Raw genomic sequence first — 57,228 nt, forward strand, 5'->3', positions numbered from 1 at the left:
CCGGCCCCCATACGGCAGCATGAAGCTCCCGCCCACTCGCCCACTATTCTGGAAATGGATGCTTCTGCAGACGCGCGGCGACCGCGCGTGCCTTCGCGCGTCTGGCTCAGCGCCGCGTCACGTGATGGCGACGAACACCAGGTTCAGCATCAGGATGCCGGAAAACAGGCTCCACATACCGGCGATGGTGGAACTCGCCACCAGCCAGCCGACCGGCCTGCGTTCGATGCGCCGCCCGCAAATGGCGCGCCGCATGATGATGAACGGACCTGTCGCGATGCACATCGCCATCCCCCCAGACGAAGGACAGCGTTGAGCGCGCCGCGAAATCGAAATTGGGCGGGCGATCCGTCACAAGCTGAAAAAGCTCCCGATCAGACCGGAGAGGACAAAACCGATACAGATCGCGTAGGTCCTGATGAGCGCTTGCGCAAGCACGGCGTTTACCTCTTGTTAACGCTAAATTGCCAAAGTGGGCTCGGACAAACTCGACGTTTACAAAACGTTAAGCAAGAGCCATGCCCGTCCAAAAGCCAAAAAACTGGCGAAAACTAGTGACATCGGCGCCATGAACGGCCTGTTCGCACGTCCCGCAACGGGACAGGCGCACAGGATCGGGACCAATCCGCTACTTCCAGTCGCAGGGAATCGTTCTCCTTTGGTCATCCCTGACGCCGTTCCCGTACCCCGCTGGCCTCTGGCCATGCTGACCGCTGCGCGGGCTCTGGCGAGCCTCGCGATCGCGACCGACAAGCTCATTGCCACGACCGAAACGCCCGCCCCCGCTCCGCGCTGGACCACCGAGACAAAGCCCGTCAGCCTTTCCATCGCCGGGCATGCGTTCAACTTCCCGGCGAATTTCATCACCGCGGCAAACCAGCGGGCAGGCGGCGCGCAATCGCGGCTGGACATGACCCTGCGTTGGCCCGCGCTGACCGGATATGGCGACGACCACGCCCGCCTTTTCGAAGATGGCGACCGCGATCTCGTCCGGATCTGGGGGGGGGGGAAACCGACACCAGGCCTCTGGCCGGGGCGCAATCGAGCGGCGACGACGATCTCCTGCGTCCTGAGATCTATCCGGTCGCAGGCGGCCTGTTCGCCCGCGCCTTCAAGACCTCCAGCCCCTATGCCAACGAGGAGATCGTCTACGAGGCGACCTCGTTGCGGTCCGGTTCGCAAATGCCGTTTGCGGCGCGCTGTCAAAAATGGAATGCGCCGGAAGCCACCTGCCTGCGCCACATGCCGCTCGGCTCCGGTCTGACGATGACCTACTGCTTCCCGCGCACCCGGCTCGCCGACTGGGGACGGCTCGACCGCTCCCTGACATTGCTGATCTCGGGCTTCATCGCGAGCGCACGCTGAGCGGACACTGATCCCTCGACCCGCCATCCATCAAGACGCCTGCTGACACGCGATCCTTGGAACCGGCCTTGGAGCTGGGTCCGAATAGGCACGCTCTCCCGGACTGTCATCTCCGCGCAGGCGGGGATCCAGTAACCCCACGATTTCGCTCACGGAACAGAAACGCCGGCCGCACGGAGTGCTGGTTCCCGCCTTCGCGGGGATGACAATCATGCTTGTGCTGTTTCCAATCGAACAACACGACAACGTCATCCTGAGGAGCGCTCGCAAGAGCGCGTCTCGAAGGATGGGCCGCGCATTCGAAACGAACGGCCAGCACTCAGAAAATACGGAAGCAACGCATAAAAAACCCGGCCGGTCGGTCGTGCATGACGACTGCCGGGAATGCTTTTCTCGAATTCGGCTCGGATCAAGCTTTGATACCCGACCACCTTTCCGGTCGGACTGCCTGTCGCGAACGGGGCGCGGCGGGTTTGCCGCCGCGCCTTGTCCAGTCAGTCCAGATCGATCTCCAGGATCGCCATCTGGAAATCGTAGCTCAGATCCTCGTCCTCATCGTCGCGATACAGGACGCCGATGAATTCCTCACCGAGATAAACCTCGGCGGAATCGTCCTTGCGCGGGCGCGCACGCACTTGCAGCGTGGACACGTTGAAAGTCTTCTTCAGATAGGCTTCCAGCTTGCGGATCTCGTCGGGTTTCAAGGTGCCTCTCCTTCACGGGTCATCCGCGCCCGTTCTTAGCCGGGCGCGCTCTCCCCGCGTCTACATCACGTCAGCGGCTCCTTGCCAACCCTCAAGACTCGTCTTTTTCGCTCTTATCACCTAAGCGCTGGTCCATCGAGCTGCAAGCTCCGCACAACCCGACGTTCCGATGATGCGTGCGGGCACGCCCGCCACGGTCGTGTTTGGCGGCACCGGAGCCAGCACCACCGACCCGGCCGCGATCCGCGAGCAATGGCCGAGTTCGAAGTTGCCGAAGATCTCCGCCCCCGCCCCGATCAGCACGCCGCGGCGCACCTTCGGATGGCGATCGCCGTCCGTCTTGCCCGTTCCGCCGAGCATCACGCCCTGCAAAATGAAGACGTCATCCTCAATGACAGCCGTCGATCCGACGACGCCCGTCGCATGGTCGATGAAGATCCCTCGGCCCATCGGCACCTGCGGATGAATGTCGACCTGGAAAACCTCGGATGTGCGCGACTGCAGGTAGAGCGCGAAATCGTGCCGCCCCTGCCGCCACAGCCAGACGGTGCGCCTGCAGCGCGTGGAACCCCTTGAAGTAGAGAACCGGCTCGAGACCCGTTCGCAGGCCGGATCGCGATCCACCACCGCCATGATGTCGACGCGGAAGATCTCGCCCAGAACCGGTTCGTCGAGAAGCGCCTGGCGATAGGTCTGCCGGATCAGCGCGCCCGACAATGCGGGATGGTCCAGCCGGTCGGCCAGACGGTGCACCACCGCGTCTTCGAGCGTTTCCTGATTGATGATGTTTTCCATCAGGAACCCGGCGAGCCTAGGTTCGTTCTCGATGGTCGCCTGCGCCTCCGCACGCAACTGCTCCCAGACGGGATCGTGGCTTACAAGCTCAGGTGTCGCTGCAAAACGGGTGGATTGGCTCATGCCCTGCTCCTCATCCCAGTCTGGTCGTTCGGCGCCCGGTCGGTTGCTTCCAGTCGGTCGCTTCCGGTCGTTGGCTTTCGCATGCGCCGCATGCGTTCCGTCTGGCGGCGCATCCGTCAATTCCCGAAATCCGTCACTGCGAGCTGCCGCTCGTTCGCCTCAGGTCCAAACGACGCTTTTACCGGCGCTACTGCCCGCCGCCCTTCCTCGTATCGTCACAAGGGCGGCCGCGTGCGGGTTCAAATGTGTCCCTGACATAGGGTCGATGACACGAAAACCAGCCCCGCGATACAAGTTTTCGCAAACCGCCTTCCGCAATCGACCCGAAAGAGCCCGATAGTGCCAAGCACCGAAGTCCCGGTAAATCGATCAAACGTACCGTTCCACGCGCCTTTTGGCCTTTCACCCAACGTCATCGACGACTTATGTAGAAAATTGACGATATGTGGAGGATACGACGCCGATATGAAGAATTCCGAAACCACCGCCGCCCAAAACGACTCTCCCGCCGGACGAATCGTGACCCTTGTCGAGCCGCCGATCGGCTGGCTCGTGATCGACAACGAGCCCCGGCGCAATGCGATCAATCTCACCATGTGGCAAGCCCTGCCCGACGCCGTGGCAACCCTCGAAGCCGATGACCGGGTGCGAGTCGTGACGGTCCGCGGCGCGGGTGAGGCCACTTTCGTGGCCGGCGCCGACATCTCGGAATTCGCCGAAGTGCGCAAGGACGTGAAAACCGCCCGCGCCTACGAAAACGAGAACGCCGCCGCCTTCGACGCCCTGCGCGCCTGCCTGAAGCCGACCGCCGCGATGATCCGCGGCTTCTGCATGGGCGGAGGCGTCGGCATAGCGGTCTCGTGCGATCTGCGCTTTGCCAGTAACGATGCCCGCTTCTCTATCCCCACCGCCCGGCTCGGCGTCGGCTACCCCGCCATCGCGATCCACGACGTGGTCAAGCTGATCGGCCCATCGCGCGCCAAGGATCTGTTTTTCTCCGCCCGCCGCGTGGAGGCGGAAGAGGCCCTCACCCTCGGCCTGGCCGATCGCCTGATGCCTGCGCAGGCGCTCGAAGACGAGACCCGCGCCTATGCGGCGACGCTCGCCGACAACGCCCCGCTGACCCAGCGCGCCGCCAAGACCGCCATCGACACCGTCTCCGGAGACCTGCAAGCCGCCGACTGGTCCGCCCTTGAGGCCCTGACGAATGCCTGCTTCGACAGCGCCGATTTCGCAGAGGGTCGCACCGCCTTTCTGGAGCACCGCGCACCCGTCTTCACCGAGCGATAACCAATCCGCGCTAGGATTATCACGATGATTATCCGGCCGCGGAGAAGTTGATTCTCAACCTCAGGCACTTGAATCAATATCTGAAGTTTACCGGCTGAAGAGATCGCATCAGCAAATCCGCATAAGGGACCCCAGAGACTCACGCTTTCGCGCTGCGAGCCCAGGCAACTAGCGCAGAAAACCCGGTTTTCAGCCGAAAATCATGGTAAATCCGAGGTTAACATCGCTTGTTAAGCGATTCTGACGACTCGTCTTTTGCCATCCGCACTCCTGCGCGAGCAACCTTCTTGAATCAGTTTGGCAAGTTCCTGCGACAGACCTGAGCGAAGCGGCATAAGCGACTCTCCCAGCGCGCTTTTTCGCAATTACACAGCTTTCAGCAACTGAATGAAATCGACCGCGGCATCGGCGAAAATATCGTTCCGATCGCCCGCCACCATGTGCCCGGCTCCCGTTACGTCGCAGAACTCGGCGTGCGGAACTAGTTCCATAAAATGCCGCGCACTCTCCTCCAGAACGAGCTCCGAACTCCCGCCGCGAACCAGCATGACGGGGATCGTCAGACCACGCGCCACATCTTCCATTCGCGCCATGTCTTCCGCTGCGGTCGGCGCTCACGCTGAACGCCCCCATCAGGAAGCGCGGATCCCAGTGCCAGCGATAACGCCCATCCGAATGCAGACGCAGTTTCTTGCGAAGCCCCTCGGTGGAACGCAGCCGCTTGGCCGCGACCGCATCGGCCGCCTCCTCCACCGATCCGAACCCCTCGTGCATGCGCTCAGCCATGAAGCCGGTGATGCGATCGACACCGCCCGGATCCATCCGCGGCACCACATCGACCAGCACCAGTGCGGACAGGACACCCTCCGGGCGCACGCCCTGCGCCAGCGTGGAGGCGATGCCGCCGAGCGATGCCCCGATGGCGACCGGTGCCGCCCCGCACTCGTGCCAGATCGTGTCGACTACCGCGACGATGTCGTCGGCATAGTCGCGAAAGCGGTAGCGGCCGTCCTCCACCCAGTAGCTCTCGCCGTGGCCGCGCTGATCGATGGTCACGGCGGTCATGCCGCCGCGCGCCAGCCGCTCCGCCGTCCCGGCCCAGGAGTAGTCTGTCCTCCGCCATGGACAAGCAGCACCGGCGTGCCGCTCGTCCCTGCCTCGAAAACCTCTCCCGCCAGCCGACTGCCTTGTGCCTTCTTCAGATGCAACGACCGCCCCTTCATGTTCATCCCCCCGTTTGTTCCAGAAAGTCGAGCACGCCCTGCTTGTAGACCTTGTCGCCCACCGCGAGCACATGATCGCGCCGCGGAATATCCAGAATGCGCGCATCCTGCATCAGATCGGCGAGTTCCTGGGCAGAACCCGAAATCTCGTCGCGCGTGCCGATGGCAATGAGAACGGGCACGGTGATCCGCCCCACATCCTCCGGGCTGATCTTCTGGCGCGAGGAGCGCATGCACGCGGCAAGCACAAGCCGGTTCGACTTGATCTGATCGGCGAACTTGCGGAACGAGCGCCCGACCGGGTCGCTCACCTCCTCGATCGAGGGCACCTCCAACGCCTGCGCGATCGGCTCGGGCGCTCCCACGCCCTTGACCATGCCGTAGCCCAGCCCGCCGAAAATAGCACGGCGCACCCGGTCGGGATGGTTGAGGGCCAGGAACGCGGTGATGCGCGCGCCCATCGAGTAGCCCATCACGTCCGCCCGTTCGATTCCCAGATGATCGAGCAGCCGCCGCGCATCCTCCGCCATCGCGGGTGCGCCATAGGTGGCCGGATCATGGATCTTGGCGCTCTCGCCGTGGCCGCGATTGTCGAGCGCGATGACCCGCCGCCCCGCCTTGACGAGCAGGTCGACCCAGCCCGTGTGAACCCAGTTGACGTATTTGTTGAACGCGAAACCGTGGATGAGCAGGATCGGCTCACCCTCCTCCTCATCGAGGTAGGCGATATTGATTCCATTGGAATTGAATGCGGACATGTCGGCCTGACGTTTACGTATAGGATAGAATGTGAGACGGCTGACACTAAGGCTTTCTACCACGTCAGGAAAGAGCCCGCGTTTGCAGCGGGCGGATGTGGCTGAAGGATACGGGCAGACACGCAGGGATGTGAAATACCCCTGCCCATTCGGCAATTCGCTCGTTATTGTCTCGGCCGAAACCTTGCAGACGAGATTGGAACGATGCCATGGCGGATCAAGTCATTCCCCACTTCCAGAATGACGACGGTGTGGAAACCATCAGGATCGGCGCATGCGAGTTCATGTGCATTGGCGCAAAGCCGCCTTTCGATCATCCTCACGTCTTCCTGGATATGGGCGACGAGGATTCCATTGTTTGTCCCTATTGCTCTACCCATTACGTCTACGATGCATCGCTGAAGGCAGAGGAATCCGATCCCGCCGATTGCCTCTGGATTCCTGCGGAGACGGCGGAGTAAGACCGACGCATCATGACCAGCCCGGAAACACAGGATCCCGCTTCTCAAGATGCCGCGGAAAGCGGTGACGGCCGACCTGACGGCGGAAGTCCGCGCAGACACGTCGTCGTCGCCGGTGGCGGCATCGGAGGCCTCACGGCAGCTCTCGCACTGGAGCGCGCCGGTTTCTCCGTCCTCGTTCTCGAACGTTCCGAAAAGCTCGGCGAAGTGGGCGCAGGCCTTCAGATTTCGCCGAATGCCTGGCGCGTTCTGAAAAGCTTGGATGCCACCGAACCTCTGGAAAAGGTTCTGGTGAAGCCGGATTCCATCCGCATCCATTCCGCACGCGCCGGCGGCCAGATCGGCCGCATCCCTCTGGGCGAGACGGCGGAGCACCGGTACGGCGCCCCCTATTGCGTCATCCATCGCGGCGATCTGCACAAGGGCCTGGCGGAAACCGCCATGGCGCGGCCCAATATCGACATCCAGCTCGGCATAGCCATCGCCGATGCCGAGGAGGACGAGACCGGGATCACGGTCGAGATCCAGGGCAGCGAAGGCATCTCCAGCCACCACGCCGAAGCCCTGATCGCAGCCGACGGCGTCTGGTCGACCGTGCGCCGCCGTCTGTTGCGGCTGCCGTCGGCCGATTATTCCGGTCGAATCGCCTATCGCGCCACCTTCTCCACCGATCAGGCGCCGGATCTTGCCGGCTTCACCGGCCTCTGGATGGGCGAGAATGCCCATCTGGTGCATTACCCGATCCGGAGCGGAAGCCTGATCAACCTCGTCGCCATCGCCGAGGGCGACTGGCACGGAGAGACCTGGTCCACCCCGGTGGACCGGGACGAGGTCCTGCAGCACTTCAAGAACTGGCCGGTGACGGCCCGCCACCTTCTGGAAAGGCCCGCCTCCTCGCTGAAATGGGCCTTGTGCGATATCAGGCCGGGCACGATCTGGGCGGAGGGGCGCATTGCGCTTCTGGGCGACGCGGCCCATGCCATGCTGCCTTTCATGGCGCAGGGCGCGGCCATGGCGATCGAGGATGCCCACGTGGTTGCGCGGTGTCTTGCCGAAGAGCCCGACGTGGACGAAGCCCTGCTCACCTATGAGCGCACCCGCAAAGACCGCGTGGAACGCGTCATGCGCACCGCGCGCGAAAATGCCCGCATCTATCACATGAAGGGCCTGATGGCGTTCCTGCGCGATACCGGGATCCGCTACCTGAGCGGTCAGCGTCTCCTGTCGCGCTATGACTGGATCTACGACTGGCAGCCGAAATAACCCGCAGCCTCTCCCGCACACGCCTCCCTGACGCGGCGACTTTCACGACGCGTGCAACTTTTTGTCCGTGGGTGTTTCCCACGGCGGGCAACTTGTTCTAGGACGTCCGATCTAACTACTCAGAAGATGGACGATGGACAAGGGTGCGCATTCGACTGAAAGCGAGATCGTGACGGCGGGTTTCGTCGTCATTGGCGATGAGATCCTTTCGGGGCGGACAAAGGATCGGAATATCCGCTATCTGGCCGACTTCCTGACCGCGCACAGCATCGATCTGGCTGAGGTACGCATCGTGCTCGACGAGACCGACCGAATCGTGGAAGTGGTGCACGACGTGAGTGCGCGCTATACGCATGTCTTCACCTCCGGCGACGTCGGCCCGACCCACGACGACATCACCGCGGATTCGATCGCGGCCGCCTTCAACGTCGGCATCGATTTCAATCCCGAAGCGGTCGCACTCCTGTCGGAGCGCTACGGCAATGTCGATCTGACCCAGGCCTGCATGCGCATGGCACGCATTCCCGGCGGAGCCGAGCTGATCCCCAATTCCGTCTCCAAGGCTTCCGGTTTCAAAATCGGCAATGTCCACGTGCTCGCAGGAGTGCCGTCGGTCTTCGAAGCGATGCTCGAGGCGCTGGGGCCCTCCCTCGTGCACGGCACGGTGGTTCAGCCGCGCACGATCGAGGCCCGCATGACCGACAACCTGTCGTCGCACCCAGAATGCGCATAAGGGAGTCGCAATCGGCTCCTATCCGCAATATGACGGCGAGAATTTCACCACCCAGCTCGTGGTACACTCGCGCGATACCGCGCTGCCGGAACAGGTCGTGGCGGAACAGGTTACAGGAAGGTTCGAACCAATGGAGAAGGGGCAGAAGCCGAAGGCTTTTCCGGTTCACTGGGAACAGCTTTACCGCGATGCCCGTGCGCTCGCATGGCGGCTTGCCGGACAGGGCGAGTAGAAGGCGATCGTGTGCATCACCCGCGGCGGCCTCGTGCCTACCGCGATCATCGCGCGAACTAGGCATCCGGAACATCGAGACGGTGTGCATCGCCTCCTACCATGACTACGAGAATCAGGGCTCGCTTGAGGTGATCAAGCCGATCGATCCGGAAGTCATCGGTCTGGGCAGTGGCGAAAGCGCGGGCGTGCTCGTCGTCGACGATCTGGTCGATACTGGCCACACGACGGCGGCGGTTCGCAAGATGCTGCCCAAGGCGCATTTCGCCACCGTCTACGCCAAGCCCAAGGGCCGGCCGCAAGTCGACACATTCATCACCGAGGTTGCGCAGGATACCTGAATCTATTTTCCCTGGGACATGGACTTCACCTTCCAACCCCCGCTCGCCAAGGAACACCACGACGAAGCGGCCGGCTAAGGCCGCGCCTTCCCTTCTCAAAGCTTCATCTCCGCCGGGGTGTGCAGAACCGCTGCACGCCCCGATGACGTTCCAGAAGGAGCACGGATTGAGAGCGGAAAGCATGCCGCATCGCGCCTCTCGGGGCGTGCCCGCTTCGATTGACGCAAACGTGATTGAGGCTTATTTCCCTCTGCCATCTCCGGTTGATATCAACATCCCATGAAGCCTCGTTCCGCCCGTCTTGTCCTGAATGTCTTCGCCACCCTGTTGCTGGGTGGAGGCTGTGCTGACGGGCACATGGCAGGAGTACCGGGTCGTATTCGCCCATGCGGACGAGATACCGGCAGCGCCTGCTGGGCATGACGTGGCGCTCACCGAAAGCACCGTTCGCACGAACCTGAGCGGACAGATCGGCACCGAGCGCCCCTGCCCCCGCCTGCTTCATCTAGATGCAACCCTCATCGGCACACAGATCGCCGCGCGACGCGTTAGCCGGTCGGCGACGATAGAGATGGTGAAGTTTCTGGTTCCCGAGGAATATGCGCGCGACCTTGCAACGCCGCCCCCGAGCACCTGATCCGACCTCGCTCGCCCATGCCCGTGCTCCCGCAAGGCTCTTTGCGGGCGGTCATGATGCGTGCGCTGAGCGAAATAAAGCTTCCGTTAACCATAACAGGTTCGAATCCCACGATCTCCGAGCCCGCACCGTTCCGACCGGATAGACCGAATCCAGGAATTTCCGTCATGTCCATGACCCGCCGCAGCTTCATCGTCACGGCCTCCGCTTTCGCACTGGCAGGCTGTCAGACGACGGACAAAGGCTTCAAGCTCTCCGCAGTAACCCCGTCCATCGAGACGAATCCGAAAAAGATCTACGCCGCGATGCCGGACGAGAAGTTTCCGATCCCTGCGGTGAACCTCCACAAGCTCGATTCCAGGTATTACCGCCAGGTCGTCGACTACTCCTCCAAGGAGCCGGTGGGCACGATCATCGTTGATACGCCGAACCGCTTCCTCTACCTGACCCTGTCCGACGACAAGGCGCTGCGCTACGGCGTCGGCATCGGCCGGGCAGGCTTTGCCTGGGGCAGACGCGCCAAGATCGCCTGGAAGCGCAAGTGGCCAACCTGGACGCCGCCGACGGAGATGATCAAGCGCGAGCCGAAGCTGAAGAAATACGCCGATGGCATGGAGCCGGGCTTTCAGAACCCGCTGGATGCGCGCGCTCTACATCTATGAAAACAACCGCGACACGCTCTATCGCCTGCACGGCACGCCCGAAATCGCCTCCATCGGCAAGACGGTGTCCTCAGGCTGCGTGCGCCTAATCAATCAGGACATATGCGATCTCTATGAACGCGTTCCAGACAACACCCGCATCGTCATTCACCGGAAGGACGACAGCCTGATCGGCTGACCGGGCGAAATCGGCAAGGGAACGAGCCATTGCGGCGCGGGCTGCACCATCGGCGACATCATCGCGGAGCCGCTGGTCGCGGTCTTTCCCGTGCTCACCGTATGGCTTGGCTACGGAACGCTGTTCTCGCAGCAGATTTTCGCTGTCTGGGTGCTGGATTTCATCCTGGCCTTCGCCATCGGCATCGCGTTTCAGTACTACGCGATCAAGCCGATGCGCGGGCTCTCGGCCGGCGAAGGCCTGAAGGAGGCGCTCAAGGCCGACGCCCTGTCGCTCACCTCCTGGCAGATCGGCATGTACGGCTTCATGGCGATCGCCCATTTCTGGCTGTTCGGGCACGTGCTCGGCGTCCTGCTCACCTCCGGCATGGCCGAATTCTGGTTCATGATGCAGATCGCTATGCTCTGCGGTTTCGTCACGACCTATCCCGTTAACTGGTGGCTGATCAGAACCGGCATCAAGAAAGCAATGTGAGCGCAGAGCGCGAAAGCGCTATCCCTCAATCGGGATCGGCGTGGTCGCGCGGATTTCCTGCTGCGTGATCTCGCACACGATGGCAAGCGCCTCCACCCCGCGCAAGCGCGCAAAATTGAAGGCCGCGCCGTAGACCGGGTCGATATCGCGCGCAAAGGCAAGGCGTTTGCAGCCCGGATACTGCACCAGATAGACCATCACGGCCCGGTGCCCGACCTCCACCATGTCGCCCAGTTCCATGAGATGCTTGGCTCCGCGCGCGGTGACGGAATCGGGAAATTCCGCCAGCCCCGGCTCGCGCATCAGGTGGACGTTCTTCACCTCCACATAGGCCTTGGGCCTGTCGGGATCCTCCAGCAGGATATCGACCCGCGAGTTCTTGCCGTACTTCACTTCCCGCTTGAGCGTCGCGTAGCCGGAGAGTTCCGGGATGGCGCCGTTGAGGATCGCCTCCTCCACCAGCGCATTGGGCCGCGCGGTGGAGACGCCGACGAGCACGCCGCCCACCTCCACCAGTTCCCAGCTATGGGAGAGTTTGCGCTTGGGATTGTCGGAGATCGACACCCAGACCGTGTTTCCGGGCGTCGCCAACCCCATCATCGAGCCGGGATTGGCGCAATGCGCCGTGATCACCGAGCCGTCGGGAAATTCGATGTCGGCGAGGAAACGTTTGTAGCGCTTGATCAGGCGCCCGGGAACGAGAGGAGGAAATTTCATGGGGTTCCGATAGCCGCGCCGGGCGCGGCGGATGTGAGTGACGGACGGCGCATCACAGAAGCAGCGCATCGTCCTCCAGTTCCTGCCCGCGCACCCGGCGGAACATGTCGACCAGATCGTCGACGCTCAAACCTTCGCACTCCTTGCCCTTCACGTCGAGCACGACCTTGCCTTCATGCAGCATGATCGTACGCGAGCCCGCATCGAGCGCCTGGCGCATGGAATGGGTGACCATCAGCGTGGTGAGGCCGAGTTCCGCCTGGAAGCGGCAGGTGAGATCGAGAACGAAGGTCGCCATGTACGGATCGAGCGCAGCGGTGTGCTCATCGAGCAGCAGCACGTTGCACCCGGCAAGCGTCGCCATGACAAGCGAGATCGCCTGGCGCTGACCGCCCGACAGAAGGCCCATCTGATCCTCAAGCCCGAGCCCCAGCTCCGAAATCCGTTCCTTGAACAGAGATCGGCGCGGACGGCTGAGAGCGGTGCCAAGCCCGCGCTTGCGTCCGCGCGCCGCCGCCAGAGCGAGGTTTTCCTCGATCGACAGCGTTCCTCAGGAGTCCGCCAGCGGATCCTGAAAGACCCGCACGACCATCCCCGCCCGCTTGGCAGTCGGCCAGCGCGTCACGTCGGTGCCGCCAATGACGAGCGAGCCTTCACTTGCCATCACGTCTCCGGCGACCGCTCCGAGCAGGGTCGACTTGCCCGCTCCGTTTGAGCCAATCAGCGTGACGAACTCTCCCAGTCCCACCGTGAGATCGACCCCATTCAGCGCCCGCTTTTCCATCGGCAGCAACGTCTCGCCGACGATCACCGCGGCCAGCCCCACGACGATGGTGCCGACACCGGAAGTGACGTCCGCAAAGACGTTGGTCTGCGCAAACAGGGCACCCGCAAGCCCGACCAGCGCATTCGACAGCGCCACGCTCACATAGAATCTGCAAGTAGTCGGTGCGAACCCATTGCGCCCGCGCCATGCGCACATTGGCGCCCGTCGCCCGCATGGCGAGGTCGAATTCGGAGCGCAGGAACCACGCCACCAGCGCCACCGCGATGATGACCAGCACGAAACAGAAGGCCGGGCGCACGTAGTAGTCGGGCAAGCCCAGCCCGTAGAAGGACGTGAGCACCGTATCCTGCATCAACAGGGTCACGTTCGGTCGTCCCATGACGCGCAGATTGATGGAGAACAGCGCCGTCATCGTCAGAATGGAGGCCAGAAGGTGCAGGATCTTGAAGCGCACGTTGAGTATCGCCGTGACGATCCCGGCGATCGCTCCCGCCGCCATCGCGGCGAGGGTCGCCAGCCACGGATTGCCCCCATGGATCAGCAGCACGGCGCAGACGGCCGCACCCAGCGGCATCGAGCCGTCGACAGTAAGATCGGGAAAATCGAGCACGCGAAAGGCGAGATAGACGCTGAGCGCAACGAAGGCATAGACAAGGCCGAGTTCAACGGTCCCCCAGAAGGCAATTTCAGTCACGGTATCTTCCGCGATTGGAGATGGTCGGGACGGGTCCGTCCGCAAAACAAAAACCGCCGAACCTCGATGGCACGGCGGTCTTCTGGTTTAAGCGGCCGGAGCGGTCTATTCAACCACCTTGGTGGTGCGTTCGATCACCGCATCGGGAATCGTGACACCCATGGCTTCCGCAGACTTCGGATTGACCACCAGGTTGGTGCCCTTGGCCACTTCCACGTCGATATCGCCGGGCGCCGTGCCCTTCAGGATCTGGACGACCTTTTCGCCCGTCTGCTTGCCGACGTCGAAATAGTTGAACCCGACGGCAGCCAGCGCACCGCGATCAACCGAAGCGGTATCGGCGGCATAGAGCGGCAGGTCGTTTTCCTGCGCAACCTTCACCGCGGCCTCGAAGGCGGAAACGATGGTGTTATCGGTCGGCACGTAGACCGCATCGGCCTTGTCGACGAGCGCCCGCATGGCCTGCTGGACCTCGACCGTCTTGGAGGCGGCCGATTCAACAACCTTGATCCCGGCCTCGCCCGCAATCTTCGTCAGCGCCTTCAGCGTGAAAACGGAGTTCGCTTCGCCGGGATTGTAGATGTAGCCGAGCGTCTTGACGTCCGGCGTGATCTCCTGGATCAGCGCGATCTGGTCGGAGATCAGCGAGAAATCGGAAAGGCCCGTGATGTTGCCGCGGGCTTCTTCATCTGCGGCACGAGCTATACGCCGACAGGATCGGTGATCGCGGAAAAGACGATCGGAATGGACTTCGTGGTCGCCGCCGCGACCTGCGCCGAGGGAGTGGAAATCGGCACGATCACGTCCAGGCCCCCGCCGACGAACTGACGCGCCATCTGGGTGGCAATCGCGGGATTGCCCTGCGCACTCTCGTAGCTGAACTTCAGGTTCTCGCCGACCTTGTAGCCGGCCTCTTCCAGCGCGGCCTTGACGCCGTCGCGGCAGGCATCGAGCGCGGAGTGCTCGGCGATGGCGGTCACGGCGACACTCACCATGTCCTTGGCAGTGGCGGGTTGGCTCGCGAATGTAGCGGGCGCGGCCAGGGCCGCGGCGGCAAGAAGTGGCAATATCAGATTGCGCATAAAAGAACTCCCGGTCTTGGCAGCGCCCGTTTCTTACCCGGCGGACGCCTGAGAGACGACGAATTGACCTTTGTGTCAATGTCGGGTTGCAGAAGAGATCGTTGCGTTTCCACCGATGACGACAGGACGCATCCCAAGGTGACGTAGCGCATCCGGTATCTTGCATCCGCAAGACCCCATATTGCAGGCGAGGCGCGGCGAATTCGTTTCATTTCCGCGCAGTTGACGGCTATTTTCCCGCCTCGAACCAGACACGAAGGCCACGCCTCCCATGATCCTTTCCGCCAAATACGATCGCAAGAAGCTGACGCTACTCCTGGTGGCATGCCTTGTGTTTCTCGCCGTCAGCTTTGAACTTTCGCTGCAAAGCGACCCCTTCATCTATTCGGTCGCGCAGGTGGCGTTCCTGTTCTTCCTGATCCTGACCGGCCTCATGGCCTATCGCTTCACGGACAATCGCGAGATCCTGCGCATCGACGAAAACGGCGTTTTCGACCGGCGCCTGGTCGATCAGACGATTCCCTGGTCGGCGGTGGACGACATCAAGGAAATCCGCCTCATCGGCCCGCGCTTCTTCGCGGTGATTTCGCACGAACCCGTTCAGTCCTTCATCACCTCCGGCCTGAAGCGGCGCATGGCATGGCTGAACGGAAAGCTGGGCTTCTATGCGATCGGCATCAATACGACCGGCCTGACCACCAACTACACGGAAGTTCACGAGGCCTTCGCCGCCTACGCGCCCGAGCACCCTGAAGACGACAGCGACGCCGAAGGCTCTTCCGCAGACTAGATCGGCGTCGTCAGACGAAAAACGGCCCGCCGCTTCCCCTCGCAGGCAGAATCCCGCCCGACACATTGACGGATAAGGGGATATCCATCGGCCGGAGCGAGAAAATAAATCCACGAAGGTTGGGTGAAGCGGGTCGACGTCGCAACTTATAAACGCATCGGTTGCAATCCGGTTCCCCAAAAACGAAAAATTTTTCGAAAGAGCGAAAACCGCATTGGTACGGGCGACGGGACTCGAACCCGTATGACCGAAGTCGAGGGATTTTAAATCCCTTGCGTCTACCAGTTCCGCCACGCCCGCTAAAACGTCGCGCCGGTATCGAGTAGCCCGGCACGCAGGCGCGTTCAAGTCACAGGCTCGCAAAATTCGGTGGGAACGATGCGCTTTGGGTCCGCAGGGCAGGATCATCGCGTATCAGATTGCGGAGAGACGGCCCCGCCAAATCATTCGCCGCACACCGTCGTGCGAATAAAAAGGGCGCCCCTGATAAGGAAGCGCCCCTTTGAAATCCGGTAGTTCTCGCCCTTAGCGGTGCTAGTAAATCGGATGAATTTCCGGCTCGTCCGCCGTACCGATATACCCGACGGGCGTACCCTCGCCCGACCGTGACAGACCGCTGATCCCGAGGCGGTGTTCCAGTTCATCCACGAATTCCGGCAGATTGCGCGCGCGCAGAGAATGCACGTAATACCTCAGCGTGTGTGACAGAAACAGACAAGCGAGTTCAGGATCTTTCTGTGTAAAACACAACATCGAACGACTTCATATCTCTCAAATCTGGCTTGCAACTAGACATATGACTCAAGCCCCCGACCTTCAACCGGTAATCGTTCCCACCCCGGTCCACAACGTGCGACTTTGTGACAAAACGCTTTCGCTTCCGGTCGTTCACACCCCGACTGTCGGCTCCAGTCGCGTCTGCTTTGTGGCATCGCGTGCCGACTTCATGCCGCACGTTGCCGTCGTCCCTCCCTCACGTTCCAGGAAAACGTTCATCCGCGCCTCCTGCACCACGCGCCAGCCGTGATCCTCCAGCATCGCCACGCAATCCCACTGCCAGCGCTGCGGCGTGTTCTCCATGATGATCACCCGCAGCCACAGTGCTTGCGGCGCATCGTTGAGAAAGGCGGCGAGGATGATGTCCTCCGCCCCGGTCACGTCCAGCTTCAGCGCATCGACCCGCGACAGCCCCTGCGAGCGCAGAAGCGACAGCAGAGAGCGTGAGGGCACGTTGATCTGGGTCGTTTCCCATCACTCGACATGATGAAGCGGATGCTCGCCTGCCCCTCGTTGAGCAGATCGGAAAAAGCCGCGCCGCCCCGTTCCTGTCACTGATCGCCACCGGCACCGCATCGATGGAGAACCCGGGATTGAAGGCGATATTGTGCATCAGCCGGTCGAAGAGCTAGGGGTTGCAGCTCCACCGCAATGATCCGCGCCTCAGGGCCCACCAATCCAGCCACGAACAGCGAATAGATGCCGACATTCGCGCCCACGTCGACGAAGATCATATCGTCGCGAATATGATCGGCCAGCAATGCGCGTTCCTCCGCATCGAAGAATTGCGGAGTGAACAGAACCCGCCGCTCGCATACATTGGCAAAGGGATAAAGACGCATCGCCGCGCCGAAGACCGTAACATCGAGCGGATGGTTCAGGTAAAGCCAGCCCGAAGCGCCTGAGCAACAACGCCAGCCGCCGACCGGTCCAGCCTTCCGGCAAGCGTCGGGTCGCGGCGATGACGAGACGACGAAAGGCCCCGGGCTTCAACGCGCCGCAAGTAACGTCGCGGCGGTCCCGGGTTCGAAGGCTGGGCGACATGAGAGAAACACGGACCTTTCTTCTTGCGGTTAAGTTTTTTCGCTTCCGGACACTGAAATCTGCACGTAGACACGATATATGAGTGCGTGCAGACGACGCATCGAGTATAGAAGCTCCGGACGGGTCCGACCCCGTTCGCGCTCCTACGCCCGCCCGGCCCCATTGTGCTCAGGATTCACAATCTGGTCGATTCGATGCAATCGGGATATGCCACAATCGAGATGCACGCATCGCGACAAACCGCGAAGGCGACGGGAACCGGCGACAATGATGCCGACGAACATGATGATAGTAGACGAACATGATGATAGTAGAGTGAGCCGCACTCCGGCGGAACGGGATTTACGATGGTAAGCTATGTGGAGGCGGCCTCAGCACCGCTCAAGAACACCGGGCAGATCAGACTCTACGATATCAAGGCTGATTTCGAAGGAATGCGTGCCGCCGGTCAGGTGACCGCGCGCTGCCTCGACGGTCTGGTCGATCTGATCAAGCCGGGCACCACGACAAACGAGATCGACGATTTCGTCTATTCCTTCGCCCGCGACAACAACGCCCTGCCCGCCACCCTGGGATATCGCGGCTACACCAAATCGACCTGCACCTCGATCAACCACGTGGTCTGCCACGGCATTCCCAACGACAAGCCGCTGCGCGAAGGCGACATCGTCAATCTGGACGTGACGCTGATTCTCGACGGCTGGCACGGCGATTCCAGCCGCATGTACCCGGTCGGCAAGATCAAGCGCGCCGCCGAGCGGCTGATCGACGTCACCCATGAGTCGCTGATGCGCGGCATGACCGTGGTGAAGCCCGGCGCCACCACCGGCGATATCGGCGCCGCGATCCAAGACTATGTCGAGGGCGAGCACTGCTCCGTGGTGCGCGATTTCTGCGGCCACGGCGTCGGCCGCATCTTCCACGACATGCCCAACATCCTGCATTACGGCCATCCCGGCGAGGGCCCGGAACTGAAGCCCGGCATGATCTTCACCATCGAGCCGATGGTCAATCTCGGCCGTCCCCCGGTGAAAGTGCTGTCCGACGGCTGGACCGCCGTGACGCGCGATCGTTCGCTGTCGGCACAATTTGAACACTCCATCGGCATAACAGAGAACGGATACGAGGTCTTTACGCTCTCGCCGAAGGACCTCTTCAAGCCGCCGCTGCAGGAGAGTTGAGGCGAGACCCCCTCCTCCCCCTCATTCCCTGTGGGCGAAAGGACACGGAAGCAGACATTTGCTTCCGTGTCCTTCTTCTATCTGGACATAAGCGTGCGACCGGCTACCACGCGCAAAATGACGTATCGGAAGCGGGCGGGCGATGACGGACGAACCGGACGGATTTGCTGACATGGACGCCGGGGCGCGGCCCCACTATCTCGGCCATCGCCAAAGGTTGAAGGCCCGATTCCGCGATCGCGGCGAAGCGGCGCTGGAATACTACGAATTGCTGGAACTGCTTCTGTTCTGCCCCCTGCCGCGTCAGAACACAAAACCGATCGCCAAGGCGCTGCTCGCCCGTTTCGGCTCCTTTGCCGAGATGCTCGCCGCCCCGCGCTCGCGGCTGAAGGAAATCAGCGGCATCGGCGATACGGCCATCGATGATCTCAAGGCCGTGCACGCCGCAGCCCTGCGTTTCACCCGCCGCCAGATTTCGGAACGAAAGCTCCTCAACTCGTAGAGCACGGTGCTCGATTATTGCCGCTCCGCCATAGCCTATTCGGAACGCGAGGAGTTCAGCATCCTGTTTCTCGACAAGAAGAACGGCCTGATCGCCGACGAGGTGCAGCAGACCGGCACGGTGGATCATACTCCCGTCTATCCGCGCGAAGTGGTCAAGCGGTCACTGGAGCTCTCCGCCGCCGCCGTCATCCTGGTCCACAACCACCCCTCCGGCGATCCCACGCCCTCACGCGCCGATATCCAGATGACAAAGCAGATCGCCGACGTCACCAAACCGCTCGGCATAAAGTTGCACGACCACATCATCGTCGGCCGCGCCGGCCACGTAAGCTTCCGCGGCCTGCAGCTCATATAAGACGTCCCGCATGCCGTTAGATAATAAAATTATTACTTTAATTGATTTCTGCGTCATGCAAGGCATATAGACTAGTCATTTCTCTGAAATAATCAGAATTGCCTAATACAATATAATCATATGTTTCATAAATGGAGGAAAAAAACACATCTCACAGGGCGCTGGATGACGGGCTGAACCGACCGTATACGGAGCGAGAAAATCCGACTGTTTCCGGCATGACAGGCCCCGGCACCATGCTCGCTTCGCGAGCGCCTCAAGGTGCGCCGCAGCCTGAGCCTGCGCATTACCGCTTCCATCGCCGGACTGATGGTCGCCGCCGTGGCGATCGCCATCGCCGGGCTCTACTGGGCAGCGGGCAAGACCGACCAGTCCGCGATTCACTCCGAGCGCGGCCTCCTCAGAAACGCGCTCCAGATCGAGAAGGAACGGATTTCCAAACGCGTGGAGAGCCTTGCGACCGGCGACGCCACCTATCACCACGCCCATATCTGTTTCGACCGCGCGTGGATGGAAACTTATATCGGGCAACGCCTGTCGAGCCCGGACGAAGACAATCTCGTGGCGCTCGCACCGCCCACCGGCGGCATCCGCACGATCGCCATCACCGGCACCTATTCCCAGGACATTCTCCGGCAGCCCTTTCTGGCGGGAAGTCTCAAGGTGATGATCGGGAAAGTCCGCCGCACCTATCTCCATTCCCCGACGCCGAACGCAAGCGGCCTCACCACCTTCATCCCCGACCATCGCAGATACATCCAGGCAGCCTATGAGGCAGCCTTCGAGATCATCGGTAACAAGCTCGCCATCGTGACGGTCATGGCCGTCTCCCCCTTCAGCGATACGGCCGCCCTCGTGCCCGGCGCTCCCAGCCTGCTCGTCGCCGTGCACGGGCTGGATGCCGCCGGACTGCACCGGATCGGAGCCCTCAAACGCCTGTCGAACGTGCGCTTCTTTCCCGACAACCACTTCGACAATCTGCCGACCGATGCCCTGCCGCTCTACAATGGCGCCAACCAGTTGATCGGATACCTGAGCTGGACGCCGTCGCGTCACGGCTCCTCCATGCTGGACGAAGCAAGCCCGATGATGGTGCTCGCCATACTGGTACTGCTGATCCCGGCCGTCGGCGTCCTGCGTCACACCCATGTCTCCACCGTGCGGCTCGCCTTCTCCGAGGCGCTGGCCCGCCACCGCGCCCTGCACGACGATCTGAGCCAACTCCCCAACCGGGTGCTGTTTTCCCGCCGCCTGTCGGATGCGCTCGACGAGGTGGACGGCACCGAACGTCTCGTCGGCCTGATCTATATCGACCTCGACTACTTCAAGGAGGTCAACGACACGCTCGGTCACCATACGGGCGATGCGCTGATCAAGGCGGTGGCGCGACGGTTGCAGGCCTCCATCGGACCGGGAGATCTGGTTGCCCGCATTTCTGGCAACGAGTTCGCTCTGATCCTCACCGGCCGCACCCAAACCGACGCGATCATCGACGTCTGCCGCCAGATCGAAGTCGCCATCGCCGCCCCTTTCCGCATCGACGACCAGCGCCTCCACTCCTCCTGTTCGATGGGCCTCGTCATTGCCGAGGATTCCTCCCATACGCCAGCGGAACTGTTGCGCCGGGTCGATATTGCGCTCTACCGGGCCAAGGCGGAGGGACGCGACCGCTATATCCTGTTCAAGAAAAGCATGGGCGACGAAGTGCGCCTATCGCGCGAACTGGAGCGGGAACTGCGCCACGCGCTGTAGAACGACCAGTCCGAGCTTCTCTATCAGCTCCAGGTCTCCGCCGACGGCAAGACCACCGTGGGCGTGGAGGCCTTGATCCGCTGGCGCCACCCGGAAAAGGGACTGCTGACGCCCAACCACTTCATGTCGATCGTAGAACGCAGCGACCTGATCTGGCAGGTGGGCAACTGGGTCATCCGCACCGCCTGCCGCGCGGGCCATGCCTGGCCGGAACTGTCGGTCGCGGTCAATGTCTCACGGCTCAGATCCGGCACCCCGATTTCGCCCGCATGCTACATCAGATCCTGGAAGAGGAGCGCTTCAATCCCCGCCGCCTGGAAATCAAGGTGACCGAGAGCGTTCTGATGGAGCACCTCGATTCCGCTACCCGCATCTTCCAGAGCCTGCACCATATCGGCGTGCGCATCGCGCTAGACGATTTCGGCATCGGCTATTCGTCGCTCAGCTATCTGCACCGCTTCACCTTCGACAAGTTCAAGATCGACGGTCCTTCATCACCACGGTGGAGACCGAGCCCGAAGCCGCGGCCATCATCCACACGCTGGTGACGCTGGCCGATGCGCTGGGCATGAAGGTTACGGCGGAAGGGATCGAGACGCCCGGCCAGCATCGGTTCCTTCAAGCCTCGGGCTGCGATCAGTTGCAGGGGTTCCTGTTCTCCAGATCGGTCAGCGCGATGGAAATCTCCCGCCGCCTTGCCGAAGAATGCGCAGCCCAGTCCGGCGTAACGCCATTGGATGCGACACTCAGCACCTGCGGATAGAGAGTTCTTGCCTTGAGTGGGGTCAGGAACGGCAGAGACCTGTCGGATAGCCCATCCTTCGAGACGCCCGCTGACGCGGGCTCCTCAGGATGACGTTATCGTTTTGATGTTTCGAAGAAAGTCCTCTCCACACACAACGTCATCCTGAAGAGACGTGCAGCGCCATCTCGAAGGATGGGCCACACGCTCCAACCAAGCCGCCACAGAGGCGACAGAAACAGCCAGCGCGTTCCTCAAGCTTCGCCCGCGATTTCGTTCAGGATCGGACAATCGGGCCGCTGGTCGCCGTGGCAGGCGCAGACAAATTTGGCCAGCGTGTCGCGCAAGGAAGTGAGTTCCTCCAGCTTAGCGTCGATCTCCTCGATATGGCGTTGTGCGAGAACCTTCACATCCGCACTGGCGCGCCCGCGATCCTCGTAGAGCGACAGAAGCTGGCGACAATCCTCGATCCCGAACCCGAGCGAGCGGGCCCGGCGCAGGAAGTGCAGCTTGTGCACGTGCTCATCGCCATAGTCACGATAGCCGTTTGCCTGACGCTCGGGCGAAATCAGGCCGATTTCCTCGTAATAGCGAATTGTCTTGACCGGCAGGCCGGTCTGCCGGGCGGCGGCACCGATATTCATGTTTCTCACTGCCTCGTTCACGAAAGGCGACAGGCGCGGGATCAGGCGGGGTGACGATTGCGCGCCTCAAGTTCCAGATAGAGCGCGCAGTGGTCAAGGTCGGCCCCACCGAGTTCATGTACCAGAAGGTAATAGCGGTCCCGCACCTGCCGCGACAGAGGCAGATCGACGCCCACCTCCCCTGCGGCCGCCAACACGTTGTCGAGATCCTTCAATTGCAGCGTCGACGGCCCCGCCGGGGCTCCAGTCGCGCGCAACGATTTTTCCGCCGTGAAGATCGAGAAATACGGCTTTCGGCAAACCCGCCCCGGATCGCTTCGCGCACCGCCGCCGGATCAGCACTGCCCGCCTCCGCCAGGAACAATGCCTCCGACACCGCCCCGATGGTGACCGCGACGATCGCCTGATTACACAACTTGGCAAGCTGCCCCGCACCATTCGGCCCGACGCGCGTCACCCGGCCCATTGCTTCCAGAACCGGCCGCGCCTCCTCGATATTGGCCGCCGCACCGCCTGCCATGATCGCAAGATTGCCCGCCTCCGCGCCCGGCACGCCGCCGGAGACCGGCGCATTGATCGCCCGCAAGCCCGCAGCATCGAGGCGCGCGGCCAGATCACACGCCAGCGAAGGTTGAATGGAACTCATGTCGATGAAAAGCGCATTCGCGCGCGCCGCCGCCGTCGCGCACGAGATGCACGTCATCGGCCAACGTCGCCACCGCCTCGACCATCGCCAGAAGATCGGAGATGGTCTTGGCGTAGTAGCTCGCCATCTCGCCAACCGTGAGCTTGAGATTGCTGACGTCCGTGCGGATCTGGGAGAACTTCTGCAGATCCTCGCGCGATCGTTTGAAGGGCTCGGCGAAGACAGGTTTCGTCAGAACGCCAGTTGCTTCGGGAATGGCGGCGTTGAATTTCGCCAGCGCCTCGTCAGTTTCCGCCCGCTGCGCCTTCAGATCATCCGCGAACTGCCCACCCTTGGAGTCGATGAAGTCCGCCGACGTCCCTCGCTCCTTCTGCAATTCATGCACGAAAAGGGAGATCGCAGGCGCCCGGTCGATCACGGCGACGATGGAACGCTCCTGGCGAACTTTCTCCAGGTCGGTGAAGAGGATCATCGCGCCGATGATCAACAGACCAATCGTCGGGATCAAACACAGCAGCAGAATACGAGCAGGAATCGAAATACGCGATATGAACAGCATGGCCAGCCCCGGATTGGATTTTCAAGAAAGTGCTCGACCATCACGCAATATATTAAAGCTTACGTTAATTTATTTTTTAGGTATAAACCACGACTTCAATTCAGAAACAAGTCGTCACTGCATAATTATTATACAAATCAAGCCGTCAGAAGCCAGGTCAGGATACGGCATCTCGCAGGACGGAGACTACTTACGGGGAACACTTCGCCAGCATCGCTCATACCGGACGTTGACATTCCGTATGGCCTGGAACGGATGGGATAAATCCCTATCGTCGCTCGAAAGCCGGTCGACGCCCTCGTTTCCCCAGCGCTGCTGCACCGCGTCCTCGATCCATGTACCGACCTGATCCGCGCGTCGCATGGCCAAGACCCCCGTCTGCCTTCAGATGATCGCGGTGCGTCTTGATGGCGGCGGTGAGGTCTTCCAAGCCGGAACCCGCCGTTGCCGATACCAGCACGACGGGAGCCCGCCAGCGCCAGCGACAGCGCACGCTCCACATCCGCAAGCGCCCGGCGCGCCTTCTCGCCCATGTCGGCCTTGGTGACGACGACCACGTCCAGCAGTTCCATCACGCCTGCCTTCATGAATTGCAGGCTGTCGCCGGATCCCGGCTGAATGCAGAGAAGAACCGTATCCGCAACACCGGCCACGTCCGACTCCAACTGCCCAATCCCCACCGTCTCCACGATAACGAGAATGCGTTCCGGCAACATCACGCGTTCCTCCCCCGGTAGCGGCCCGTTACAGCGCAGACAGAAGCCCCGGCATGGCCGGGACACCTCCCGTATCAAGCGGCTTGGCCTCAGGCCTCGCCCTTCGCCTTCAGCGCGGCCTGTGCCGCGGCAAGGCGGGCGATCGGCACGCGATAGGGCGAGCAGGAGACGTAGTTGAGCCCGACCGTCTCGCAGAAGCCGATGGAGGCCGGATCACCGCCGTGTTCGCCGCAGATACCTATCTTGATGTTGGGCCGCGTGGCACGTCCGCGCTCGACGCCGATCTTGATCAGCTCGCCGACGCCTTCCTGATCGATGGAGACGAAGGAATCCTGCTCGATGATCGACTGCTGCTGGTATTCGCCCAGGAAAGAGCCCGCATCGTCGCGCGAGATGCCGAAGGTGGTCTGCGTCAGATCGTTAGTGCCGAAGGAGAAGGACTCCGCCGACTGCGCGATGTCGCCCGCCTTCAGCGCGGCGCGCGGCAGTTCGATCATCGTGCCAACCTGATAGACGATCGTCGTGCCGACTTCCTTCATCACGTCCTGAGCCACCGCATCGATGCGCTCCTTGACGTGATCGAGTTCCGCCTTGAGGCCGACGAGCGGCACCATCACTTCCGGCTGCTCCACCGGCGCGCCGGTGGATTTGGCCGCAGCAACCGCCGCATCGAAGATGGCGCGGGCCTGCATTTCCGCCACTTCCGGATAGGTGATCAGCAACCGGCAACCGCGATGACCGAGCATCGGGTTGAACTCCGACAGCATGTGCGTACGCCGCCGCAGCTTCTCCGCATCGACGCCCATGGACTTGGAGACGTCGGCGATTTCCTCATCCGTGTGCGGCAGGAACTCATGAAGCGGCAGATCGAACAGACGGATCGTCACCGGCAGCCCGTACATGATCTCGAACAGCGCCGTAAAGTTCTAACGCTGCATCGGCAACAGCTTGGCCAGCGCCGTGCGCCGTCCCTCCGACGTCTCCGCCAGAATCATCTCGCGCATGGCGAGGATGCGGTCGCCGTCGAAGAACATGTGCTCGGTACGGCAAAGGCCGATGCCTTCCGCGCCGAAGTCGCGCGCGGTCCGCGCATCGTTCGGCGTTTCCGCATTGGCACGCACCTTCATGCGCCGAACATCGTCGGCCCATTCCATGAGCTTGCCGAAGTCGCCGGTCAGTTCCGGCTTCAGCATCGCCACCTTGCCGCCGAGCACCTGCCCGGTCGAGCCGTCGATGGTGATAACGTCGCCCTTGTTGAAGGTACGACCAGCCACCGTCAGCGTTCCCGCGCGATAGTCGATCCGCACCGCACCGGCGCCGCAGGGCTTGCCCATGCCGCGCGCAACCACCGCCGCGTGGCTGGTCATGCCGCCGCGCGTCGTTAGGATGCCCTGGGCAGCATGCATGCCGTGAATGTCTTCCGGGCTCGTCTCGACACGCGCCAGAATGACGTGCTGCTCCGCAGCCGCGGCTTCCACCGCCTCCTCGGAGGTGAAGACGAGTTCGCCGGACGCAGCCCCGGGAGAGGCCGGCAGGCCGGTCGCCACCACATCGCGCTCCGCCTTGGGATCGATGGTGGGATGGAGAAGCTGGTCGAGCGCGCCCGCGCCAACCCGCATCACCGCCTCTTCCTTAGTGATCAACCCATCATTGGCCATGTCCACCGCAATCTTCAGCGCCGCGCGTGCGGTGCGCTTGCCCGAACGCGTCTGCAGCATCCACAGCTTACCGCGCTCGATGGTGAATTCCATGTCCTGCATGTCGCGGTAATGGGCTTCGAGCGTGTCGCAGATCTCGGCGAATTCGGTGAACGCCGCCGACATCACCGTCTCCAGCGACGGCTTGTTGGACTTGGCCTTGATGCGCGCGACTTCGGTGATGTTCTGCGGCGTACGGATAACGGCCACCACGTCCTCTCCCTGCGCATTGACCAGTAACTCGCCATAAAGCGCGTTCTAGCCCGTGCCGGGATCACGGGTGAATGCCACGCCGGTGGCCGAGGTCTCACCCATGTTGCCGAAGACCATAGCCTGAACGTTCACCGCCGTGCCCTAAGAGGCCGGGATGTTGTGCAGCCAGCGATAGGTCTTGGCGCACGCATTCATCGAGGAGCCGAACACCGCCCCGATCGCGCCCCACAGCTGATCCTTGGAATCCTGCGGGAACGGCTCGTCCAGCTTTTCGGCCACCAGCGCCTTGTAGTGCTCGATGATCGTCTGCCAATCCTCGGCCGTCAGCTCGGTATCGAGCGAATAGCCGTTGTTTTCCTTGAAGGCCTCGAGGATTTCCTCGAACGACTGATGCTCCACGCCCAGCACGACGTCGGAATACATCTGGATGAAACGGCGATAGCTGTCATAGGCGAAGCGTGCATCGCCCGATTCCGCTTCAACCGCCTTCACAGTCTCGTCGTTGAGGCCGAGATTGAGGACCGTATCCATCATTCCCAGCATCGAGGTGCGCGCACCCGAGCGCACAGACACCAGCAGCGGATTGGCCGGATCGCCGAAGGTGCGTCCCGTCAGCTTGCCGACTTCGACCAGCGCCTTGTCGACCTCACTGGCCAGCTCGCTGGGATATTGATGGTTGTTCTCGTAATTAGGAGGCGCAGACCTCGGTCGTAATGGTAAAGCCCGGCGGCACGAGAAGTCCGAGATTGGACATCTCGGCAAGGTTAGCTCCCTTGGCCGCCCAGCAGATTACGCATGTCGGCGGCACCTTCCGCCTTACCGTCACCAAAACTGTAGACCCACTTGGCCATCGTCCGCTCTTCCTGAAACGCCACGATTTTCTTTACGCCCTTACGGCCCCGGCGCGCCTCAGGTGCGCCCTGCTTCAGCCGTTCGATCCCCGTTGCTCGTTTTCCATGCAATTTCGCTCTGCACAAAACAAGGGTTTTCTGAAACCAATTCATCACCCGCAACGGCATCCGGCCGGAATTCAGGTCCGGAATCATGGGGGATATACCGTACAGGCCCCCTTCCTTGCGACAGGGCCACAAAAGGGCCATTGTACCCCATCATCAAAGCGGGGACACACAAACGCGATTCGCGTGTCGAGTGATGTATCATGTTAATAAAGAAACCGATCCGGCCGACTTCCCTGCGAAATGACGTCGCATCCCACTACGTCGCCGGTGGCGGGGTATTGGCGCAATCCGGCTCTCTTTCGGAAAAGGCCCTGCGGTTTGCCCGCGTTCTGGCATTCGCCGGCCTTCACCTTCTCGCGATGCCCGCCCTCGCCTCCGCCGAACTGAAGGCGGATCCGGCCGACAGCAAATATCCGCAGACCCTGTCCGGCAACTACCTTGCCACCCTCGTCGCTCACGGCAATCACGACATCGCCAAGGCGGCAGAGTTCTTTTCCCACGCGCTTGAAAAGGACCCGAACAGCAAATTCCTTTTGGGCCGTACCTTCACGCTGAAACTGGCCAACGGCGACGTGGCGCAGGCCCTGCAGCTTGCCGACCACGTGGTGAAGATCGACAACGACAATCTCCTCGGCCGCCTGGCGCTCGGCGTCTCCGCGATGAAGGAGCGCTCCTACGCTGGCGCCCGCAAGAATTTCAATCAGGTCGGAGACGGCCCGCTGGCTCATCTGTCCGATAAGCTGATGTCGGCCTGGGCGCTTGCCGGTGCTGGCAGGACAAATGACGCAATCAAGCTTCTGGACGAGCTGGACGGCCCGAACTGGTTCAATACGTTCCGCCTCTACCATGCCGGTTTGATCCTCGATTTCGCCAACCGGCGTGAGACAGCCGCCTCCAAGTTCGCCGCCGCCTACAAGGCCGATGACAATTCCGTACGCATCGTCGAGGCGCAGGCCCGCGCCCTGGCGCTTGCCGGCGAAAAGGCGGGGGCGCTCGGCGTTCTCGACCGTTTCGACAAGTCCGCCAGCGGCAACCCGATCCTCACCCGCACCCGCGAGATGATCGAGGAAGGGCGCACACCGCCGCCGATGGTGACGTCTGCTCAGGCAGGTGCAGCCGAAGTGCTCTACGGCATCGGCGCAGCGCTCGGTCAGGACGGCGATGAGGAATCCCCCGCCGCCTATCTTCAGCTTTCGCTCTATCTCGATCCCAAGGCGACGCTCGCGCTCATTCCGCTTTCCAAGCTTTTCCAGCAAATCGGCGACCATGAACGCGCGATCGCGGCGCTGGAACGCATTCCGGAAGGCTCGCCCCTCCATGACGGCGTGCAGATCGATATCGCGCTGAACTACAACGCCCTCGACAAGATCGACGAGGCCCGCGCCCACCTGATGAAGCTGATCGATGCCGATCCTTCGGATCTCGATGCGGTTGTCGCGCTGGGCAACGTGCTGCGCGGTCATCAGCTCTTCGCCGAAGCTGCCAAGGTCTATACCCGCGGCATCGATGCGCTGGGCGACGATCCCGGCCGGGCCTACTGGTCGCTGTTCTACTTCCGCGGCATCACGCTGGAGCGGACCGACCGCTGGCCCGAGGCGGAAGCCGATTTCGAGACCACCCTCAAGCTCTATCCCGATCAGCCCATGGTGTTGAACTATCTCGGCTATTCCTGGGTGGACAAAGGCATGCATCTCGACAAGGCGCTGGGCATGATTGAGAAGGCGGTCAAGCTGCGGCCGTCCGACGGCTACATCGTCGACAGTCTGGGCTGGGCCTACTACAAGCTCGACCGCTACGACGATGCGGTCAAGGAACTGGAACGCGCGGTTGAGCTACACTCCGAGGATCCCACCATCAACGACCATCTGGGCGACGCCTACTGGAAAGTGGGCCGCAAGCTGGAAGCCACCTTCCAGTGGAACCATGCCCGTGATCTCGATCCGGGCCCGGACCTTCTGGTCACCATCAAGCGCAAGCTGAAACTGGGGTTGGAAAAGGGAACGGCCGACGTCGATGCGCCCAAGCGGGCCGCAAACGGCGAGTGACAAGCGCTTCAAAACGTGTGAAACGACCCAATGGCGGCTTTTACGGCCGCCATTTTCGTGAGAGCGCACCAATTATCCCCCGAAACTGCGACAACCCACAGCCCCTTGCCGCGAGTGCCATACGCGAGGATGCGCGCGCCAAGATCAACCTTGCCCTCCACGTGACCGGGCGACCAACCGACGGCTATCACGAACTCGATACGCTGGCAGCCTTCTCACCTCTGGGCGACGTGGTGGAGGCGACCCCAGCGCCCGACCTGTCACTGACCGTGACCGGCCCGTTCGCAAGCGATCTCGGCTTGAGCGACGACAATCTGGTGATACGGGCAGCAGGCGCCTTGCGAGAAGCTTTCTCCGTGGCGGAGGGCGCGCACCTGCGACTGGAGAAGAACCTGCCCGTCGCCTCCGGCATCGGCGGAGGTTCGGCCGATGCCGCCGCCACCTTGAGAGGGCTTGCCCGTCTCTGGAAGCTCGTTCCACACAGCCCGCGCATTGCCGAAATCGCCGCACGCCTTGGAGCCGACGTCCCCATGTGCCTCGCCTCCCGTCCTTTGCACGCAAGCGGCATCGGTGAGGTTCTGGCTCCCGTCGCAAGCCTGCCCATCGCGGGCGTCCTGCTCATCAACCCGCGCGTGGCGGTCGCGACACCGGCCATTTTCAAGGCATTGAAATCCCGGGAAAATCCGCCGCTTTCCGACATCCCGGCATTCGCCGATGCCCGGGCGCTGGCAGCGTGGCTGTCGACGACCCGCAACGACCTTCAACAGCCCGCGATCGAGACCGCTCCCGTCATTGCGGAGGTCTTGTCAGCCTTGGAAGCCTTGCCCGGCACATTGCTCGCCCGCATGTCGGGCTCGGGCGCGACCTGCTTTGCGCTGTTTGAGAGAAGAAACGAAACCGAGACCGCAGCAGCCCTCGTCAGCGCCTCGCATCCCGACTGGTGGATCCGGGCAACAACACTCGGATAGGCGACGGCGCCGATCTACCGCCCCCCCCCCCACACATCAGCCAAACACAGAAACGCCACCTCAGTGCACCCGCTCGATGCAGAAATCGACCACTTCGATCAGCGCCTTCTTGTGTTCGCCGTCGGGCAACGGCGCCAGTGCATCGCGGGCAACCGCACCGTAGTGGCGGGCGCGCTCGATCGTATCGGCGATGGCACCCTGGGCGCTCATCATCTCGATCGCCTTTTCCAGATCGCCGTCGTTGATGTTGCCGTCTTCCAGGCAGCGATCCCAGAACTTGCGGTCCTCTTCGGAACCGCGACGATAGCTCAGCACCACAGGCAGTGTGATCTTGCCTTCGCGGAAATCGTCGCCCGTGCGCTTGCCGAGCGCTTCCGCCGATCCGCCGTAATCCAGCGCATCGTCGACGAGCTGGAAGGCGAGCCCCAGATTGATACCGTAGGACTGACAGGCCGCACGTTGGGCCGGGGTGGCTTCGGCAATGATCGGCCCGACTTCCGCGGCTGCGGAAAAGAGAGCGGCGGTCTTGGCGCGGATGACGGCGAGATAGGCGTCTTCCGTCGTCTCGGTGTTCTTGGCGACACCGAGCTGCATCACCTCGCCTTCGGCGATAACGGCGGCGGCATCGGACAGCACGGCGAGCGCGTTCATGGAGCCGACATCGACCATCATCTTGAAGGCCTGCCCGAGCAGGAAATCGCCGACGAGCACGCTCGCCTGATTGCCCCAGAGCTTGCGCGCAGCCAGCTTGCCGCGGCGCATGTCGCTTTCATCGACGACATCGTCATGCAACAGCGTGGCGGTGTGCATGAACTCCACGCAGGCCGCGAGCTGGGTATGTCCGGAACCCTCGTAACCGAACATCTGCGCGGTCGCGATGGTCAGCATCGGCCGGAGCCGCTTGCCGCCAGAGGAGATCAGATGATTGGCGACTTCCGGGATCATCTCCACATCGGAGCCCGCCTTGGAAAGAATGATCCGGTTGACCTCCGCCATGCCGGGGGCAACAAGCCCGCTCAGCCGGGAGATACCTGCCGAATCGTCTTTTTCCTCGAATGGTACGACCACTCTCACGCCTGCCTTCTCCGCTTTTTCGACATTTCCGCGCGGACAATAGGTCGCCGAAGGTGGCTCGGCAAGCCAAGCCTTTGTCGGGGACGCCTGGAGCGCGCACTTGCGGCGACTCTGCGCGAATGCAAAGGTTTTCGTGACCGCTTTTAACTCCCCTTGCGTGTTACGAGACGCAAATCGCCGGGCCGTTTCCGACGCCTGCGGGGAGAAACGATCATTCGCCGTCGCAATCGCGGCACAATGCTCTAGATTTGTCGCAAATCACGGGACCCAGAGCCTTGGAAGAACTCCTGAAAACCAAAGACCCGGTCACGATCTCCTATGTCGAGGCGCTGCTCGACGAGGCGGGGATACATTACCTGCTGCTCGACGGGAACATGAGCGTGATGGAGGGCTCGCTCGGCATGCTGCCGCGCCGGGTTCTGGTGGAAAGCGGCGCACTTCAGTCAGCCCGGCAGATCCTCGGCAACGCCGGACTGGGGGTCGAACTGGCGCCCTTGGGGAGACGAAAAGGTGAGCGAAAGCGACACCGAACCAGACGACATCGGGGCCGGCGAACCGCAGACGACCTACGACAAGTTCCTGGGCGGAAAGGTGAAATTACTCCAGCCCAAGACCCGCCACCACCGCAGTGGCCTCGATGCGGTGATGCTGGCGGCCTCCCTTCCCACTGACCTCACCGGCCGGGTCGTCGATCTGGGGGCGGGGGCAGGCGCCGCAGGGATGTGCGCGGCCGCACGCGTTGCGGGGATATCCGTCACGCTGGTCGAGCGCGAAAAGACGCTTCTGCAACTCGCCCGACAGAGCCTAACGCTGCCCGCGAACGCGCAATTTGCCGAACGAATTCAGATCCTTGATGCGGATGTCACCGCGCCGGGCCGCGACCGGAAGGAGCGCGGGCTGATGCCGGGCATGGCCGATCACGTCATCATGAATCCGCCCTTTTACGACACCCGTCACCGCGCCTCGCCGCACGAGGCCCGCGCCGAGGCGCATGCTCTGGCCGACGGCGGGCTCGACCGCTGGTGCCGCACCGCCTCCGATTTGCTCGTCTCCGGCGGCTCGGTGACCCTGATTTTCCGCGCCGACGGCCTTGCCGACGCGCTTGAGGCGATGGTCGGACGTTTCGGCCAACTCATTGTTTTCCCTATATTTCCTCGCTCCGGCGAGGCCGCGGTCCGGATCATTCTCCACGGCATTCGTGGCTCTCGCGGGCCGATGAGACTGCGCGAAGGACTGGTCCTGCACCGCCCCGAATCCGACTTCACCCCGAAGGTCGAGGCGATCCTGCGCGAGGGAGCCGGACTGGTTTTGTGACACGTTCAGGCGGAAGCTTGACGCCTCGCCCTCTCCTCACTGCAGCAGCATCGAAACATTGACATTTCGCCAGCGCGTCGGGCCGATGATGCTCTTGTGGGCGAAGCGGACGGAATGGGAGGGTTCCGATCAACTCATTGATCCAAAACCGTAAAAAGCGCCTGAGCTCGAGATATTTCGGGGCGAGGTCCCACGTCTGCCACAGAAAGGTCTGCAACAGTCCCGGGTGATCGGGCATGTGGTAGAGAATTTCCGCCGTCGTCAGTCCGTAGCCGCGCATCTGGGCGCTCAATTCCGATCTGGCCATCGCTTGTCTCCATCCGTTGCACCATGGAGACAAGTTTCGGACCGCTTTCACAAACCGACAAGACGGAAAATACAGATTATTTATTAAAATCATAATGTTAGAAGAAACGCTCCGGGAGTGCTGCCATCGATTTGAATCCGATTAAAATTCGTTTCGAATTTGCTTCGAATTTCTCTCACCCGCGAAGATCCTTCAAATAGGCGATGAAGGCCGAAATCTGTTCCGGCTCCCAGGCGATTTCCGGCATACCCTCATGGCCGGTGACGATACCCTCCGCCAGCGCCTCCTCCAGTTGCTCGACCGGGTAGCGCTTGTAGAGATCGCGGAAGGCGGGGGCCTTGCTCTCCGGGCTGACGTCGTCGCGCGCGATCGCATGGCAGGCGGCGCATTCCTCCTCCGCCAGCGCCAGACCGGCGCGAACCTCGGGCGATTTATCCCCCTCCTTTTCCGCCGAATCCGCGACCACCGTCAGCGCTACCGCCCAGGCCAGCGCACCGATGAGTGCTCCCTTCCAACCGTTCGTCATCTCGTCCCTCTCCCTTTGCCCCGATAAGACCGGTCGTGCGCCTCAGCCGTTTAGAAAATCGCTCAGCGCCGTGTTGAACAGCGCAGCCTGCTCGATATTGGAAAGATGCGCGGCATCGCTGAGCACCACGAGTTCGGACCCGGCAATCGCCTCGGCGATCTGATGGGCGTGATCGGGCGGCGTGGCGGGATCTTCGGCCCCTGCGATCACCAGCACCGGATTGTCGATCGCCTTGATAGTCTGGCGCTGATCCATCGCCGCGATCGCCTCGCAACACCCGGCGTAACCTTCCGGATTCGTGCCAAGGATCATCGACGAAATACGTGCGACCTGTTCCGGTTCGCGGGTCTGGAAGCCGGGCGTGAACCAGCGGTTGACCACCGCCTCCACGACCGCCCCCATCCCGTCCGCCCGCACCGTCGCCGCCCGATGACGCCACATTTCTTCGGTCGGCAGATAGGCGGCTGTGTTGGCATAGACCATCTTGTCGAAACGCTCGCCCGCATTGGTGCCGAGCCACATGCCGACCATGCCGCCCTTGGAAAGCCCGTATAGTAATCGGCCTTTTCCAGCCCCAGCGAATCCATCAGGCTCAGCACGTCGCGGCCCAGCCTCTCGATCGAATAGGGCCCCTTCGGCGCACCCGATTGGTCCGTGCCTGCGACTGACGTAGCGCAGAACCCGTCGCCCGGCCGACAGCGCCTCCATCTGGTCGTCCCACATGCCGAGATCGGTGCCCAGCGAATTGGAGAACACCAGCACCGGCGCATCGGCCGCGCCTTCGAATTCGTAGTTGAGTTCGATGCCGTCATCGGTCGTGATCTTGGGCATGGTCGACGACCGCCCTTGCCCGGAGCCGCGGGCTCGAAAACCTCGCCCACCTCCGTCTGCATCATCAACACTATATCGCCCGCGATCTTGCCCATGATCCCGGCAACCGCGCCCAACGCCTCGCCGATTTCGGCAATCCGCTCGCGGGTGGTGAACCACGGCACGGACGGCGCCTGAAGCATCAGCTCCACTGCCAGCTCATCGCGAACCTGCACCCCGTGCGCCCCCAGCGAGGCGAGCGTGCCGACCGCACCGCCAAATTGCAGCGCAAGCGAATGCGTCGATCACCCCGTCGATCCGCGCAATCATCCGCGAGACGGAATCCAGCCAAGTGGCGGTCTTCAAACCAAATACAGACGGAATGCCCTGCTGCAGGAAACCCCGCCCGACCATGGTCGTCTTGCGATGGCAATCGATGAGAACGGCTGCGGCCTCGCCAAGCCGCAACAGGTCCTTCTTGAGGAGCCGCAATCCGTTGCGCGCCTGCAGCATCATGCCGGTATCGATGACATCCTGGCTGGTCGCGCCCCAATGGACATATCCGGCCGCCTCGCCCTCCACCTTGGCGGTCAGCGCCTTGACGAGCGGAATGGCGACATTGCCGCCGAGCGGTACCTTCTCGCCGATTTCACCGAAATCGTAGAGATCGACCCGCGCCTTTTCGCCGATCGCGTCCCCGACCCCGTGCGGCACCACGCCGAGCCGCGACTGGACACGGGCAAGGGCCGACTCGAAATCCAGCATCGCCTGTACACGTGCCGTATCGTTCCAGATCGCGCGCATCGGCGCGGTCGAGAACAGACCGTCCAGAACTTGTGAATCGATTGCGCCGACACCACCCACGGCCCATTACCTCCCTTGCGTCGCTTTTCCTTAAACAGCGTCCCCTGATTAGAACAACAGGGCGCGGGATGAAATCATTCAAATCGGAAAAATGCGATGACAGCCGACAGGGATAGGCTTGAGGAACGATTGCACCCGACCTTGCGGAACGTTAGCGAGGAAGGGGGAACAATATTGAGAAGGCGCAGGGAGCAAGTCCGAGGGAGACACGGGACATCGAGCTTCTTTCGGTTGTCATCCCCGCCTTCGCGGGGATGACAACCGAAAGAAGGGAACGACAAATTCTTCAAAAGACGAACGCCCCTTCCCGGCGCCATCACGAAAAGCGAACGGAACGCATGAACAAGAAACGGCCCGCAAGGGCGCGGCGCTGCCGCAATCGATCGATGAGACCCTGACGCTTCTGTCATCGGCCGACTATGTGGCCGAGCGGTCGCTTGCCACGGTGCTCTATCTCGCCTTGAAGATGCAGCGGCCGCTGTTTCTGGAGGGCGAGGCGGGCGTCGGCAAGACCGAGATCGCCAAGGTGCTGTCGGCAACGCTGGGGCGCGATCTCATCCGCCTGCAATGCTACGAGGGGCTCGACGTTTCCACCGCCGTCTACGAATGGAACTATGCCGCGCAGATGGTGGAAATCCGGATGGCGGAGGCCTCCGGCGAGACGGACCGCACCGAACTTGCCCAGAACATCTTCTCCGAGCACTTCCTGATCGAACGCCCGGTGCTGCAGGCCATGCGGCCGCATCTTTCCGGCCCACCGGTTTTCCTGATCGACGAACTCCACCGTGCCGACGAAGCTTTTGAGGCATTCTTGCTGGAGGTGCTGTCGGACAGTCAGGTCACGATCCCCGAACTCAGCACCATCCGCGCACCGGAACCGCCCATCGTCATCATCACCACCAACCGCACCCGCGAGATCCACGACGCGCCGAAGCGGCGCTGTCTCTATCACTGGGTCGATTACCCGGACGCGGACCGCGAACTGACCATCGTGCACACCAAGGTGCCCGGTGTGAACGAGCGGCTGTCGGCGGAAGTGGTCGCCTTCGTGCAGAAGCTGCGCTCCGACTTCGAGCTGTTCAAGCAGCCGGGCGTCGCGGAGACGATCGACTGGGCAACCGCGCTGACCGAACTCGACCAGCTTACGCTTGGCCCGGAAACGGTGACCGACACGCTGGGCACTCTGCTGAAGTACCAGGACGACATCGAACCCATCCAGGGCTCCGAGGCCAAGCGGATCGGGGATGAGTTGAAGAAGGAGATGGTGACGGGGATGTGAGGAGAGTGAAAGCACGTCCCCCTAGATTGTCATCCCCGCGCAGGCGGGGATCCAGCATTCCAGAGACCGTTCAGTGTGACTCAAATGGCCGCCTGTGGTTACTGGATCCCCGCCTGCGCGGGGATGACAATTGTGCTTGTGTCATTTTGCGACGACCGTCTTGACGGATGAACCGCTTGCTCCCTCTTTCAAAACCGCCCCTTCTGCCCGAACCATGGCAAACCAGGCAATGACCGACACCACCTCCTCCGAACCAGGCGCCTTGGCCGACAACATCGTGCATTTCGCGCGTGCGCTTCGGGCCGCGGGGCTGCCCGTCGGCCCCTCCGCGGTCATCGATGCCATCCGCGCGGTGGAGGGGGCGGGCTCGCCAGCCGGGAAAACTTCTACTGGACGCTGCATGCGATCCTCGTGAAGAAGCACGACCAGCATCCGGTCTTCCATGAGGCCTTCCGCATCTTCTGGCGCTCGCGCGGGCTGGTGGAGAAGATGCTGGCCCTGCTCTCCACCGTCGCCCCGCCGCGAGGCGAGCCGGAAAAGCCCAAGGAGGCCAGCGTCGCTAATGCCCTGCAACAGGAAACGGTGCGCGAGGCGAAGGAAACCAAGCCGGAAATCGAGATCGACGCCCGCTTCACCGTCTCTGGCGCGGAGGTGTTGCAGACCAAGAATTTCGCGCAGATGTCGGCCGACGAGATAGCCCGGGCGAAGGCCGCCCTTGCCCGGCTGGTGCTGCCGATCGACACCGTCCGTCACGCCGCCTAGTCGCCTCCGCCATCCGCGCGCGGGTCGATCCGCGCCGCTCCATGCGGGCATCAATGCGCGCCGGCGGCGACATGATCGCGCTGAAATACCGGAAGCCCGCGGAGATCCATCCGCCCATCGTGACGCTGTGGGACATCTCCGGCTCCATAAGCCAATACACCCGCATCTTCCTGCATGCGCTGACCGAGAACCGGCGCAAGGTGCACACGTTTCTGTTCGGCACGCGGCTGACCAACGTCACCCGCCAGCTCGCCATGAAGGATCCGGACGAGGCGCTGGACGCCTGCACCGATGCGGTAGACGATTGGTCGGGCGGCACGCGGATCGCCACCGCGCTGCACGAATTCAATCGCAAATGGTCGCGCCGGGTGATGCATGGCGGCGCCATCGTGCTGCTGATCACCGACGGGCTCGAACGCGACACGGACGAGGATCTCACTCCTGAAATGGACCGGCTGCACCGTTCCTGCCGCAGGCTGATCTGGCTGAACCCGCTCCTGCGGTTCGACCGTTTCGAGGCCCACGCCCGAGGCGTGCGCACCATGCTGCCCCACGTGGACGAGTTCCGCTCCGTCCACTCGCTGGAAGCGATCGAGGACCTGTGCAAGGCGCTAGCCGGCGATGGGACGGGGGCGGAGGATCCGCAGGACTGGCTGAAGAAGGTGAGCTGAGCGGGGACGATAGCTTCATTCTGAATGGCGGGCATGAACTGGGCACGTTTTGCTCCAACCTGTCATCCCCGCGCAGACGGGGATTCAGTAACCACCGGATCAGGTTTGTAGCGCGAGAACCGCGAACGTCTCTGGAATGCTGAATCGCCGCCTGCGCGGGGATGACAATTGTGCTTGGGGCACTTGCTCACGGCATCTCAAAGGATAGGCGACACACACCGTCCCAGCCTTTCACCTTCCACCGCACTCCCCACGAATACAAAAAGGCCCCTGGCGCGAACGCCGGAGGCTCTGTCTCGCGAGAACGCGAAGACCCATACGGCCGACTACTTCATGTAGTCGTACTTGCCGTCCTTCCACTCGTAGAAGACGTAGCCCGGCAGGGTCACGTCGCCCTTGTCGTCGAATGAAAGATCGCCCAGCACCGTGTCGAAGGTGCCATCATTGAGCGCCGCGGTGATGGCATCGTAGTCGGTGGAACCGGCAGCCTTGACCGCATCCACATAGGTCTGGATGGCGGCGTAGGTGTACATCACATAACCTTCCGGCTCGATGCCCTTCTTGCGGAACTCGGCCCCGATCGGCGCCGCAGCTTCGTTCTTGCGCGGATCCTGCAAGAAGGTCGTCAGCGAGCCTTCGCCCGCATCACCCGTGATCGCCCAGTACTCGTCGGTGACCAGCGCATCGCCGGAGACCAGCACCGTGTCCATGCCCTGATCGCGCATCTGACGCGCCATCAGACCGGCTTCGGTGTGATAGCCGCCGACATAGAGAACGCCGATATCCTGCTGCTTCAGCTTGGAAACGAGCGCGGTGTAATCCTTTTCACCGGCGGTGTAGGATTCCACGAGCGTCGGCTTCTTGCCGGCCGCTTCCATGAACTTCTGCGTCTGATCGGCAAGACCCTTACCGTAGGCGGTTTTGTCATTGATGATCGCGATGTTTTTGTCGGCGAACTTCGAGGCCAGAAACTTGCCGGCAACCTCGCCCTGCTGGTCATCACGACCGCAGACGCGGAAAACGCCGGGGCCCGGACGCTCGTCGGTGAACTTCGGGTTCGTGGAGGCCGGCGAGATCTGGATAATACCTTCTTCCGCATAGACCGAAGAAGCCGGGATCGAGGAACCGGAGCAGAAGTGCCCGGCCACGAACGTCACGCCCTTGCCCACGAGCTGGTTGGCGACCGCGACCGCCTGCTTGGGATCGCAGGCATCGTCGCCGACTTCGAGAACCAGCTTCTCGCCGTTGACGCCGCCTGCAGCGTTGATGTCGGCCACGGCCTGTTCGGCACCCGCCTTCATCTGCTGACCGAAAGCCGCATACTGGCCGGTCATCGGACCGACCGTCGCGATGGTGATGTCTGCAAGTGCGGCAGACGACATCGCCACGCCAAAGGACATCGCGACACCGGCCATCAAGATCTTTTTCATGCAACTACTCCCTGATTCATGTTGCCAAGTGAACCTCTCTGGATGGGGATTTCCCCAAGGTGCGGGCATTTCGCCCTGCATTCGGCGAAACGGAGGGCCCTGTCGGCCGCACCCCTTCGCCATCGGCCGACGGCGCTCCTCAGAGCTCGCCGCCGGTAGTCTGCGGACGGGCCCGCCACGTGAACGGGCTCGTCTTTTCGTAAAGCCAGCTATATTGCGTCGTCATCTGCCAGGCCCGGGTGTGGCGCCAACCGGCAAAACCTGCGATCGCCAGTACGATGAAGTCGACCAGCCAGAAGTGGACGATCAAAAGGCTGCCCTCGAACAAGGCGTAATGCAAAAAACGCACCGCCAGCGACAGCAGCACCAGAAACCACGCCAGCCGCCACAGCGGCCGCCAGGTCAGCGCCGCCGCGCGTCCCGTCAGCCAAGCCGCTCCGCCGCCGAAGAACACGGTGACGAGCAGGAAATCGCCCAGCGACACTTCGTATAAAACACACATACTTCTCGCCTCCTAGAGCGCTCGTTCTTCAGGCGAAAACGTCTGTACGACAAGAAATCGCTCCAATATCAATTCCTTACACATATTCTTGTCGATCGACTCGGTTCCGTCCGATCGGAATACGCTCTAGTGCACGCCGCCTTCGAGATAGGCCGCCTTGACGTCTTCGCGCGCCAGAAGCTCCTTGCCCGTGCCCGACATGGTGATCAACCCGTTGACCATCACGTAGCCGCGATGGGCGAGTTTCAGCGCATGGTAGGCGTTCTGTTCCACCAGGAAGACGGTCAGCCCCTCGTTGGCGTTGAGCTCCTTGATGATCTCGAAGATCTGCTTCACCACTAGCGGCGCCAGACCCAGCGACGGTTCATCGAGAAGGAGAAGTCGCGGACGACTCATCAGGGCGCGCGCGATCGCCAGCATCTGCTGCTCGCCGCCCGACAGCGTGCCCCCGCGCTGCCCCTTACGCTTCGACAGGATCGGGAACAGCTCGAAGACCCGCTTCAGATCGTCGTCAAAATGGGTCATGTCGGTGATGGAGGCACCCATCTGCAGGTTTTCCATCACCGTCATGCGCGGAAAGATGCGACGCCCCTCCGGCGACTGGGCGATCGACATGCGGGTGATCTCGTGGGTCGGCATCGTGGTGATGTCGCGTCCCTCGTAGGTGATCTGCCCCTCGCGCGCCTGCGGGCTGCCACAGATCGTCATCATCAGGGTCGACTTGCCCGCCCCGTTGGCCCCGATCAGCGTGACGATCTCATCCTGATGGACCTCCAGATCCACGCCGCGCAAGGCGACGATCTTGCCGTAATACGTCTTGACGCCCGAGACCCGCAGGAGGGGTTCTCCGGCGGGAGCTGCGGCCGCCGCCGCTGCGCTTCCATCGCTCATAACCCCACCTCCTCTTCGATCTGCTCGATGTCCTCGTCCGCCACGCCCAGATAGGCCGCGATCACCTTCGGATCGCTCTTCACCGCCTCCGGCGTGCCGTCGGCGATCTTCTCGCCGTAATCGAGTACGATGATGTGGTCGGAGATTTCCATCACCACCGACATGTCGTGCTCGATCAGCACGACCGAAGTGTCGTGCTCCTTACGGATGTACATGAGCAGTTCGTTGAGTTCCGCACTCTCGCGCGGATCGAGGCCTGCGGCCGGCTCATCGAGACACAGGATCTGCGGGTGCGTGCACATGGCGCGCGCGATCTCCAGCCGACGCTGGTCGCCATAGGGGAGATCGGCGGCCGGATCGTCCGCACGCGCGATCAGATCGACCTTGTCGAGCCAGTAGCGCGCCTGATCGACCGCGTGCTTTTCCGCATCGCGGAACCGACCCAGCCCGAAGATACCCGCAAGCGAGAAGGCGGACGCCGTCATCAGCGGATTGTGCTGGGCGATCATCAGGTTTTCCAGCACCGTCATGCCGCCGAAGAGCCGGATGTTCTGGAACGTGCGCGCCACCCGCGCATCGCGCGAGATCTCGAAATCCGGCATCCGTTCCAGCAGGTACTCCTCGCCGGAGGAATGGCGCACAGTGATGCGCCCTTCCGTCGGTCTGTAGAAGCCGGTCATGCAGTTGAAGACGGTCGTCTTGCCCGCGCCGTTCGGCCCGATCAGGGCGGTGATGTCGCCGCGCCCGATATTGAAGGACAGGTCATCGACCGCCACGAGGCCGCCGAAGCGCATGGTCAGGTGCTCCACCGTGAGCACGGGGTTTTCCATCCAGCGGGTCATCCCTGGCCCTCCTGCACCATGTCCGCAGATATGCCCGTTCGTTGGACGAGTCCGATGGTGGGCTTGCGGGTGGAGATCAGACCGCGCGGCTTCCACACCATGATGATGACCATCAACAGGCCGAAGACCAGCATGCGGTATTCCTGCAGGTCGCGGAAGAACTCGAACCCGCCGATCATCACCACCGCCGCGATCACCACGCCGATCTGCGATCCGAGACCGCCGAGAACGACGATGGCCAGGATCACGGCGCTTTCCATGAAGGTGAAACTTTCCGGCGAGATGAAGCCCTGACGGGTGGCGAAGAACGACCCGGCGAACCCGCCGAACATCGCGCCCGTGGCAAAGGCCGAGAGCTTGGTGTTGGTGGTGTTGATGCCGAGCGAGCGGCAGGCGATTTCGTCCTCGCGCAGCGCCTCCCAGGCGCGCCCCATCGGCAGACGGCGGAGCCGCATGGTCACGAAGTTGGTGACCAGCGCCAGAAGCAGGATGAGATAGTAGAGGAAGATGATGCGGTGGATCGACGAGTAGTCGAGATCGAAAATATCCGCGAACCCGCCATCGCCGCGCTTGAACTCGATGCCGAAGAGCGTCGGGCGAGGAATGCCGGAAATGCCGTCAGGCCCGCCGGTGAAGTCGTACCAGTTCAGGAGGATCACGCGGATGATCTCACCGAAGGCCAGCGTCACGATAGCGAGATAGTCGCCCCTGAGCCGGAGAACCGGGTAGCCGAGTACCATGCCCCAGCACCCCGCCAGAATGCCCGCCAACGGCAGGCACATCCAGAAGCCCAGCCCGAAATACTGCGACAGCAGCGCGAAGGAATAGGCACCCACCGCGTAGAAGGCCACGTAGCCCAGATCGAGCAGACCGGCGAGCCCGACCACGATGTTCAGGCCCCAGCCCAGCATGATGTAGGTGAGCACCAGGATCGCCAGATCGAGATATTGCCGAGAGCCGCGCGCGCCCAGCCACGAGATGAGAATGAAGGGAACGTCCACGGCGAGAACACCGAGCAGCAGCGGCCCCCACTTGCCCAGCGGCGCAAACACGGCGCGCGAGGGAACCGCCTTTGACAACCCCTTGCTCAGCGAGGTTCCGGCGAGCCCGAACAGCACCTTCGCTACCACGGCCGCGACCACGGCGAGCGCCGCCACGATCACGATCCAAAGCCACTCGTCGCTCCCCGCCGCTTCCGACGGCGACACGCCGGAGAACGTGCCCAGCACCTGATTGGCGATATAGAAGATGACGGTGGCGGCCAGGATCGAGAGCCCCAGCACGACCATCCGGAAGGTGACGGTGCGCGACCCCTCGGGCCGCCACACATACATATTGAGCAGCAGACGCCCGGCGAAGACCACCACGGTCGCGACCGCGACCGCCGCCCAGCGGTAGTCGATCGACAGCCCGCCGATGGAGATCTGCGTGTGCATGCCGGCCAGCATGAAGGCCATGGCAAGTGTGATCGCCGCCGCGATGCCGGAGTCCTTGAGGGACGCCTTCAGTCGGCTTTCGAATACGGTGTCAGACATGATCTCAAACCTTCTCCACTTCCGGCTTACCGAGCAGACCTTCGGGGAGGAAGATCAGCACGATCGCAAGGATGGAGAAGGCAGCGACGTCCTTGTATTCGACCGAGAAATAGCCGGACCAGAAGGTCTCGATCAGACCGATCAGCAACCCGCCCAGCATGGCGCCGGGAAGTGAGCCGATACCGCCGAGCACCGCCGCGGTGAACGCCTTAACACCGGCCAGGAAGCCGATGTAGAAGTCGATCACACCGTAGTAGAGCAGGAACATCAGACCCGCCACGGCCGCAAGGGCCGCCCCCATGACGAAGGTCAGCGAGATGGTCCGGTCGACATTGACGCCGATCAGCGAGGCCATCTTGCGGTCCTGTTCGCACGCCCTTTGCGCGCGCCCGAGCGAGGTCTTGTTGATGAGAAGCGTGAAGCCGATCATCAGCACCGTGGTCATCACGATGATCAGGATCTGCAGATAGGAGAGCTGGACGACGCAGCTGCCGTCGGACCCGTCTCCGCCCATCAGCGTGAAGCCGCCGGATATGAGCGGCTGCACCGGCTTGTTGCGCGCGCCCTGACTGAGCTGCACGAAATTCTGCAGGGTGATCGACATGCCGATGGCGGTGATCAGTGGCGCCAGGCGGAACGAGTCGCGCAACGGCCGGTAGGCCAACCGTTCGACCGTCCACCCCCACACGGAGGTGAGCGCCATGGTGACGATCAGAATGCCCAGCAAAACGAGAACAAGGAGGGCTAGAGGCATCGCCGCCGTGACCCCGAAAGCGACCACCATGATCAGCGCCAGGAAGGAGCCAACCATGAAAATATCGCCATGGGCGAAATTGATCATACCGATGATGCCGTAGACCACCGTGTATCCAATGGCGATGAGCCCATAAATGGACCCCAGCGCGACGCCATTAATGAGCTGTTGCAGGAAATATTCCATTCGATCAGCAACCCCCCACGGAAAGGTGTGCCGTCTCAACCGAGAAACCCGGTGGCGGCTTTTCATAGTTGTCAAATTCTTAGCAAGCCCCATATCAGCATACAATTGTGTCTGGGCAGGAGATTGCTGAAAAGAAGTCCGTTTCAAAATCTAGAACGTTTGAGAAAATTATTCCCTCAACCGATTTAACTCACAACCCCCGAAATTGTTTTTTTGCACTCAAGACAGTCAACCACGGGAACAGGCACGCACAAGAATTAGGCAGTGCGATTCTTGCAGGCTTGCGGGCCCTATCCGCCATCTGTAGAGGGAGGGGGCGAGCCGCGTCCGACACCCGAGCCGGACCGGGCGCGGCGGAAGGGAAGACGATGGCAGACAACGAAACCGGCGACAGCACACTGAACGCTGTGAACGGCGCCGAATTCCGACAGGCGATGAGCCGATTGTCCCAGCAGGTTCACGTCATCACCAGCATCGGCCCCAAGGGGCGTTGCGGCGTGACCGTTACGGCGGTAGCCTCGGTGAGCGACGATCCGCCGACCCTTCTGTTCTGCCTCAACCGCTCCAGCCGCACCTTCCCCTCATTCGCCGACAACAAGACGTTCTGCGTGAACACCCTGGACAGCGATCAAACCGCACTGGCCGACGCTTTCGCCGGTCGCGGGCATCTCGACACGGATGCGCGCTTTGCGCTTGGCACTTGGAGAGAAGGCACGACGGGATCGCCGGTTCTGGAAAATGCGCTGGCCACGTTCGAGTGCCGCGTTACCCAGGTCATCGACATGGCCACGCACCGGATCTTCTTCGGCGAAGTGGAAGCCGTCACCAACGGCGACGAGAACGCCCACTCCCTGACCTACTACAATCGGGAATACGTTTCGCTTTAGGCGAAAGCGCACGACGGCGGCGTCGCGGAAGTGGTGCTTGTGGCCCATCCTTCGAGACGCCGTCTTGCGATAACTCCTCAGGATGACGTTATCGTATTGATGTTTCTGAAGAAACGCTCAACACACACAACGTCATCCTGAGGAGGCGCGTAAGCGCCGTCTCGAAGGATGGGCTGCAAACGCCGTCCGAGCCCCTCCCACACACTCCCCCAACCTATCGAATCGCGAACGCGGCCAGCCGCTTGTAGGCGGGCATCGCCTCATCAGCGATCGCCTGGCCTTCCGGCGTCAATTGCGGTGCGGGCTTGTCGACGGGAGCCGCAAAGCCCGTCGAGTCCTCCACCGCGTGATACCAGTGCGGTGCCCAGGCCCCGTCGCTCTCCCGCCGTCCCGCAGGCCAGGACAACATCGCCTCATCGAAGGGGATGGCGAGCCGGTCGCACAGCTTGCCCAGAACGCCAAGCGGATCGGCGAGCACGTCCGCCCCGTCGACCACCGGCGGCGCCTCGCCCAAACGATAGGCTACCCGCTCGAAGATCTCCTCCTGCTGCAGGAACCCGAGATCGGCGAGCGTGACCTCGTCGCGCTTGGCCAAATAGAAGGGCCACGACCTGATCCAGGCGACGGATCAGGAAAGCATGGCGCAGTTCCGGGTGATCCATCCAGTCGCGGCCGATCTCGGGGATCATGTGGTGGGTCATGTGCTTCTGGTAGAAGATCCAGGCCCCGTCCGGAACAGGTCCGAGCGCGGCCTCTGCCACCTTGCGCCAGTCCCGCTCATGGGCATCCAGAATCTCCGCGCGCATGGGATGGTCGATGCCGGTTTCCGCCAGATAGGCGGCGTAGAACGGCTCGTCCCAGACGACCGTATCCGCACAGTTCTCGAAGGCCCGCATCATCGCGGTGGAGATATTGCGCGGACCGGACCACATGGCGATCCGCACGACAGGGGAACGACCGTTCATTCCTCACCCCTCCCCGCGCTTAGACGCATGGGCGCGCGCATCCGCCTTGTAGAGTGCGGACAGCTTCGCGGTGAGCGGACCCGGCCCGCTGGTTATGTCGCCGATCGAACGCCCGTCGACGGAGCGCACCGGCACAAGACCGGCAAACGTGCCCGTGACGAAGGCCTCATCCGCCGAATAGACGTCGAACAGCGTGAAGCGCTTCTCGTGAACGGGAATGCCGTTTTCCCGGCACAGCCGGATGACATTGGTCCGCGTGATGCCGCCCAGACAGTAAATGCCGTCCGAGGTCCACACCTCCCCGTCCTTCACGATGAAGAAATGCGTCGAGTTGCAGGTCGCCACGCAGCCATCGGGACCGAGCATCAACGCCTCGTCAGCGCCTGCCTTGGTCGCCTGGATGCAGGCGAGAATGCAGTTCAGCTTGGAATGGCTGTTGAGCTTCTGATCCTGCATGTCGGGCGCGGTGCGCCGCACATGGACGGTGAACAGCGTGATGCCCTTTTGCGCGATCTTCGGGTTGGGCGTCTTGTATTCGGGAATGATCACGACAGTCGCCGACCCGATAGTGATGCGCGGATCCTGATAGGGCGTCTTCTTGATGCCGCGGGTGACCATCAGCCGGATATGCGCGCCCTCGGTCATGCCGTTAGCCTCAAGGCACGCGAAAAGGCGCGCCGTCATTTTCTCCCGACTCAGCCCGATGTCGAGGTCGAGATAATGCGCGCCGTCATAGAGACGATCTAGATGGGCCTCGAGATAGGCGTGCCGCCGTCGACAACCCGCAGGCCCTCCCAGCCCCCATCGCCCAGAATGAAGCCGGAATCGAAGACGGAAACGACCGCCTCGTCGCGCGCAACGAGATCGCCGTTGACGGAGATGAGAATATCCGCATTGCGCGGATCATCCTGGTATTCGTGAGTGCCGGTGGACATGGACGGAGGGCTCTTTCGGAAGGTGGCAGGTGCACTTAGTGTTTCCACAACTGCCTCTCGGCTGACAAGAGCATCCGCGCCGGCAGCACGCTTCTCGCAGGCACCAAGGCGCGTTCCGGACGCGGCACCGGCAGGTGGAACACAAACTTATCACAAATAACGATTATTAAATTTTTTCAACGCGCAACGGGACAATTCAAATGTTTATTTAAGTAACTTTGTTCAGAACTCTCTGACAATTTTGGCCATCTACATAGATGATCGGATTTGCGCGATGGCTCGGCAAGACCTGTTCTGACAAAGAAGCATATGCACAAAACGGACATCCCCCGCCCCTCGATCAGCAGCCTGAAACGGAGAGTTCGGTCCCCAGCGCAACAAAGCTTCTCACGGACATCTCACGGCTCAAGAGAACGATCTTCATCGTCGAGTTTCTCGTGCTGGCGGGGCTGTTCTGTTACGAAACCTACGGTCAGTACCGACTGATCCAGAACCACGAGCGCGACATGATCGCGTCCTATGTGGTCAATACGTCCGACCGCACGCAATTGCTGATGAAGCGCGACTGGACGCCGGAGCCACTTCCCTCACAACCGCAGAAAACCATCGCCCAGAAGCTGCAGCGCCTTCCCTTGCAGGCGATCGTTGAGCTGGAGGAGTTCGCCGTCGCCTCCGTGTTCCTCGGAACCACCCTGCTGGCGCGCGCCGACAACGGCACGAAGCTGCCCGTCCAGTTGTCCGACCCTATTTCCCGACATGGCGACAAAACCCGAGCAAACCGCAACGGCCGGGAAAGCCGCAACCGTCGATCCAGATTCCGGGGTCCACTAGAAATGGTTCTGGTACGAGGGCGTTCCCTATTTCGCCACCGCCGACCCGGTTGGTCCGCACCCACTCCTGGCGAACTCCGATGAGCCCGCGACCCTTCTTTTCGTCGTTCCCTTCGATGCCGCACGGCTGGCCAGAATCGCGGAGCATTTCGACCTGCCGACCTTGCACGCATTGCGCACCGCAGACGGATACTTCACCAACCGCATCCCGCTCGTTCAGGGCGATGGCAGCCGGGTGGGACAGATCGCCTGGAACACCGAGTTCCGAAGCTCCATGCACCTTCTGGAAATCACGGTCGTGGCCATATTTCTCCTGCTCGTGCTCTACAATGTCAGCCGGGCCCTTTCCCGCCGCATCAGCGCGCTCGGGAAGGAACTCGACCGGATCAACCTGTACAACCACCTAGAAAAGACGCGGTTGCGCCGCATGATCGAGTCCTCCAATGACGGCTTCGTCCTGCTGGATGAGAACGGCTATATCCTGGATTGCAACACGGCCATCACCAAGCGCTCTCTCCAGCCGCGGTCGAGCCTAATCGGCCAACCCGTGCGCGCATCCCTGCCGGACCTGCCGCTCGACGCTCCCGAATTCCTGTCCGGTCGCAAGACCATTCGCGCCCAGATGAAGAAACCGAACGGCGAAACCTACTGGCTCGATATCGGCGGCAGCCGGTTCGAAGACGACAGTTCGGCGGCCCGCTACATCATGGTCGCGCGCGGCATCACCCATCGTTTGGAGGCGGAAAGGGAGATCTGGCACCAGGCGCATTTCCACATCCTGACCGGACTGCCAAACCGCACGCTGTTCAGAACCCGGCTCAACGCCGAACTGGTGAAAGCCTTCGACCAGGACAAGACCTTCATCCTGATGTTCGTCGATCTCGACGCCTTCAAGCAGGTGAACGATACGCTGGGACACGACGCGGACGATGCCCTGCTCAAGATCGTCGCCGAGCGCTTCCGCACCCACGTTCCCAAGGACGTCATGGTCGGGCGGCTCGGCGGTGACGAATTCGGCGTCATTCTTCCCGCGGGCTCCTCTCCACAAGACAGCCGCGCTCGCCCGCTCCCTCGGCAAGGCCCTGTCGTAGCCCTACGACCTGCCCCAGGGCACCCGCGATATCTCCGCCAGCATCGCCATCGCCCCGCGCGACGGCCGGACCATAAACGAGCTGCTGCGCACCTCCGACAAGGCCATGTACACCGCCAAGCGCGTGGGCAAGGGCGGCTATGCGATGGCCAACGACCACGGCCCCGACAGCAACGACGACGACAAGAACCCGGGCTACAGATCCCTGAAGCGCTATTCGTGATCGCTCGCGGTGAGGGTGCGGACCGCGCCGAGGCGCTTGCCCGGCCACCGCGCCTGTGCCACACGGAAGGATATGACCCCGATCAACCGTGCGGCGACCCGATGCGCCTTGTGCTAGCCCTGCTCCTACCGCTCGCCACCTTATTCCTTCGCGCTCGGCCTCACCCTGCCGCTACTTTCCTTCGAGAAACTCTATTTCTTCGAGGAAACGCGTCGCTCGTGCAGGTGGTGACGGGGCTGGATCGGGAGTGCGACCGCGCGCTCGCCGTGCTGGTGGGGTGCTTCTCCATCCTCTTTCCCACCGTCAAGATCCTGCTGCTGCACGTCGTTGCCATGGGCGGACGCGGCCGCTTTCTCCATCTGCTTGCCGCCGTTTCCAAGTGGTCGATGATGGACGTGATGGTGGCGGCGCTAGTGGTCTTTGCCGCGAAATCCAGCGGGCTTGCCACGGCAATCACCCAGCCGAGCCTGTGATTCTACGCCTTCGCCACGCTATCGACGGCGGTCGTCGCCGTGATGTGCCGAAACCGGTAGGGCGGGTTTCGTCGGCCTGCCGTTGTTCTCTTTGCTCTCTCCGTCGTCATCCCCCGGCGAAGTCCGGGGGATCCAGCACTCTCCGCATGTATCGTGGCCCGCTGGATTGCCCGGACTTCGCCGGGCAATGACAGTGGACGGTATGCACTGAAATGCCCCTCCCGCTTCCCTTCAGGCACGTATCGAAGCATCGGGGCCAAAACCAGTATCCAATTCCCGGACCTATGCCCTAAAATGCCGCCATGACGCAAATTCAGGCGATCCCGCAATTCCACCTCTTCGGCGAGGCGCCGGACGATACCGCCTTCGACTTCATCCATGTCGAGACGCTGGCCTCCCGCTCGGCCCGCCACGGCTGGACCATTGTGCTCCACAATCACCGTCACCTGAACCACGTCTTCATCATCCGCTCCGGCGGCGGCACGGTGCGCATCGAGGAAGAGGAGATCGCGTTCGACGGCCCGGCCGTCCTCAGCATCCCGGCCACCGTTGCTCACGGCTTTGCCTTCTAGGAAAACATCGACGGCCACATCGCCACCTTCACCGAGGAAGTGGTTTCGGGAAACCGCGATGCGGCGGGCTCCGTGCGCGACCGGCTGAAGATGCTGTTCGCTGACCCGGTGCTGACATTCGAGGCAGGCGGGGTCTTCGCCGCGATCGACGCCCATATGCGCACGCTGGCCGACGAATTGGATCTCGCCCGCGACGGCCACCAGATCGCCATGCGCGTCCACCTCATGCTGCTGATCCTGGAAGTGGGCGCGGGCTTCGTGGGCGCGCTACAATCAGGTCACCCTGTGTGGGCTCGACGAGACCGTTTCCGCCCTGCGCGAGCTGATCGAGGACAATTTCCGCGCCTCCCGGCGCATCGGCGACTATGCCGACCGGCTGGGCATGACATCGGAGCGGCTCAACGAGCACTGCAAGCGGGTAACCGGCGTTACCGTCGGCCACCTGATCCGCCAACGGCTGATCACCGAAGCCAAGCGGCAGCTGCTCTTCACCGACATTTAGGCCTCCGAGATCGCCTACGACCTCGCCTTCGCGAACCCGTCCCATTTCTCCCGTTTCTTCCGCAATCACACCGGCATGTCGCCGCAGGAATTCAGAAAAGGCAATCAGACATGAACGCCGCTATGCGGCCCGGACCGCGCAATCTGATCACCGAGGTGGCGGGCCTGAGCGTCGGCAACATGAGCGATCCTCGGCTGAAATCAGGCTTGTCCGTCGTCGTTCCGGACGAACCGGCGGTAGCCTCCATCGCCATCCACGGCGGCGCGCCCGGCACGCGCGAAATCGTGCTGCTGGAGCCGGAACAGACGGTGAGCCATGTGGATGCACTGGTCCTTTCCGGCGGCTCGGCCTTCGGGCTCGATGCTGCCGCCGGAGTGCAATCGCGGCTTGCCGAGATGGGGCGCGGCTATGCGGTCGGCCCGGTGCGGGTGCCGATCGTGCCCGCCGCCATCCTGTTCGATCTCTTGAACGGATCCGTCGTCGAAAGCGCACCCGATGCAAGCTGGAACGCCAGCGCCCCCTACCGCGATCTCGGCCGTGCGGCCTGCGATGCAGCGGGTCTGAACTTTGCGCTTGGAAGCGAGGGCGCGGGCACGGGGGCAACGACGGCCAACCTGAAGGGCGGACTGGGGTCCGCCTCAGCCGTTCTACCGAATGGGGCAACCGTCGGCGCACTGGTAGCGGTCAACGCGCTCGGACGGGTAACGATCGGCAACGGCCCGCATTTCTGGTCCGCCGCCTTCGAGGAGGGCGACGAATTCGGCGGCTACGGCCTGCCGAACCCCTTCCCTTTCGACAGCATGGCAGTGCGCACCAAGGCCGACACGCTGAAATCGGGCGCCAACACCACCATCGCGGTGATCGCGACCGACGTGGCGCTTACAAAGTCGGAGGCCAAACGGCTGGCGGTCGTCACCCATGACGGCATGGCCCGCTCCATCTGGCCCTCGCACACGCCGCTTGACGGCGATCTGGTTTTCGCGCTCTCCACCGGCAAGCGACGGCTGGAAAGCTCGCCGGAGCTTCTGGGTCTGGGCGTGGCAGCGGCCGCCACCCTCTCGCGCGCGATTGCCCGCGGCGTCTACTTCGCCAGCGAGGCGGAAGGCGACCACGTGCCGACCTGGGCGGCAACGTTTGGGTAAGGTGTGAAGGTTAGAGAGAGGAACGACGAGGAGCCGACGGAGACAACGATCGCACTTCGGCAATGCATAAGCCCCCATCTACAGACCCAGGCACGGTTGTCATCCCCGCGAAGGCGGGGATCCAGTAACCACAGGACTTCGTTCACAGCGCAGAGATGCCCGCCTCACGGGGTGCTGGATCCCCGCCTTCGCGGGGATGACAGTCAGGGGCAAAACGTGCCCCCAGCTCCCAAACATGGCTTCGGGGAGAGCGGGACCAATCCGCTATCCCCGAGAAGCCAGCACATCCCTGCGCCGCTTAAGCCCCCTACTCCGCCGCCTCCAGGAACGCGGGGCGCGGGCCGTCGCCGCGGACTATGGGACCATCGCCGTCGAGGCGCTTCAGCAGCATGTCGCGCTTTTCCGCCGCCTTGGCCATGTTGGCGTCCTTGACCGGACCGTAGCCGCGGATCAGATCAGGCACGCGGGCGAATTCCACCAGCAGGCCGTAATGGCCGCTCTCGATGCGCTGAAGGATCAGCTCCACGTCACGCACATACTGCTCACGCAGCGCGAATTCCGCCTTGCGCTCCTCGGTCCGCGCGAAGGGATCGAAGACCGTGCCGCGAAGCCCCTTCATCCCGGCAAGCAGACCGAACGCCTTGAAGACCCACGGCCCGAAGGCGGTCTTCTCCGCGCGGCCCGTGGCCGGATCGATACGCGAGAAAAGCGGCGGGGCGAGCATCACCTTCACCTTCTTCGGATCCGCGAAGGTGTTCATCAGCTTGCGGCGGAAATCTGGCTCCGCATAAAGCCGCGCGACCTCGTACTCGTCCTTGATCGCCATGACCTTGTAGAGGTTGTCGATGATCGTGCGCGACAGCCGCATGGCACCGATGCCGCGCGCCTTGTCCGCCTTAACGACACGCTCGGCAAGCTCGGTGAAGCGCGCCGCATACGCCGCATCCTGATAGCGCGCCAGTTCCGCAGAGAGGAAGGCGATGCGGGTCTCGGGGTCCATGTCCTCCGGCACATCCTCCTTCGGAAGACCCGCCATCAGCGCATCCGGATAGTGCGCCAGAACCCGACCGGCCTGGAAAGCTCGAAGATTCCGGGAAACGGCCGCACCGTTCAGCCGGATGGCGGTATCGATCGCCTCGAAGCTGAGCGGCAGCGCACCCGACTGCCAGGCCATGCCGACCAGCATCATGTTGGTGTAGATGGCATCGCCCAGAAGCTTTTCGGCAATTCCCGCCACATCGCGCGCGGTCACGCCCCTTGAGGCCTTCTTGAGGGTCGCCATCATGCGTGCCTCGTCGAAAGAAAGCGTCTGCTTCATGACGAACTCCGCCGTCGGCGCAACGTGCGCATTTGCGAAGACGCGAATCTTTTCCGGGTTCATCAGGGTCAGCACTTCCGCCCCGCAGGAGACCACCATGTCGGAGGCAAGCAGTACGTCGAGCGTGGCGGTAGGAACGCGCGGGCCCTCCACCGGGCGCTCGCGATCGGAAAAGCGCACGTGAGAGGTCACCGGCCCACCCTTCTGGGCAAGGCCCGTCATGTCGAGCGTAGAGACGTTGATGCCGTCCACATGTCCCGCCATGGCGAGAACGGCGGCGACCGTCGTCACGCCCATGCCGCCGATACCGGCGATCAGCATGTTGACCGTCTCGTCGAGTTCGGCGGGCGCGACATCGGGCAAAGCCGCGACCAGCGCATCGAGATCGACATCTCCGCCGTCGCTCTTCTTCAGTTCGGCACCCTCCACCCAGACAAATGACGGGCAGAAGCCCTTCACGCAGGAGAAATCCTTGTTGCAGCTCGACTGGTTGATACGGCGCTTCTCGCCGAAATCGGTCGCAACCGGCTCCACCGACAGGCAGTTCGACTGAACGGAGCAATCCCCGCAGCCCTCGCACACCCGGTCGTTGATGAAGAGCCGCTTGTCCGGATCCTCGTAAAGCCCCTTTTTGCGCCGACGGCGCTTTTCCGCCGCGCATGTCTGGTCGTAGACCATGGCCGAAACGCCGGGATAGGCGGCAAGCTCCGCCTGCACGTCCATCAGTTCGGCCCGGTCATGGACAGGCACGCCCGCCGCCAGATCGCGACGGCCCTCGTAAAGCTCCGGCCGTTCCGAGACGACCATGATGCGGCCCACGCCCTCAGAGGCAAGCTGGCGGGCCAGGGTGGGCACATCGAGCGGGCCGTCATGGGTTTGCCCGCCGGTCATAGCAACCGCATCGTTGAACAGGATCTTGTAGGTAATCGGCACGTTGGCGGCGACCGACTGACGGATCGCCAGAATGCCGGAATGAAAGTAGGTGCCATCGCCCAGATTGGCGAAGATGTGCTTGTCCTTGGCAAACGGCGCTTGACCGACCCACGGCACGCCCTCGCCGCCCATGGCGATCTGACCTTCCGTGGTACGCTCGTTGATCTCCGTCATCGCGTGACAGCCGATGCCCGGCATGACGCGCGAGCCTTCCGGGACCTTGGTGGAGGTGGAATGCGGGCAGCCGGAGCAGAAATAGGGAGACCGCACGGCCCCTTCCGCGTGGCTTGCCGCCCATTGCGCCTGCCGCACCATGCCGGCTGCGACCTGACGCATATCATCGGTGACATAGGCCTCGGGCAGGAACGCGGTGAGCGCGACGACGAGATCGGCGACGGAAAGCTCCAGCACATCGGGCAGGAAGGGATCGCCCTCGGGCGTCTTCTTGCCCCAGACCGGCGGACGGCGATCGGCGGGCCAGTTATAGAAGAGGTCCTTGATCTGCGGCTCCATGAAAGCGCGCTTGTGCTCCACGACCAGCAACCGGTCGATGCCGCGCGCAAACTGACTAAGCCCCTCCGGCTCCAGCGGCCACGGCACGGCGACCTTGTGGATCGCAAGGCCCATCGCCTTAGCGCGCGCCTCGTCGATACCCAGAAGCTGCAGGGCCTGGCGCAGATCGCGATAGGCCTTGCCGGTGGCCACCAGCCCCAGACGCGGATAGTCCGCACCGAAACGGATGCCGTCGAGCCCGTTCGCGCGCGCGTAGGCTTGCACGGCGGGAAGGCGCGCATCGCGCATCACCCGCTCCACCTCGAGGCGATATTTCAGCAGGAGCGGTTTGTGACGGTCGCCGAGATCGGCGCCTTCCAGAAGCGGCGGATGGACGAAACGCAGCCGGTTTTCATCGACGGACACGATACCGGAGGCATCCATCGTGTCGGCCAGACAGATCATGCCCGCCCAAAGCCCGGAGTAGCGCGACAGTTCCAGCCCGTGCAGACCGTAGTCGAGCACGTCCTGGATATCGGCCGGGTTGAAGACCGGAATTTCCGCATGCTGGAAGAAGAATTCGCTCTGGGCGGGAATGATGGAGGATTTGGCCAGATGATCGTCACCGGCCAGCGCCAGAACGCCGCCGTTGGGATCTGTGCCCGACGCGCTTGCCTGACGCAGTGCATCGCCCGCGCGGTCGACGCCCGGCGCCTTACCGTACCAGATACCGAAAACTCCGTCCTTGGTCGAGCCCTGCCCGTGCATGGAGACCTTCTGCGTGCCCCACACTGCGGTTGCGCCCAGTTCCTCGTTGACGCCCGGCTGGAAGACGACGTCGTACTCCTTCAAGGGACGTCCGGCGCGCTCCAGCTCCTTGTCGAACCCGGCGAGCGGAGAGCCGCGATAGCCTGAAATGAAGCCGCCCGTATCGAGCCCGACGGCCCGATCGAGCCGTCCGCGATCCAGCGCGATACGCACTAGCGCCTGGATGCCGCTCATATAGACCCGGCCCTCGCACGCCATGTATTTGTCGTCGAGGCTCACCGGTTGCGTGACCGACCCAGTGATCGCATTCATGAATAATCCCTCTCGAGAGCACAAAAGCGGACCGACCACTCGTCTCCTGGCCGTCTACCTGCCGCAAAAGGCGGCAAACTCGGGGTAAAGATTAATCCTTTAGACCTATAATTTCTGTGCTATTCCGCCTACCATAACACCATTTCAGGAAACACGGTTCCTTCATTTACGGCATGATCGAAAAAAGCTTCTCGATCCATCGGACATTCGCGTCCTGCAGATTCTCCAGCGAGACGCATCCCAATCCATCGCAGATATCGCCCGTGAGACGGGCATGAGCCAGACGCCCTGCTGGTGTCGAATCAAGAAACTGAAAGACGGCGGGATTATCCGCCAGATCGCCGCGGTCGTCGACCGGGAGGCGGTCGGCCTGAACTTCGTCTCTTACGCCTTCGTCAAGCTGGCCCTTCCCAGCCGCGAAAACTATGGAGGAGTTCGACCAGCTGGTGAACCACTGGCCGGGAGTGGTGACCTGCGAGCGCGTCACCGGCGCGGTGGACTACCTTGATCAAGGTGGTGACCGACAACATCAAGACCTACGACGACTTCCTGCGTCTCAAGCTGCTGGAAAACACGCTCGTCTCCGATGTGCAGTCACGCTCCGTGATCTCCACGGTGAAGAACACCGTGGCCCTGCCGCTTCGCGAGGGATGAGAGGAATCGGCGGATGCCGAACCGGAACTGAACCTGAGCTTGGGCGCTGATCCAGGCCCGTGGGATCCGGCCTGTCGCCTTTCGCGCAGCGCCTACTGCTTCTTGTTGGCGTCCGGCAGGGTGGCCATCTTGAGGCCGTCGTCGGACCCGACGATCAGATCCTTGACGAGGATCGTCACACTGCCCCGCTTGGCCGCCACGACACCGCCGAAGCCGGAGCAGACCTGCTCGTCGGACGTATCGCTGATCGGCGTGTAGATGATGAGGTTGGCGCACTCAACCCGCCGCATCTGCACATCGCCCGGCTGGGCGATAGCGTAGACCGCGAATGCCAAAAGGCAAACCAGACCCGCGGATATGCGTTTCATCGTCAAGCTCCCCCGGACCCATTCAGCCGCTTTGCGCACAGGCCCGCGTCGTGCCGGTTCAGTCATTTCACATCCTCGCCGCCCGGGATGGATCCAAACGGTGGATCTCTCCGGGCATGCATTTCGCCGATTTGGCATCATTTCGGCGAGACTGTGACACCTCATCCTTGCACGAGGCATGAAATCCACGTTCATGCTCGGCGCTTCTATCAATCCCCGACAAGCCCGCCGCTTGTCGCCTAACACCCTCCGGATCGCCTACATTTACCCCCCGATCCAGCAAGTTTCGAAGAATTTATCGTCCGAATACAAGACGCTAGCTCAGGTTCTGCTCCGAAAATTTCGCATTGTCCGAACCTTTGCGCATTCGCGCGCAGTCCCTCATATTGCTTAACGATAGGCTAACGCGCATTCATCTCCGCTGATAGATGCGGAGAACGCGTGATCGCATTTTCACTGATATTCGCTGTGACGCCCACCACACTTACGTCACGTTTTCGTCATCAACGCACACGCGCGCGCCAAAAATCTTTCCCGGCCCCGAAAACAAAAAAGGTCGGCCTGACGGGCCAATCCTTTTCGAAAAATCAGTCCGGATCGTCCGCTTTCAAGTCGCGGACCGGAAGGGGGCACTATTCGGCGGCCTGCCCCGTCTGGATCCCCTTGTCGGCGAAAACCTGCTGCAGCTCCTGCGCCTGGAACATCTCGCGCACGATATCGCAACCGCCCACAAACTCGCCCTTCACATAGAGCTGCGGGATCGTCGACCAGCTCGAGAAGTCCTTGATGCCCTGACGCAGATCGTCGTCCTCGAGCACGTTCACGCCCTTGTAGGTCACGCCCAGATAATCGAGGATCTGCACCACCTGGCCGGAAAAACCGCACTGCGGAAAGGCCGGCGTGCCCT

Annotated in this window: 50 protein-coding genes, 1 tRNA gene and 14 pseudogenes (1 of these 65 only partly in view); 28 read left to right on the forward strand and 37 right to left on the reverse strand. The window is 62.3% G+C overall.

From position 1 onward, the window contains the following. Positions 1–117: 117 nt before the first annotated feature. On the reverse strand, positions 118–285 hold the full coding sequence (locus QNJ43_RS15545; protein ID WP_300471489.1) for a hypothetical protein: 168 nt from the start codon (positions 283–285) through the stop codon (positions 118–120). Positions 286–921: 636 nt separating this feature from the next. Between QNJ43_RS15545 and QNJ43_RS15550 the strand changes: the two genes are divergently transcribed. Next, positions 922–1,365 carry a hypothetical protein gene (locus QNJ43_RS15550; protein WP_300471491.1) on the forward strand — a complete coding sequence of 148 codons (444 nt, stop codon included), beginning with the start codon at positions 922–924 and terminating at the stop codon, positions 1,363–1,365. 494 nt (positions 1,366–1,859) lie between these two features. Here QNJ43_RS15550 and QNJ43_RS15555 read toward each other — a convergent pair whose 3' ends face one another. Next, entirely contained in the window at positions 1,860–2,069 is a 210-nt protein-coding gene (locus tag QNJ43_RS15555) for a DUF3126 family protein (protein ID WP_300471493.1), read from the reverse strand. 91 nt (positions 2,070–2,160) lie between these two features. After that, positions 2,161–2,987 (reverse strand): annotated as a pseudogene (locus QNJ43_RS15560) (serine O-acetyltransferase). Between the two features lie 465 nt (positions 2,988–3,452). On the opposite strand from QNJ43_RS15560, the gene QNJ43_RS15565 reads away from it, so the two are divergent. Beyond that, positions 3,453–4,277 carry an enoyl-CoA hydratase gene (locus QNJ43_RS15565; RefSeq protein WP_300471495.1) on the forward strand — a complete coding sequence of 275 codons (825 nt, stop codon included), beginning with the start codon at positions 3,453–3,455 and terminating at the stop codon, positions 4,275–4,277. Positions 4,278–4,466: 189 nt separating this feature from the next. Here the strand turns inward: QNJ43_RS15565 and QNJ43_RS15570 are convergent, their stop codons facing one another. The 3 genes from QNJ43_RS15570 to QNJ43_RS15580 are packed head-to-tail and all read right to left on the reverse strand — an operon-like array spanning position 4,467 to position 6,258. After that, positions 4,467–5,342, reverse strand: coding sequence for a hypothetical protein (locus QNJ43_RS15570; RefSeq protein ID WP_300471497.1), 876 nt, complete (start codon positions 5,340–5,342; stop codon positions 4,467–4,469). Then, the gene (locus QNJ43_RS15575; RefSeq protein WP_300471499.1) at positions 5,339–5,500 is read right to left on the reverse strand and encodes a hypothetical protein; all 162 of its coding nucleotides are present in this window, start codon (positions 5,498–5,500) and stop codon (positions 5,339–5,341) included. The genes QNJ43_RS15570 and QNJ43_RS15575 overlap by 4 nt, the downstream gene beginning before the upstream one ends. Before the next feature lie 2 nt (positions 5,501–5,502). Beyond that, positions 5,503–6,258, reverse strand: a complete 756-nt coding sequence (locus tag QNJ43_RS15580) for an alpha/beta hydrolase (RefSeq protein ID WP_300471501.1) — start codon at positions 6,256–6,258, stop codon at positions 5,503–5,505. Positions 6,259–6,467: 209 nt separating this feature from the next. Between QNJ43_RS15580 and QNJ43_RS15585 the strand changes: the two genes are divergently transcribed. The 7 genes and pseudogenes from QNJ43_RS15585 to QNJ43_RS15615 all read left to right on the forward strand — a co-directional run bounded on the left by QNJ43_RS15585 (position 6,468) and on the right by QNJ43_RS15615 (position 11,238). After that, positions 6,468–6,719 carry a zinc-finger domain-containing protein gene (locus QNJ43_RS15585; protein ID WP_300471503.1) on the forward strand — a complete coding sequence of 84 codons (252 nt, stop codon included), beginning with the start codon at positions 6,468–6,470 and terminating at the stop codon, positions 6,717–6,719. Between the two features lie 12 nt (positions 6,720–6,731). Continuing rightward, a complete protein-coding gene (locus tag QNJ43_RS15590; protein ID WP_300471505.1) occupies positions 6,732–7,982 on the forward strand; it encodes an FAD-dependent monooxygenase in 1,251 nt (416 codons plus the stop codon). Between the two features lie 133 nt (positions 7,983–8,115). Next, entirely contained in the window at positions 8,116–8,715 is a 600-nt protein-coding gene (locus tag QNJ43_RS15595; protein WP_300471507.1) for a molybdopterin-binding protein, read from the forward strand. A gap of 130 nt (positions 8,716–8,845) precedes the next feature. Further along, positions 8,846–9,287, forward strand: a pseudogene (gene gpt / locus QNJ43_RS15600) (xanthine phosphoribosyltransferase). 343 nt (positions 9,288–9,630) lie between these two features. Then, positions 9,631–9,924 (forward strand): hypothetical protein, encoded by a 294-nt coding sequence (locus QNJ43_RS15605; protein ID WP_300471509.1) that lies wholly within the window; start codon positions 9,631–9,633, stop codon positions 9,922–9,924. A 173-nt stretch (positions 9,925–10,097) separates the two neighbouring features. Further along, positions 10,098–10,764 (forward strand): annotated as a pseudogene (locus tag QNJ43_RS15610) (L,D-transpeptidase). Between the two features lie 9 nt (positions 10,765–10,773). Next, entirely contained in the window at positions 10,774–11,238 is a 465-nt protein-coding gene (locus QNJ43_RS15615; RefSeq protein ID WP_300471688.1) for a DUF4396 domain-containing protein, read from the forward strand. Positions 11,239–11,256: 18 nt separating this feature from the next. On the opposite strand, the gene sfsA is transcribed toward QNJ43_RS15615, so the two are convergent. From sfsA to QNJ43_RS15635, 4 genes and pseudogenes are all read right to left on the reverse strand, one after another. Further along, positions 11,257–11,955, reverse strand: a complete 699-nt coding sequence (sfsA, locus tag QNJ43_RS15620; protein WP_300471511.1) for a DNA/RNA nuclease SfsA — start codon at positions 11,953–11,955, stop codon at positions 11,257–11,259. Between the two features lie 52 nt (positions 11,956–12,007). Then, positions 12,008–12,739: pseudogene (locus QNJ43_RS15625) on the reverse strand (ATP-binding cassette domain-containing protein). Positions 12,740–12,742: 3 nt separating this feature from the next. After that, positions 12,743–13,436 (reverse strand): annotated as a pseudogene (locus tag QNJ43_RS15630) (ABC transporter permease); the annotation flags it as partial. Between the two features lie 105 nt (positions 13,437–13,541). Beyond that, positions 13,542–14,518, reverse strand: a pseudogene (locus QNJ43_RS15635) (ABC transporter substrate-binding protein). Positions 14,519–14,789: 271 nt separating this feature from the next. Here QNJ43_RS15635 and QNJ43_RS15640 point away from each other — a divergent pair. Continuing rightward, a complete protein-coding gene (locus tag QNJ43_RS15640) occupies positions 14,790–15,308 on the forward strand; it encodes an STM3941 family protein (protein ID WP_300471513.1) in 519 nt (172 codons plus the stop codon). Between the two features lie 215 nt (positions 15,309–15,523). Here QNJ43_RS15640 and QNJ43_RS15645 read toward each other — a convergent pair. From QNJ43_RS15645 to QNJ43_RS15660, 4 genes are all read right to left on the reverse strand, one after another. Continuing rightward, positions 15,524–15,608, reverse strand: a tRNA-Leu gene (locus tag QNJ43_RS15645). 234 nt (positions 15,609–15,842) lie between these two features. Beyond that, positions 15,843–15,992, reverse strand: coding sequence for a hypothetical protein (locus QNJ43_RS15650; RefSeq protein WP_300471515.1), 150 nt, complete (start codon positions 15,990–15,992; stop codon positions 15,843–15,845). Between the two features lie 204 nt (positions 15,993–16,196). Next, positions 16,197–16,538: a hypothetical protein gene (locus QNJ43_RS15655; protein WP_300471517.1), complete on the reverse strand. Its 342-nt coding sequence runs from the start codon at positions 16,536–16,538 to the stop codon at positions 16,197–16,199. 98 nt (positions 16,539–16,636) lie between these two features. Continuing rightward, complete coding sequence (locus QNJ43_RS15660; protein ID WP_300471519.1) at positions 16,637–16,927, reverse strand: hypothetical protein; 291 nt, start codon at positions 16,925–16,927, stop codon at positions 16,637–16,639. Positions 16,928–17,476: 549 nt separating this feature from the next. On the opposite strand from QNJ43_RS15660, the gene map reads away from it, so the two are divergent. The 4 genes and pseudogenes from map to QNJ43_RS15680 all read left to right on the forward strand — a co-directional run bounded on the left by map (position 17,477) and on the right by QNJ43_RS15680 (position 21,684). Beyond that, a complete protein-coding gene (map, locus tag QNJ43_RS15665; RefSeq protein ID WP_300471521.1) occupies positions 17,477–18,310 on the forward strand; it encodes a type I methionyl aminopeptidase in 834 nt (277 codons plus the stop codon). 142 nt (positions 18,311–18,452) lie between these two features. After that, a pseudogene (gene radC, locus QNJ43_RS15670) lies at positions 18,453–19,169 on the forward strand (DNA repair protein RadC). Between the two features lie 261 nt (positions 19,170–19,430). Further along, on the forward strand, positions 19,431–20,921 hold the full coding sequence (locus QNJ43_RS15675) for a GGDEF domain-containing protein (protein ID WP_300471523.1): 1,491 nt from the start codon (positions 19,431–19,433) through the stop codon (positions 20,919–20,921). A gap of 57 nt (positions 20,922–20,978) precedes the next feature. Next, positions 20,979–21,684, forward strand: a pseudogene (locus QNJ43_RS15680) (EAL domain-containing protein). Positions 21,685–21,917: 233 nt separating this feature from the next. Here QNJ43_RS15680 and cueR read toward each other — a convergent pair. From cueR to ppdK, 6 genes and pseudogenes are all read right to left on the reverse strand, one after another. Then, positions 21,918–22,307, reverse strand: a complete 390-nt coding sequence (gene cueR, locus QNJ43_RS15685) for a Cu(I)-responsive transcriptional regulator (protein ID WP_300471525.1) — start codon at positions 22,305–22,307, stop codon at positions 21,918–21,920. Positions 22,308–22,348: 41 nt separating this feature from the next. Next, the gene (locus tag QNJ43_RS15690; protein WP_300471527.1) at positions 22,349–22,504 is read right to left on the reverse strand and encodes a hypothetical protein; all 156 of its coding nucleotides are present in this window, start codon (positions 22,502–22,504) and stop codon (positions 22,349–22,351) included. A gap of 14 nt (positions 22,505–22,518) precedes the next feature. Next, positions 22,519–22,953 (reverse strand): NAD(P)-binding domain-containing protein, encoded by a 435-nt coding sequence (locus tag QNJ43_RS15695; protein WP_300471529.1) that lies wholly within the window; start codon positions 22,951–22,953, stop codon positions 22,519–22,521. Next, entirely contained in the window at positions 22,922–23,440 is a 519-nt protein-coding gene (locus tag QNJ43_RS15700) for a nitrate- and nitrite sensing domain-containing protein (protein WP_300471531.1), read from the reverse strand. The genes QNJ43_RS15695 and QNJ43_RS15700 overlap by 32 nt, the downstream gene beginning before the upstream one ends. A gap of 340 nt (positions 23,441–23,780) precedes the next feature. Beyond that, positions 23,781–24,228: pseudogene (locus tag QNJ43_RS27290) on the reverse strand (hypothetical protein). An 89-nt stretch (positions 24,229–24,317) separates the two neighbouring features. Beyond that, a pseudogene (gene ppdK / locus QNJ43_RS15710) lies at positions 24,318–26,989 on the reverse strand (pyruvate, phosphate dikinase). 308 nt (positions 26,990–27,297) lie between these two features. On the opposite strand from ppdK, the gene QNJ43_RS15715 reads away from it, so the two are divergent. Together QNJ43_RS15715 and QNJ43_RS15720 are read left to right on the forward strand one after the other, a co-directional pair. Continuing rightward, positions 27,298–29,142 carry a tetratricopeptide repeat protein gene (locus QNJ43_RS15715; RefSeq protein ID WP_300471533.1) on the forward strand — a complete coding sequence of 615 codons (1,845 nt, stop codon included), beginning with the start codon at positions 27,298–27,300 and terminating at the stop codon, positions 29,140–29,142. A gap of 17 nt (positions 29,143–29,159) precedes the next feature. Next, the gene (locus tag QNJ43_RS15720; RefSeq protein WP_300471535.1) at positions 29,160–30,110 is read left to right on the forward strand and encodes a 4-(cytidine 5'-diphospho)-2-C-methyl-D-erythritol kinase; all 951 of its coding nucleotides are present in this window, start codon (positions 29,160–29,162) and stop codon (positions 30,108–30,110) included. 60 nt (positions 30,111–30,170) lie between these two features. Here the strand turns inward: QNJ43_RS15720 and QNJ43_RS15725 are convergent, their stop codons facing one another. Beyond that, positions 30,171–31,139, reverse strand: coding sequence for a polyprenyl synthetase family protein (locus tag QNJ43_RS15725; protein ID WP_300471689.1), 969 nt, complete (start codon positions 31,137–31,139; stop codon positions 30,171–30,173). Positions 31,140–31,459: 320 nt separating this feature from the next. Here QNJ43_RS15725 and QNJ43_RS27295 point away from each other — a divergent pair, with 320 nt between their 5' ends. Continuing rightward, positions 31,460–31,855, forward strand: coding sequence for a DUF2007 domain-containing protein (locus QNJ43_RS27295; RefSeq protein ID WP_346433006.1), 396 nt, complete (start codon positions 31,460–31,462; stop codon positions 31,853–31,855). Continuing rightward, positions 31,776–32,498, forward strand: coding sequence for a methyltransferase (locus QNJ43_RS15735; protein WP_346433007.1), 723 nt, complete (start codon positions 31,776–31,778; stop codon positions 32,496–32,498). Before QNJ43_RS27295 ends, QNJ43_RS15735 begins: the two co-directional genes overlap by 80 nt. 36 nt (positions 32,499–32,534) lie before the next feature. Here the strand turns inward: QNJ43_RS15735 and QNJ43_RS15740 are convergent. The 3 genes and pseudogenes from QNJ43_RS15740 to QNJ43_RS15750 form a co-directional block, all read right to left on the reverse strand. After that, positions 32,535–32,805: pseudogene (locus QNJ43_RS15740) on the reverse strand (aspartate-semialdehyde dehydrogenase). A gap of 175 nt (positions 32,806–32,980) precedes the next feature. Next, positions 32,981–33,331 carry a cytochrome c gene (locus QNJ43_RS15745; RefSeq protein WP_300471539.1) on the reverse strand — a complete coding sequence of 117 codons (351 nt, stop codon included), beginning with the start codon at positions 33,329–33,331 and terminating at the stop codon, positions 32,981–32,983. Positions 33,332–33,373: 42 nt separating this feature from the next. Then, positions 33,374–34,162, reverse strand: coding sequence for an alpha/beta fold hydrolase (locus QNJ43_RS15750; RefSeq protein WP_300471541.1), 789 nt, complete (start codon positions 34,160–34,162; stop codon positions 33,374–33,376). A gap of 15 nt (positions 34,163–34,177) precedes the next feature. Here QNJ43_RS15750 and QNJ43_RS15755 point away from each other — a divergent pair, with 15 nt between their 5' ends. After that, the gene (locus tag QNJ43_RS15755) at positions 34,178–34,339 is read left to right on the forward strand and encodes a hypothetical protein (RefSeq protein ID WP_300471543.1); all 162 of its coding nucleotides are present in this window, start codon (positions 34,178–34,180) and stop codon (positions 34,337–34,339) included. A gap of 21 nt (positions 34,340–34,360) precedes the next feature. Here QNJ43_RS15755 and QNJ43_RS15760 read toward each other — a convergent pair whose 3' ends face one another. Beyond that, positions 34,361–35,005: a lyase family protein gene (locus QNJ43_RS15760; RefSeq protein WP_300471545.1), complete on the reverse strand. Its 645-nt coding sequence runs from the start codon at positions 35,003–35,005 to the stop codon at positions 34,361–34,363. Between the two features lie 421 nt (positions 35,006–35,426). On the opposite strand from QNJ43_RS15760, the gene QNJ43_RS15765 reads away from it, so the two are divergent. Both QNJ43_RS15765 and QNJ43_RS15770 read left to right on the forward strand, forming a co-directional pair. Further along, positions 35,427–36,284, forward strand: a complete 858-nt coding sequence (locus QNJ43_RS15765; RefSeq protein WP_300471547.1) for a MoxR family ATPase — start codon at positions 35,427–35,429, stop codon at positions 36,282–36,284. 229 nt (positions 36,285–36,513) lie between these two features. Beyond that, positions 36,514–37,717: pseudogene (locus QNJ43_RS15770) on the forward strand (VWA domain-containing protein). Positions 37,718–38,043: 326 nt separating this feature from the next. Here QNJ43_RS15770 and QNJ43_RS15775 read toward each other — a convergent pair. From QNJ43_RS15775 to QNJ43_RS15800, 6 genes are all read right to left on the reverse strand, one after another. Beyond that, a complete protein-coding gene (locus QNJ43_RS15775; RefSeq protein WP_300471549.1) occupies positions 38,044–39,147 on the reverse strand; it encodes a branched-chain amino acid ABC transporter substrate-binding protein in 1,104 nt (367 codons plus the stop codon). Positions 39,148–39,286: 139 nt separating this feature from the next. Further along, positions 39,287–39,649, reverse strand: coding sequence for a DUF6867 family protein (locus QNJ43_RS15780; protein ID WP_300471551.1), 363 nt, complete (start codon positions 39,647–39,649; stop codon positions 39,287–39,289). Positions 39,650–39,775: 126 nt separating this feature from the next. Then, a complete protein-coding gene (locus QNJ43_RS15785) occupies positions 39,776–40,540 on the reverse strand; it encodes an ABC transporter ATP-binding protein (protein WP_300471553.1) in 765 nt (254 codons plus the stop codon). Continuing rightward, the gene (locus QNJ43_RS15790; protein ID WP_300471555.1) at positions 40,537–41,382 is read right to left on the reverse strand and encodes an ABC transporter ATP-binding protein; all 846 of its coding nucleotides are present in this window, start codon (positions 41,380–41,382) and stop codon (positions 40,537–40,539) included. Before QNJ43_RS15790 ends, QNJ43_RS15785 begins: the two co-directional genes overlap by 4 nt. After that, on the reverse strand, positions 41,379–42,917 hold the full coding sequence (gene livM / locus QNJ43_RS15795) for a high-affinity branched-chain amino acid ABC transporter permease LivM (protein ID WP_300471557.1): 1,539 nt from the start codon (positions 42,915–42,917) through the stop codon (positions 41,379–41,381). Before livM ends, QNJ43_RS15790 begins: the two co-directional genes overlap by 4 nt. Before the next feature lie 4 nt (positions 42,918–42,921). After that, positions 42,922–43,857 carry a branched-chain amino acid ABC transporter permease LivH gene (locus QNJ43_RS15800; RefSeq protein ID WP_300471559.1) on the reverse strand — a complete coding sequence of 312 codons (936 nt, stop codon included), beginning with the start codon at positions 43,855–43,857 and terminating at the stop codon, positions 42,922–42,924. A 368-nt stretch (positions 43,858–44,225) separates the two neighbouring features. Between QNJ43_RS15800 and QNJ43_RS15805 the strand changes: the two genes are divergently transcribed. Further along, a complete protein-coding gene (locus QNJ43_RS15805) occupies positions 44,226–44,744 on the forward strand; it encodes a flavin reductase family protein (protein WP_300471561.1) in 519 nt (172 codons plus the stop codon). A 214-nt stretch (positions 44,745–44,958) separates the two neighbouring features. Here QNJ43_RS15805 and QNJ43_RS15810 read toward each other — a convergent pair whose 3' ends face one another. From QNJ43_RS15810 to QNJ43_RS15820, 3 genes are all read right to left on the reverse strand, one after another. Continuing rightward, complete coding sequence (locus tag QNJ43_RS15810) at positions 44,959–45,339, reverse strand: hypothetical protein (RefSeq protein WP_300471563.1); 381 nt, start codon at positions 45,337–45,339, stop codon at positions 44,959–44,961. Positions 45,340–45,712: 373 nt separating this feature from the next. Continuing rightward, positions 45,713–46,507: an aminotransferase class IV gene (locus QNJ43_RS15815; RefSeq protein WP_346433015.1), complete on the reverse strand. Its 795-nt coding sequence runs from the start codon at positions 46,505–46,507 to the stop codon at positions 45,713–45,715. Further along, positions 46,453–46,644, reverse strand: a complete 192-nt coding sequence (locus QNJ43_RS15820; protein ID WP_300471565.1) for a hypothetical protein — start codon at positions 46,642–46,644, stop codon at positions 46,453–46,455. Before QNJ43_RS15820 ends, QNJ43_RS15815 begins: the two co-directional genes overlap by 55 nt. A 437-nt stretch (positions 46,645–47,081) precedes the next feature. On the opposite strand from QNJ43_RS15820, the gene QNJ43_RS15825 reads away from it, so the two are divergent. From QNJ43_RS15825 to QNJ43_RS15845, 5 genes and pseudogenes are all read left to right on the forward strand, one after another. After that, positions 47,082–47,558 (forward strand): hypothetical protein, encoded by a 477-nt coding sequence (locus tag QNJ43_RS15825; RefSeq protein ID WP_300471567.1) that lies wholly within the window; start codon positions 47,082–47,084, stop codon positions 47,556–47,558. A gap of 79 nt (positions 47,559–47,637) precedes the next feature. Beyond that, positions 47,638–49,260 carry a diguanylate cyclase gene (locus QNJ43_RS15830; protein WP_300471569.1) on the forward strand — a complete coding sequence of 541 codons (1,623 nt, stop codon included), beginning with the start codon at positions 47,638–47,640 and terminating at the stop codon, positions 49,258–49,260. A gap of 302 nt (positions 49,261–49,562) precedes the next feature. After that, the gene (locus tag QNJ43_RS15835) at positions 49,563–49,832 is read left to right on the forward strand and encodes a hypothetical protein (protein ID WP_300471571.1); all 270 of its coding nucleotides are present in this window, start codon (positions 49,563–49,565) and stop codon (positions 49,830–49,832) included. A gap of 376 nt (positions 49,833–50,208) precedes the next feature. Continuing rightward, positions 50,209–50,448 (forward strand): annotated as a pseudogene (locus tag QNJ43_RS27300) (helix-turn-helix domain-containing protein). 8 nt (positions 50,449–50,456) lie between these two features. After that, positions 50,457–51,476 carry a P1 family peptidase gene (locus QNJ43_RS15845; RefSeq protein ID WP_300471692.1) on the forward strand — a complete coding sequence of 340 codons (1,020 nt, stop codon included), beginning with the start codon at positions 50,457–50,459 and terminating at the stop codon, positions 51,474–51,476. A 307-nt stretch (positions 51,477–51,783) separates the two neighbouring features. Here the strand turns inward: QNJ43_RS15845 and QNJ43_RS15850 are convergent, their stop codons facing one another. Beyond that, positions 51,784–55,299 carry an indolepyruvate ferredoxin oxidoreductase family protein gene (locus QNJ43_RS15850; RefSeq protein WP_300471573.1) on the reverse strand — a complete coding sequence of 1,172 codons (3,516 nt, stop codon included), beginning with the start codon at positions 55,297–55,299 and terminating at the stop codon, positions 51,784–51,786. Between the two features lie 133 nt (positions 55,300–55,432). On the opposite strand from QNJ43_RS15850, the pseudogene QNJ43_RS27305 reads away from it, so the two are divergent. Next, positions 55,433–55,953: pseudogene (locus tag QNJ43_RS27305) on the forward strand (Lrp/AsnC family transcriptional regulator). A gap of 92 nt (positions 55,954–56,045) precedes the next feature. Here QNJ43_RS27305 and QNJ43_RS15865 read toward each other — a convergent pair. Both QNJ43_RS15865 and grxD read right to left on the reverse strand, forming a co-directional pair. Next, complete coding sequence (locus tag QNJ43_RS15865; RefSeq protein WP_300471577.1) at positions 56,046–56,321, reverse strand: hypothetical protein; 276 nt, start codon at positions 56,319–56,321, stop codon at positions 56,046–56,048. Positions 56,322–56,953: 632 nt separating this feature from the next. Beyond that, positions 56,954–57,228 carry the 3' portion of a Grx4 family monothiol glutaredoxin gene (gene grxD, locus QNJ43_RS15870; protein ID WP_300471579.1) on the reverse strand. 64 nt of this gene lie beyond the right edge of the window, so 275 of the gene's 339 nt are visible here — the last part of the coding sequence; the start codon falls outside the window, past its right edge; its stop codon occupies positions 56,954–56,956.

The sequence above is a fragment of the Breoghania sp. genome, assembly GCF_030066895.1.
Classification (GTDB): domain Bacteria; phylum Pseudomonadota; class Alphaproteobacteria; order Rhizobiales; family Stappiaceae; genus Breoghania.

Coding starts and splice junctions, on each gene's coding strand:
- QNJ43_RS15595 (WP_300471507.1), top strand. CDS start 8,116: ATGGACAAGGGTGCGCATTCGACTGAAAGCGAGATCGTGACGGCGGGT.
- QNJ43_RS15575 (WP_300471499.1), bottom strand. CDS start 5,500: ATGAAGGGGCGGTCGTTGCATCTGAAGAAGGCACAAGGCAGTCGGCTG.
- QNJ43_RS15835 (WP_300471571.1), top strand. CDS start 49,563: ATGACGCAAATTCAGGCGATCCCGCAATTCCACCTCTTCGGCGAGGCG.
- QNJ43_RS15800 (WP_300471559.1), bottom strand. CDS start 43,857: ATGGAATATTTCCTGCAACAGCTCATTAATGGCGTCGCGCTGGGGTCC.
- QNJ43_RS15715 (WP_300471533.1), top strand. CDS start 27,298: ATGTTAATAAAGAAACCGATCCGGCCGACTTCCCTGCGAAATGACGTC.
- QNJ43_RS15545 (WP_300471489.1), bottom strand. CDS start 285: ATGTGCATCGCGACAGGTCCGTTCATCATCATGCGGCGCGCCATTTGC.
- QNJ43_RS15790 (WP_300471555.1), bottom strand. CDS start 41,382: ATGACCCGCTGGATGGAAAACCCCGTGCTCACGGTGGAGCACCTGACC.
- QNJ43_RS15845 (WP_300471692.1), top strand. CDS start 50,457: ATGCGGCCCGGACCGCGCAATCTGATCACCGAGGTGGCGGGCCTGAGC.
- QNJ43_RS15785 (WP_300471553.1), bottom strand. CDS start 40,540: ATGAGCGATGGAAGCGCAGCGGCGGCGGCCGCAGCTCCCGCCGGAGAA.
- QNJ43_RS15865 (WP_300471577.1), bottom strand. CDS start 56,321: ATGAAACGCATATCCGCGGGTCTGGTTTGCCTTTTGGCATTCGCGGTC.
- QNJ43_RS15565 (WP_300471495.1), top strand. CDS start 3,453: ATGAAGAATTCCGAAACCACCGCCGCCCAAAACGACTCTCCCGCCGGA.
- QNJ43_RS15580 (WP_300471501.1), bottom strand. CDS start 6,258: ATGTCCGCATTCAATTCCAATGGAATCAATATCGCCTACCTCGATGAG.
- QNJ43_RS15780 (WP_300471551.1), bottom strand. CDS start 39,649: ATGTGTGTTTTATACGAAGTGTCGCTGGGCGATTTCCTGCTCGTCACC.
- QNJ43_RS15745 (WP_300471539.1), bottom strand. CDS start 33,331: ATGACGAACGGTTGGAAGGGAGCACTCATCGGTGCGCTGGCCTGGGCG.
- QNJ43_RS15585 (WP_300471503.1), top strand. CDS start 6,468: ATGGCGGATCAAGTCATTCCCCACTTCCAGAATGACGACGGTGTGGAA.
- QNJ43_RS15590 (WP_300471505.1), top strand. CDS start 6,732: ATGACCAGCCCGGAAACACAGGATCCCGCTTCTCAAGATGCCGCGGAA.
- livM (WP_300471557.1), bottom strand. CDS start 42,917: ATGTCTGACACCGTATTCGAAAGCCGACTGAAGGCGTCCCTCAAGGAC.
- QNJ43_RS15820 (WP_300471565.1), bottom strand. CDS start 46,644: ATGTCCACCGGCACTCACGAATACCAGGATGATCCGCGCAATGCGGAT.
- cueR (WP_300471525.1), bottom strand. CDS start 22,307: ATGAATATCGGTGCCGCCGCCCGGCAGACCGGCCTGCCGGTCAAGACA.
- map (WP_300471521.1), top strand. CDS start 17,477: ATGGTAAGCTATGTGGAGGCGGCCTCAGCACCGCTCAAGAACACCGGG.
- QNJ43_RS15775 (WP_300471549.1), bottom strand. CDS start 39,147: ATGAAAAAGATCTTGATGGCCGGTGTCGCGATGTCCTTTGGCGTGGCG.
- sfsA (WP_300471511.1), bottom strand. CDS start 11,955: ATGAAATTTCCTCCTCTCGTTCCCGGGCGCCTGATCAAGCGCTACAAA.
- QNJ43_RS15750 (WP_300471541.1), bottom strand. CDS start 34,162: ATGCCCAAGATCACGACCGATGACGGCATCGAACTCAACTACGAATTC.
- QNJ43_RS15850 (WP_300471573.1), bottom strand. CDS start 55,299: ATGAATGCGATCACTGGGTCGGTCACGCAACCGGTGAGCCTCGACGAC.
- QNJ43_RS15805 (WP_300471561.1), top strand. CDS start 44,226: ATGGCAGACAACGAAACCGGCGACAGCACACTGAACGCTGTGAACGGC.
- QNJ43_RS15640 (WP_300471513.1), top strand. CDS start 14,790: ATGATCCTTTCCGCCAAATACGATCGCAAGAAGCTGACGCTACTCCTG.
- QNJ43_RS15695 (WP_300471529.1), bottom strand. CDS start 22,953: ATGAGTTCCATTCAACCTTCGCTGGCGTGTGATCTGGCCGCGCGCCTC.
- QNJ43_RS15660 (WP_300471519.1), bottom strand. CDS start 16,927: ATGCGTCTTTATCCCTTTGCCAATGTATGCGAGCGGCGGGTTCTGTTC.
- QNJ43_RS15570 (WP_300471497.1), bottom strand. CDS start 5,342: ATGACCGCCGTGACCATCGATCAGCGCGGCCACGGCGAGAGCTACTGG.